We start from the raw sequence: 56,944 nt of genomic DNA, 5'->3' as shown, positions 1-56,944 counted from the left end.
GTCTGCAGTTCCACCCCGAATCCATCCTCACAAAATCCGGGCCGCACATGTTGAAGAACGTCTTACGCGCCGCGGGGCTGGTCTCATGATCGGCGCGACGGGTGTCAGATCGGCGGCCGCCGCAGAAACGATGACCATGTGCATCCGGCGCGCGGTCCGCGGGGAAGATCTGAGCATGTCGGACGTGCGCGCCGCGGTCGAGGCGATCGTCGACGGCGAGGCGTCTGAAGCTCAGGTTGGTGCGCTCCTGGCCGCGCTTGCGACGAAGGGCGAAACGGCGGATGAGCTCGCGGGCGCTGCAGATGCGCTGCGTGAACGCATGCTTGAGGTGCACAGCGCGAACGCGCCATTGCTCGACGTCTGCGGGACCGGGGGCGATGGATCGGGTTCGTTCAACATCTCGACCGCAGTCGCGTTCGTGGCGGCCGGCGCCGGAGCGACCGTCGCCAAGCACGGCAACCGGGCGATGAGCAGCCGTTGCGGCAGCGCGGATGTCTTGTCCGCTCTTGGCGTCCGCGTCGACGCGTCGCCCGCCACATCGGCGCGGGCGCTGGAAGAGGTGGGCATCGCGTTCTTGTTCGCGCAAGCCCACCATCCGGCGATGCGCGCCGTCGGCCCCGCGCGGCGCGAGATCGGCATCCGCTCGATCTTCAACCTCGTCGGCCCGCTCGCGAATCCGGCGCGCGCACAACGCCAGGTAGTCGGCGTCGCGGACGAGCGCGCGGTTCGGACGGTGGCCGAAGCGCTGCGACGCCTCGGCTCGGAACGCGCGGCCGCGGTGCGCGGTCACGACGGCATGGACGAGGTGAGCCTTTCCGGACCGACGCGCGTGGTGGAATGGACCGGCTCGCAGATCATGGAGTACGAAATCGACCCAGCGTCACTTGGCCTCGAGCGCAGCGAGCTTCCGGCTCTGCGCGGTGGCGACGCCGACGAGAACGCACACATCGTGCGCACGGTGTTCGCCGGGGGTTCGGGACCGCAAAGCGACGTCATCGCGCTGAACGCGGCGCTCGCCCTCGTGATCGCGGGCATCGCATCCGATTTGCGCGATGGATTGCGACGCGCGCGCTTCAGCATCGCAAGCGGTGCAGCGGCGACAAAACTGGCTGGACTCGTCCGGGTATCGACGTCATGAGCGTCCTCGACGAACTGATCATGCGGCGTCGAGCATCGGTTTCAGAAGCGAAACGGCGCACACCCGTGGCCGCGCATCGCGACGCGGCGCTGGCCAGGACGGACCGCCGTGATTTCACGGCGGCGCTGCGCGCCGGGCGAACCGGTACGGTGCCGGCGATCGTCGCCGAATTCAAAAGGCGCTCGCCATCGGCGGGCGACATCGATCCAGCGGCGGATCCCGCGGCCGTCTCGTCGGCGTACGAGCGCGGGGGCGCCGCCGCGCTTTCCGTCCTGACGGAAGCGTCGATGTTCGGCGGAAGCCTGGACGACCTGCGCGTCGCGCGCGCGGCCTGCGGTTTGCCCGTGCTCTGCAAAGATTTCATCGTCGACGCCTATCAGGTTTGGGAGGCGGCCGCGGCTGGGGCGGACGCCGTGCTCTTGATCGCCGCGATCCTCGACGACAACCTGCTACGCGGGTTGTTCGCGCTGGCGAGCGCGTTGCAAGTGACGCCGCTCGTCGAAGTGCACGATGGGGCAGAAGCTCTTCGCGCCATCGGCATCGGTGTGCGTTTGATCGGCGTCAACAACCGTGACCTAGGGACGTTTGACGTGCATGCCGGCACTGCAGCGCGCGTGGCATCGAGCTTGCCGCCGGATTGCTTCGTCGTGGCCGAGAGCGGCTACCGCTCGGCCGAGGATGTTGCAGCCAGCGGGCGGGCGGGTGCAGGAGCGGTGCTCGTCGGCGAGGCGCTCATGCGCTCGTCCGACAAAGAGACGGCAGTGCGGCTGTTGCGAGGAGAACGATGATGCGCGTCAAGATATGCGGGATGACCGATGCCTCGGAGATCACGACGTGCGTCGCGGCGGGCGCTGACGCGCTCGGGTTCATCTTCGACGTTGGGCCGCGCGGGCTGAACGTTGAGAAAGCCGCTGCTTTGACCGCGGTCACCCCGCCGTTTGTGACCACCGTCGGCGTCTTCGTCAACCCAACGCCTGAGCTCGTGCGCTCGGCCATCGATTCGTGCAGACTCGACGTGCTGCAGTTCAGCGGCGACGAGGACCCGATCTTCTGCGGTTCGTTCGGCAAACCCACGATCGTCGGCGCCGGCCGCCGGATGCCGTCGCGGGAAGACCTCGCAGCCGCGCGAGCGGTAGCGGTGATGGCCGATTCCCGGACTGGCGAAGCGTACGGTGGAACCGGCGTGCCGGTGCCGATCGAAACCGCACGCGCGCTGCGATCTGCGGCGGGCCGCTGCTTTGTGCTGGCCGGCGGACTCAAGCCCGAAACGGTGGCAGCCGCGATACAGGCGATACGGCCGGACGCGGTCGATGTGCGCTCCGGCGTGGAGCGCGACGGCCGCAAGAACGACGCGCTCGTGCGGGCATTCGTCCTCGCGGCGCGCGGCGCGATCTGACGATGGAGGCGATGATGAACGGGCCCGACGCCCGCGGATACTTCGGCGAGTTCGGAGGCCGGTATGTTCCCGAGGTCTTGTTCGAGCCGCTTTGCCGGCTCGAAGCGGCTATGCGCGCAGCATTCGCGGACGAGTCGTTCTGGGCGGAATATCGCGTGCTCTTGCGAGACTACGTCGGCCGGCCGTCGCCGCTTTTCGAGGCGCGAAACCTCACGCGCGCGACGGGCGGCGCGCGCATCGTCATCAAGCGGGAAGACTGCAATCATACCGGCGCACACAAGATCAACAACACCGTCGGTCAGGGGCTGCTCGCGCGCCGGATGGGGAAGACGAGACTCATCGCCGAGACCGGCGCGGGCCAGCACGGCGTGGCGACCGCCACGATCGGCGCCTTGTTCGGCTTGCCGGTCGAAGTCTATATGGGCGCGGTCGACGTGCAGCGCCAATCGCTCAACGTCTACCTCATGCGGCTTCTAGGTGCGAAAGTCCACGAGGTCAGAAGCGGGTCGCAGACCCTCAAAGACGCGACGAACGAGGCTTTTCGAGATTGGGCCGGGTCCGTGGAGTCCACGTTCTACGTCATCGGTTCGGTCGTCGGCGCACACCCGTATCCGACGATGGTCCGCGAATTTGCCCGCGTGATCGGCGACGAGGCGCGCGCGCAGATGCTCGAGCGATATGGCAAACTGCCCGACTATGTGGTGGCGTGCGTGGGCGGCGGATCGAATGCGATGGGTTCGTTCGCGGCGTTTCTCGACGATCGCGAGGTGCGATTGTGCGGAGTTGAAGCGGCGGGACTCGGTTTGGAGGTCGCGGGCGGTCACGCGGCCAGCCTCACAGCCGGCACCGTCGGGGTGCTGCACGGGGCCCGCACGTTCTTGCTGCAAAACGGCGAAGGACAGATATCGGCGACGCACTCGATTTCGGCCGGTTTGGACTACCCGGGTGTCGGACCGGAGCACGCGCACTTGCGATCGACCGGTCGTGCGGTGTACGTCGGTGTGGACGACGACAGCGCGTACGATGCATTCCAAGCGCTCGCCCGGCTCGAGGGCATCGTGCCGGCACTTGAGAGCGCGCACGCGATCGCGCAAGCCCGGCGTTTAGCGGCGGGTCTACCCGAAGATTCGATCGTGTTGGTGACCTGCTCCGGCCGCGGAGACAAAGATGCGCTGCGGTTCGCGCTATCCGGCGCAGGGACGACTGCGTGAAGCCGACGATCGAGAGTTCGTTCGCGCGCGCCCGAGCCGAGAATCGCGCGGCGCTCATCGCCTACCTGATGGCCGGCGATCCGTCGCTCTCGGCCACGGTCGACCTCGTGCGAGCCGCGGTGGACGGCGGAGCCGATATCATCGAATTGGGATTTGCCTACTCCGATCCGTTAGCCGACGGACCGACCATCGCGGCTGCGGCCGAGCGGGCGCTCGCGAGCGGCGTGACCTTCGATGCGACTCTCGCGATCGACGTCGGGCAATTCGATGTTCCCGTCATCGCGTTCGGGTATTGGAATCCGATACTGGTGAGGGGGCCGGCGCGCACCGCCGGCAGGCTGGCTGCCGCGGGGTACGCGGGTGTGATCATCGCGGACTTGCCGCCCGAGGAAGGTCAGCCGATGCACGATGCTTGCCGGCGAGAGGCCCTCGTCTTACCGCTTTTGGTCGCGCCGACCACGCCGCCGCAACGTCTCGCGAAGATCGCCCGTGCATCGACGGGATTCGTGTACGCGGTGAGCCGGCTCGGCGTGACGGGGGCGCGCACGGATCTCGACCGCGGCGTGGCGAGTCTCGTTGCGAGCATCAAACGAGAGACCCACCTTCCGGTCGCCGTCGGCTTCGGCATCTCAAGCGCCGCGCAAGCAGAAGAGGTGGCGCGGTGCGCCGATGGGGTGGTCGTCGGCAGCGCACTGGTCGATACAGCGGCCCGTTCGGCGTGCGCGTCCGACGCGTGTGCGGCCGTCCGCGCCGCATGCGCCGAACTGTCGGCAGCCTGCCGTCGTCCTCTGTACTAGGGCAAGCATCGCTTGCCCAAAAAAAACTAGGGCAAGCGATGCTTGCCCTAGTACGGTTGCCATGTTACGGTGGTCCTCCAGCGGGATAGGGAACTGAGGCTACGCCATAGCGCTCCGTGGTGCCGTTGCAGTGAAGCCGACATATGCGAGAACCGCGCCGCTCACCAGATGGATCCAAATGTCGTAGCCGCCGATCGGTAAGATCCCGAGCAGGTTCGGGGTGAGAAAGCCCAGGAGCCCGATGAGAAGTAAGATGACGCCGAACGTCTTGCCAAACGTGGCCGCTCCCGACTCTGTCCGGCCGCCGGAAAGGCCGGCCAACCCGATGATCAGGTGAACGATGTTGTGCAAGACGTTCACGGATGCGACGCCCAGGAGCGTTCCCGAAGCCATGCTCATGCTGCCGCCCAATTGCGGAAAGAAGCCTGCGACGCCGACGATCAGATAGATCACGCCGAAAAGTGTGGCGATGGTCTAAGTCATGGTCTAGCTGCCTCCAAACGCGAAAATATGCAAACGAGGCGCACTTCCACAGGAATGCGCCACGAGTGCGTCTGACGTATCTCTGGCCGGCGATCGAATCCTCTCGCCGGCGGGAAAGGCGTCATCGTTTGCGCATCCTATTCTGCGGCGACGGTTTCACGGAATCCCGGCGCCGGCTGATCCCCCTGGTTCCTGGGCACGACGTCGTGACATGCCCAGCCGGTCAGACACTGCAGTGTCTCGCGGGACCACCCGTCGACGTGATCGTGCCGTACGTGAGCCGGATCGACGCGCAGATCGTACGCGCAGGTTCGTTCGGATTGGTGCAGCAATTCGGCGTCGGTCTGGACGGCGTCGACGTGGACGCGGCGACCGACGCAGGGGTGTGGGTAGCTCGAGTGCCGAGCGCAGGTACGGGCAACGCGGAATCCGCAGCGGAGCACGCCCTCTTGCTGATGCTCGCGCTTTCTCGGCGACTGCCGCAAGCGCAGGCCTCGCTATCGGCGGGATTGGTCGGCGATCCGGCGGGCATCGCGCTCTGGCGCAAAACGGCATGCATCGTCGGTCTCGGCGACATCGGCTCGGCGCTTGCCGCGCGCTTGCGCGCGTGCGGCATGCGCCTGATCGCAGTGCGGCGCCGGCCCGAGCAAAGCGGTGTCGCGGCGCTTGGCGTCGAGCGTGTCTTCGGCCCCGAGGCTTTGCACGAAGCGCTCGCGCAAGCCGACTACGTCGTGCTATGCGTGAATTACGGCGCAGCGAGTCACCACCTCATCGACCGCGCGGCGTTCGATGCGATGAAGCCGGGCGCGTTCCTCATCAATGTGGCGCGCGGCGGGCTGGTCGATCCGGATGCTCTGCTGTCTGCGCTCGAATCGGGAAAGCTCGCCGGCGCCGGGCTCGACGTTTTTTGGGAGGAGCCGCCCGATTCCCATCATCCTATATTCACCTACAACGTGATCGCGACGCCCCACGTGGCCGGCGTCACCGACGCCTCGTACGACGGCATCGCGCACGCGGTGGCGGCCAATATCGAACGCTACGCTACCGGCGACGCACCGCTGTTCGCGGTGAACGCGCCCTCACCGGCGGCGCAAAGCGAGCGGAGACGACGCTGAAACTCGCGCGTTCCGGCTTCCGAGGCGTCCGAAAGATCGCACGCTAGCGGGTTTGTGCGCGCGAAGTTCGCCGGCGCCGGCACATCGCCGGGCGGGCTTGGGATGTCGTTGCGAAGCACGATATCAAATGCGAGAAGGTTTTCGACCGCGACGCGCTTCCATCGCTTGCCCGGATCGCACGCGACGAGGACGGAGGCGCGAGGCCGCATCCACGCAAGCGCAGTCGTCCCTTCGATCACTGCGCCGCGTGCGCCGTTGCGCGCGAGGTAAGCCAGCGCGCCGTCGACCGCATCGGGCGCAGCTTCGCGCAAGGCGATGACCCAAGCCACCGAAATTGCGCCGGCATCTCTCAATCGGCACGTATCGGTGCCGGCCTTTCCGATTGCGCCGCCTGCGGTGAGGATGCGCGCCGGCAGCGCGCGGTGCACGGTTTCGCACACGCCGCACGATGCGCCGCGGCCGCACATACCACGGTCATGAGGACGGTCGAATTCGCCGTCGGCCACGGTCAACTTGATCGCGCCATATCCAAGGCCCACGAGGGCTTGCAGCGCACGTTCGGCTGCTAGCGTCTTGCCGACCCCGGAATGTGGTCCGCCGACGATGACGATTTCCATGTGTAATGGGCTGTTCGGGCTCTACCAGGGAGTTCACTGTGGGCTTCGGCCGCGAAGGCCCATGGGCAAGCGATGCTTGCCCTCCTACAAGGGGCAAGCGTTGCTTACCCCCCTACAGGACGCGGCAGTCAGTCGGTCTTGGGCGCTGCAGCTTTGATCTCGGGAGTCGCCTGATCGGCGAAGCGCTCGAAATTCTCCGCGAATTTCGCGGCGAGTTCCCGGGCCTTAGCGTCGTACGCAGCCTTGTCGGCCCACGTGTCCCGAGCGTGCAAAATTTCGCTCGGCACGCCGGGCACCGCCGTCGGCACTTCGACCTTGAAGACAGGATCGGCAACGAACGATCCGTCGTTGAGCGCACCCGTCAGCGCCGCTTTGACCATCAGCCGCGTGTACGGCAATTGCATCCGTTTGCCGGCGCCGTACGCGCCGCCGCTCCATCCGGTGTTGATAAGCCAACAGCGAACGTCATGGCGTGCCAACCGCTCGCCGAGCTCCTGCGCGTACACCATCGGACGGTGCACCATAAATGGCGCCCCGAAGCAGTGCGAAAAAGTGGTTTGCGGTTCGGTGACGCCCTTCTCGGTGCCGGCGACCTTCGCCGTGTATCCGGAGAGAAAATGGTACATGGCCTGCGCCGTCGTCATGCGCGCGATAGGCGGCAGCACCCCGAACGCATCGCACGTGAGCATGACGAGATTGGTCGGGTGACCGCCGCGTCCCGACGCAACGGTGTTCACGACCGATGTCAGCGGATACGCGACGCGCGTGTTCTCGGTGAGAGAAGCATCGTTCAGGTCGAGCTCGCGGGTCTTCTCGTTCATGACGACGTTTTCGAGCACGGACGCGAACATGCGAGTCGTGGGATAGATCTGCGGTTCGAGCTTGGCGGACAGATTGATGGCTTTCGCATAGCAGCCGCCCTCGACGTTGAAGACGCCGTCGTCGCTCCAACCGTGCTCGTCGTCGCCGATCAGCATACGATCGGGGTCGGCCGACAGCGTGGTCTTTCCCGTGCCCGAGAGGCCGAAGAAAATGGCCGTGTCGCCGCCTTTGCCGATGTTGGCCGAGCAATGCATCGGCATCGCGTTGCGGAGCGGCAGCAAGTAGTTCATGATGGTGAACACGGACTTCTTGATCTCGCCGCCGTAGGTCGTCCCGCCGATGAGGACCAGTTTGCGTGAGAAATCGACGATGATGAATGTCTCCGAGCGCGTGCCGTCGCGTTCTGGAATGGCGAGGAAGTCGCACGCGTCAACCACCGCGAATTCGGGCTTGAATCCGTCGAGTTCGCCGGGCTTCGGCTGGATGAAGAGGTGACGCGCGAAAAGGCTGTGCCAAGCGCGCTGTGTGATCACGCGGATGGGAAGGCGGAAATGCTGATCCGCGCCCGCGAACGCGTCGAGCGAGTACACCGCCTTGTCGCGCAAGAATTCGTCGACCCGTCCGAGCAATGCGGTGAATTTGACGGCATCGAACGGCTTGTTGGTCTTGCCCCAGTCTATGTGCTTATCGCTCCCAGGCTCCCGCACGAAGAACTTGTCCTGCGGCGAGCGTCCCGTATGCTTGCCGGTGAGGACGACGAGCGGACCGCCGGTGGCCGCTTCGCCCTCGCGGTTGAAGATGGCTTGCTCGAACAACTGCGCGGCATTGAGATTTTTTGCCACGCTGGCGGCGTATCCGAACCCGAAATCCTCGAGTCCTAGTGATTCGCCTGCGACGACTGCCATGAAACGGGAGGCTCCTTTGCGGGACCGAGGTTCCGACCAAACAAATTTAGGCGCGCAAATATCGCTTCCTGCGGGACCGACGGGTAAGCATCCCGGGTCCTCCGTAACACTTAGAGCCCAATCGTGGTATGTTGAGCATGTCCGGCTGCAGCCTGCCGGCCAAATCGCGGAGGTCTACAGCTATGCGTTTCCTTTGGATAGTGTTTTTTGTCGCAGCGGCGATGGTCGTACTTGCGATTCTCATCCCATTGCTGCACCTCGCGCTCGTCGTGGGCGTCTTGGTGGCAGCGGCGATATTCGTGATGGCCGTATGGAAAGCGATGTTCGGGCCTAAGACGCCCGCGCTGCCATTACCGCCGTCGCCGCCGTCGCCGTCGGATCGGCCGCGACTCGAGACGCATTCATAGCGCCTCTTTGAGTTTATCCGCGGCGATGTTCGCCCCGCATATGAGCACCGCGACGGTTTTTCCGCGCAGACGTTCCTTTGCGGCGAGCAAGCCTGCTATCGCGAGGGCGGCCGCGCCCTCGCACAGCATCGCATGTGATTCGATGAAGAGGCGCAGCGCGGATCTGATGCCGTCCTCGCCGACATCGATGAACTCGTCGACAAGCGACCGGCAGAGTTCGAACGTGATTGCGCCCGGTTCGATGCCGCCCGCGGTGCCATCCGACAACGTCGGAAGATGTTCTGTCTCGATCACGAGGCCGGCTCGTATCGACTCCTGCATCGCCATCGAATTGCGGGCGGAGACGCCGAGCGCGAACACATCCGGTTTGACGCTCTTCAGATATCCGGCGACGCCTGAGATCAATCCCCCGCCGCCGATGGAGGCGACGACCGCGTCGACGGAAGGCAGCTGACGGAGTATCTCGGCGCCGATCGTTCCCTGCCCGGCGATAACAGCCTCATCGTTATAGGGCGATATGTACGTCATGCGGCGATCGGCGGCATACGCTCGCGCGAAGAGCTCGGTTGCGCCACTGTCGTCTCCGGCGGCCCGTACATCGGCGCCGAGTTGCCTGATCTTTTCGACTTTCGCGCGCGACGCCGACTCCGGCACGAAGATGATACCGCTGAGGCCAAGCGCGTTCATGCCGAGCGCGACCGCGGCGCCGTGATTCCCAGACGACGCTGCCACGATGCCGCTTGTGCGTTCTTGCTCGGTAAGAGATAGGAGCCTGTTGAACGCGCCGCGGACCTTGAACGAACCGGTCCGTTGGAGATTTTCGAGCTTCAGATATACAGTGGCGCCGGTGAGTCCGCTCAACACCGCGGAATGTTCGAGCGGCGTTTCGCGGACGTGCATCCGGATCCGGATTTCGGCCGCTTCCACCAAGGGTTTGACGGGGATCATGTCCTGGAAATCATCCTGCACGGGGGAGGAGCGGCGCTGTCTTCCCAACTACGCCGAGGTTCGTTCGACGATCGAGAAGGGGAGTTCTCGTGCCACTTATCCATCCCTTGACCTACGAAGAAGCATCGCTGCCGGCGCGCGCGGAGTACGAAAAGCAGATCGCCGAGCACGGCCGCATGACGAATATGAAGATGACCTTGGGGCATTCGTGGCCGGCGCTGCGCGCACTCATGGAATGGTATCCGCTTCGCGACGAGGTGACGGCTTTTCTGGGCGAGCGTCTCACGACGATCTTCGCGCACGCGATATCGACGCAGGCGGATTGCCTCGTGTGCTCGACCTATTTCCGCCGCGCGATGACCGACGCCGGCGAGGATCCGGAGAACTTCGGACTAGATGCGTGGGATGAAACCATCGTGGAATACGGCAGGCAGTTGGTGCGCGACCCACATCAGGTCTCGGACGACCTGCACGCCCGGCTCGCCACTCACTTGCGGCCCGAGCAGATAGTGGCGCTGACCGCGTTTGCATGCATCATGATCGCCACGAATATTTTCAACGACGCTTTGCGCGTCGAACTCGACGAGTATCTCGAGCCGTACCGCAAGCAGCCGTCCGTATGAGCGGGGAGTTCGCCGGCAAGGTGGCCTTCGTCACCGGAGCGGCGCACGGCCAAGGTCGCGCCGTCGCGCTGGCGTTGAGCGAACGAGGCGCGAAGATCCTCGCGTTCGACGTCGCCCGGCCGCTCGCCGAACCCGGCTATGCGATGGGCACGTCGGGTGAATTGGATTCGCTTCGCGAGCAATGCGCCGCGAACGGCGGCGAGTGCGTCGCGCGGACTGGCGATGTACGGGACTCGGGCGCGGTTTTCGAGGCCGTTCGATGCGCGCTGGACGCGTGGGGAGCGATCGACATCTTGTTCAACAACGCGGGCATCTGCTCGTATGGATTGGCGCACGAGTTGACTGAAGACGCCTGGGACGCGATGATCGACATCAACCTCAAAGGCTGCTGGCTCGTGGCCAAGCACGTGATCCCGGGCATGATCGAGCGGCGCTCGGGAGTGATCATCAACAATTCGTCCGTCGCCGGGCTTCGCGGCATGGCGCGGCTCAGCCACTACGCGGCGTCCAAATGGGGCGTGACCGGCTTGACCAAGTCGTGGGCGCTGGAGCTCGCGCCGCACAACATCCGTGTGAACTCGATCCATCCGACCGGCGTGAACACGCCCATGAACGATGGCCTGGCTCAGCTTGAGGGCCTCACGCCGCGCGAGATCGCAGAGCGGTCGGCGGGCAATCTTTTGCCGGTGCCGTGGATCGAGACGCAAGACGTCGCGGAGGCCGTCATCTATCTGGCGTCAGACCGTGCTCGTTACGTGACCGGGGCGCAGTTCGTCATCGATGCGGGTTTGCTGACGCGCTGACCGGCGTAGGAGGGCAAGCATCTCGTACTAGGGCGAGCATCGCTCGCCCAAAAAAAATTGGGCAAGCGATGCTTGCCCTAGTACAGTTGCCCTCAGTTGCCTATTGTTGCTATACGACGGTCAGACGATGCCGGCGCTGACCAATACTTGCGAAGCGTCGGTGAGATGTTTTTGGATGCCCAGTTTTTCGGGCGCCACGCCGAGGGCGAGCGCGATCAACTGAGGCAGATGGAACACGGGCAGATCGGTCTTGCCGAACGCGGTGTCTACCGACTTAGACTGATATGCGTCGAGCGCGAGGTGGCATAGCGGGCAGCCGGTGACGATGCTTTCCGCGCCTTGGTCGCGGGCCATTGCCATGTTCTGGCCGACCATGTTGATCGTCACGTCTTCCTTCTCCAACTGGATGTGGAAGCCGCAGCAGCGCGTGCGGCCTTCGTATACGATCGGCTCCGCTCCCAGCGCGAGGATGAGATCTTCCATGTTGTGCGGGTTGCGCGGGTCTTCGCCCGACGACGCATACTCTTCCGGGCGCAGCACGTGACAACCGTAGAACGCGCCTATTTTCATGCCCGTGAGCGGCCGCACGACCATCTTGCGGATGTTGTCGATGCCGAAGTCGTCGCGCAGGATCCAGGCCATGTGCTTTGTGACGACGTTGCCGCTGTATTTCTTGCCGAACCGGGCGAGCACGTCGTTCGCGTCTTTCATGTAGCGCTCACTGCCGAGCAGTTCGTGGTTTGCTTGGCGCATGTGGCCGGTGCACGTGGAGCAGATCGTGAGCACGGTGTCGAGGCCGAGCGCCTCGGCTTCGGCGAACGTGCGGGCGTTGAGCATACGTGCGAGGTGGCGATTCATGTCGTTGACGACGCTCGCGCCGCAGCACGAGGCTGCGTCGAGCTTGATCAGCTCCCAGCCTAATTTCTCGGCGACGACGTGGGTGGCAAGGTCGAGTTCCTTGCACGATTCCTGGGCGACGCAGCCCGGGAAATAGCCGTACTGTTTGAGTGCCATTAGTATTTTTTCGCCTCGGCAGCCTTGAAGATCTCACGGATTTCAGTGACGCGTGGGACTGGCCGCATGAGAAGCGGCGGCATCTTGCCTTTGAGCAATAGGCGCAGGCCGAGCGGGATGACCGGCGCGAGCTTCACGAGATTGAAGTAGCCAAGCGTACCCGGAATCACCTGCGATTCTTCAAGGAAACCAGTTTTCTTAATGGTGTCAGCGACGACCAGCGCGTGCCGCGCGCCGGTATTTGCGGTGACGCCCTCCTCAATCGTGGCAACGCAGGAGAGCGCGATCAGCTCGTGCGGATCGACATGCTTCGGACAGTACGAACACGCATAGCAGTGAGCGCAAAGCCAGAGGTTTTCCTTGACGATTGTTTCGGCTCGCTCCTTACGCGCACCGTCGCGCGTGTCTTCAAGAAAGCGATAGCCGACGCGCGCGATCGCAGCGGGCCCGACGAACGTGTCGTCGACCGATACGACCGGGCACAAGCTGTAGCAGGTGCCGCAGAAGATGCAGTTGGCCGGTTTCCAGAGCCGTTCCATCTGCTCCGGCGACTGCCGGTATTCAAGCGCGGGCGGCGCTTCCTTAGGGATGAGCCAGGGCTTGAGCGATTTGTTCTTCTCCCAAAAGCGGGTCATGTCCACGACGAGATCTTTGACGACCGGCAGATTGTGCATCGGCGCGACGCGCACGGTGCCGACGGAGACGGATCCGGCAGGCGAAGCACCGCCAGAGCTCTTCGAACCTGCCGGCGAATCGTCCACGGCGACCGACGCGGCGGTGGCGGCCGCGTGTGCAGCTCCAGTGGTGGCTTCAGCGCCGAAGTGCGCTTGGCCGGTGTGCGAGCTGAGCTTCTCGTGCGGCTTGGCGTCGGCGACGCCGGACTCGCCGAACTGCGAAAGCAGTTGGCGCAGCGGCGTCTTGCAGGCCAACCCGTCGAGCCCGTTCATGCTCATCGTGCACGAGCCACAGATGGCCGACCGGCACGAACGCCGGAACGAAAGCGAGCCGTCGTTCTCGTCTTTTATCTGCATGAGTGCTTCGAGCACCGTCGCGCCGCCTGCGACGTCGACGGCAAACGATTGCACGTGCGGCGCGGCATCCCGGTCCGGATCGAAGCGCTGGACTTCGAGGTTGACTAACATCCGTTATCCTTTAGTAGACGCGCGCTTGCGGCTGCCACTTCGTCATGGTGACCGACTTGTAGGTGAGTTCGGGATCGGCGTCCGGTCTGAAATGCGCCTGCGTGTGCTTCATCCACTTCTCGTCGTCGCGCTCGGGGAAGTCGACGCGCGTGTGCGCGCCACGGCTTTCTTCGCGCTGCAGCGCGCCGGCGAGCGTGGTTTCCGCGACGTCCAGCAAGAAACCCAACTCGAGCGCGCCGGTGAGATCGGTGTTGAAGACGCGGCCCTTGTCGTCGAGCGTGATCCGCTTGTAGCGTTTTTTCAGTTCGCGGATGCGACCGATGCCGACCGAGATGGACTCGGGGCGGCGATAGATGCCTGCACCCTCCATCATCGCTTTGCCCATCGCGTCGCGGACCACATTCACCCGCTCGCTGCCGTTGTTCGCGAGCAGACCCCGGATCCGCGCCTCTTCGTCGTCGCGCTGCTTGGCAGGGAAGTCCAGCGCTCCGACCGTCTTCACATAACCGGCCGCATGCTCCGCAGAGAGCTTGCCGAAGACGATCGTTTCAAGCAATGAGTTACCGCCGAGCCGGTTCGCGCCGTGCACGGACACGCACGCGCACTCTCCGGCGGCGTAGATGCCCGGAATGGGCGTGGCGCCGTGCTTGTCGGTTTGAACGCCGCCCATCCAATAGTGCATGCCGGGCGTGATCGGCACGGGCTCGTCGATGGCATCGATGCCGGTGGCGTCGAGCGCGAGCTCGCGGATCTGCGGCAGACGTTCCATGATCTTTTGCTTGCCGAGATGCCGTAGATCGAGGAACACGCAGCCGTCAACGCCGCGGCCTTCGTTGATCTCAGTCTGTTCGGCGCGGGAAACGACATCGCGCGAAGCAAGTTCGCCCTTGGTGGGCGCATACTTGAACATGAAGCGGTCGCCAAGCGCATTGATGAGGTAAGCGCCTTCGCCGCGCGCACCCTCGGTCATGAGGACGCCATTGCTCTTGAGCGTGGTGGGATGGAACTGGACGAACTCCATATCCAAGAGCGGAATGCCCGCGCGGTACGCCATGGACATTCCGTCGCCCGTGCTGGAGAGGCCGTTCGTGGTCTTGTAAAAGCTGCGACCGGCACCGCCGGTGGCCAATATCGTGGCCTTCGCCTTGAGGCCCTGCACGGAACCGTCGGCCACGTTCAGGGCCACGACGCCGGCGCCGATGCCGTTGTTCACCGCGAGCGCGGTCGCGAACCACTCCTCATAGACTTTGACGTTCAGCCGTTGGCATTGCTCCCACAGCGAGTGCAGGATCACCAGACCGGTGACGTCCGCACAATAGCAGGTGCGAGGGAACGACGCGCCGCCGAACGGACGCTGCGCGATGCGCCCGTCGTCCATTCTTGAGAAGATGCAGCCCATGTGGTCGAGCCAGATGATGGCTTGCGGCGCTTCGTTGGCGAACAACTCGATGGCGTCTTGGTCGCCGAGGTAGTCGGAGCCCTTGACGGTGTCGAAGGCATGGGCCTCGGGAGTGTCCTCCTCGCGGTTGCCCAGCGCGGCGTTGATGCCGCCCTGCGCCGCGCCGCTATGGCTGCGCACCGGATGGATCTTCGACAACAGGCCGACGTCGAGGCCTTTTTCGGCCGCTTCGACCGCCGCGCGCATGCCGGCGAGGCCACCGCCGACGACGAGTATGTCGTGTTCGAGCATTGCGGTTCGGCTGTCTTCCTTATCATAAGGGCGTGTGTGAGGGTAACGGGTCTTCGCTTTTCGCGCTCAGTTTCAAACGACCCTGGAGCGCCGCTCGTGCGTACAACTTTTGTCGCACAACCGTTGTCGTACTAGGGCAAGCATCGCTTGCCCAAATGGGTGAGCGATGCTCACCCTAGTACAGGCGCTCACGCATTTGCTGCGATGCACAACTTCTTATGGTTATTAGCAGTTCGTGCACACGCCGCCCACAAGCCAATCCACAAGGGCGCGGGGAAACAATCAGGAATAGCCTCCAAACGTATGTTCGCGCCCGACCGGCAGGTTCCGCTTGGCCAAGAATTTCGTCCATCTCCACGTCCATAGCGAGTATTCTCTGCTCGACGGTGCATGCCGGATTCGAGATATCGTCTCGACAGCGGCCACGCTTGGAATGCCGGCGGTGGCGCTCACCGACCACGGCGTCCTCTACGGCGCGATGGAATTCTACTTCGAGGCGAAGAGCAAGGGCGTCAAACCCATCCTCGGCTGCGAGATGTACGTGGCGCCGCGCGGACATCGGGATCGCAGCGCGCGCGATGAATATCATCTCACCGTGCTGGCGCAAGACGTGCGCGGCTACCGCAATCTCATGAAGCTCGTCTCCGTCGGCTTCATCGACGGCTACTATTACAAGCCGCGCGTGGACCTCGATCTCTTAGCGAAATACGGCGACGGCTTGATCGTATTGTCGGGCTGTCTAGGCGGCGGCGTCCAACAGCATCTCATGCGCGACGAGACCGCCAGCGCGCGAGCATTGATCTCGGACTATCGGGCCATTTTCGGCGAGCGCTATTTCCTGGAGCTTCACCACCATCACAATCCGCTCGAGGACAAGGTACGCTCAGCCCTGTCGCAGCTTTCGGCAGAACTCGGCGTGCGCACGGTCGCGACGAACGACTTCCACTATCTGCGCAAAGACGACAGCGGTGCCCACGACGTCCTCTTGTGCATCGGCACCGGCAAAATGGTCGCGGATACCGACCGGATGCGCTTCGACGGCGATGACTTCTATTTCAAGACGGCGGATGAGATGCGCGATCTCATGTCCGCCGCGCCGGACGCGTGTGACGCGACGCTGACCATCGCGGACATGGTCGACATCGACATCGAGACCAAGTCGTTCGCGTTGCCGGCGTTTCCCGTGCCGCCCGGCGAGGGCGACGATCGCGAATATCTGCGCCGGCTGTGCCTTGAAGGCCTCAAGGAACGTTACCCGGAGCCGAAGCCCGAGCACCTCGAGCGTCTCGAATACGAGCTCGATATCATCAACCGGATGGGTTATGCGTCCTACTTTCTCATCGTGTGGGATTTCATCCGGTACGCGCGCGAGCAAGGCATTCCGGTCGGGCCCGGCCGGGGTTCGGCGGCCGGCTCGATCGTGGCGTACAGCCTGCGCATCGCGGACGTCGATCCGCTTCGATACAATCTGTTCTTCGAGCGGTTCCTCAACCCCGAGCGGATCGACATGCCGGATATCGACACCGATTTTTGTTTCGAGCGGCGTGACGAAGTCATAAAGTACGTCACCGAGAAGTACGGCGCGGATCGCGTGGCGCAGATCGTCACGTTCGGCACCATGGCGGCGCGCGCCGCCGTCCGCGACGTCGGCCGGGTCATGGGCGTGCCGCTCGCAGACGTGGACCGCATCGCAAAGTTGATTCCAAACATCCCCGCCAGCCCGGTGAGCATCAGACAAGCCATCGATCAAGTGCCCGAACTCACCGCCGTCTATCAGCGCGACGCGCAGGCGCAAAAACTTCTCGACACCGCGATGCGCGTCGAAGGGCTGGCGCGCCACGTGTCCACGCACGCCGCAGGCGTGGTCATCGCGCCCGGGCCGGTGACCGACTACGCGCCGCTCGTGAAGCTCGGCGACCACGACGTCAACACGCAGTACTCGATGGAGTGGGTCGAAAAAGTCGGCCTGCTCAAGATGGATTTTCTCGGACTGCGCACGCTCACGGTCATGGCGGCCGCGGCGGTGGAGATCCGGCGCACCGAAGATCCGGCGTTCACGCTCGACGAGATTCCGCTGGACGATCCCAAGACGTATGCGTTGCTTTCGCTCGGCCAGACCAGCGGCGTCTTTCAACTAGAGAGCGCCGGGATGCGGCGCTACATCGCCGAGCTCAAGCCGACGCGCATCGAAGACATCATCGCGATGGTCGCGCTGTACCGGCCCGGCCCCATGGATTGGATCGGGGATTTCATCGCCGGCAAACACGGAAGGCGGAAGATCGGCTATCTCCATCCGAAGCTCGAGCCGATCCTCGAAGAGACGTACGGCATCGCGGTCTATCAAGAACAAGTCATGCAGATGTGCCGTGATCTCGCCGGGTATTCGGTGGGGCAGGCCGACTCGATGCGCAAGGTCATCGGCAAGAAGATCAAAGAGAAGATCCCGGTCGAGCGCGAGAAGTTCGTCAACGGCTGCATGGCGCATGGGATCGATGCGCCGCTCGCGACGCGGATCTGGCAGTTCATCGAACCGTTCGCCGGCTACGGATTCAACAAAGCACACTCGGTGTGCTACGGATTGCTCGCCTACCGCACGGCATGGCTCAAAGCCAACCATCCGCTCGCGTTCATGGCCGCGCTTCTCACGTCCGTCAAAGGCAATACCGATAAGCTCGTCGAGTATCTGGCCGAATGCGCGCGCACCGGCTTGAAGATCTTGCCGCCGGACGTGAATGAGAGCTTCACCGACTTCACGGTGGTGGACGGCGCGATCCGCTTCGGTCTGGCCGCGGTGAAAAACGTGGGCGACGGCGCTATCCGCGAACTGCTCGAACACCGCTCGCATGGGCGCTTTTCGTCGCTCGCTCATCTTTGCTCGCGGGTCGATTCCCGGCAGATGAATCGTCGCGTGCTCGAGTCGCTGGTCAAAGCCGGCGCGATGGACGGATTTGCCGGCAACCGAGCGCAAAAGCTCGCGCATGTGGAAGCTGCGTTGGACTACGGACAACGGCTGGCGGAAGAGCGCGATCTAGGTCAGACGTCGCTTTTCGGAGGCGGTGGTGACGAATTGCCGCCGCCTTCGCTGCCGCAGTTGCCGGACTTGCCGATTCCCGTCCGCCTGGCCCAGGAAAAGGAAGCGATCGGCCTTTACATCTCCGGACATCCGCTCGCCGACAAAGCCGCCGATCTCGCGCGGCGCACCACGTCGACCATCGCCGGATTGCGCGACTTGCCCGAAGACGAGCTCGTGTTCGCGGGTGGCGTCGTGACGTCGTCGCGCAGGGTCGTGACAAAGGCCGGCGGCCAGATGCTCATCGCAAAACTCGAAGACCAGACAAGCGCGATCGAGTTGGTCGTGTTTCCAAAATGGTATCCGCAACTGTCGCAAGTCTTCAGCGACGATGCGATCGTCATCGTCAAGGCACGCATAAAGGAACGACGGCCAGGTCCAAAAGGGGGGCCGATGCCGGTCGTCGCCGATGCGGGGGATCCGACAGAAGAAGAGCGCCCCGAGATAAGCCTGCAAGTAGTGGAGGCGTGGCCCTTTGCGTCGGCGCCTGCGGTGCAGTCCAGCAAGGCGAGATCTGTAATGCCGTCCTTTATGGTCGGCCAGGACAAATCTGTGGGGCCGACCTTTACGGTCGGCCAGGACAAACAGAATGTGCTGCCTGCGGAGTCGAACGGAGACCAGGCCGACCATAAAGGTCGGCCCCACAGTGATTCACCGATCCTCAACGTCCGCTTGTGCGGCGACGCCGACGATGCGCGCCGGCTCGGGCGGCTGCGGGACCTCGTCTCCTCTGCGACGGGCGGCTCAGGCAAAATCGTGCTGCACGCGGGTAAAGACGGCGATACGCGGCCGCTCAAGCAATCGGTCGCCATCACCGATGCGATGTGCGCCGAACTCGCCGGACTCTTCGGCGGCGACAACGTGTGGCAGGCGGACGACCGGTGAGCGTTCGTCTGGTGGCGATCGATCTGGACGGAACCCTGATCGGCAGCGATCTGAAGATTTCCGACGCAGATCGCGGCGCGATCGCGCGCGTCGTCGCCGCCGGCATCCATGTCGTGCTGGCCACAGGAAGGTTGTTCGCCGCGTCACGACCGTTCGCGTCGGACCTCGGATTGCGAGGTCCGTTGGCCGCTCTGCAAGGCGGCGTCATCTACGACCTGGACAGCGGCGAGTTGTTGCACGTCGTTCCGCTTCGCCCGGCCATCGCGCTGGCGGCGTACGATGTGTTGCGGGCCCGAGCCTACGACCTGCAGCTCTATTTCGGCGACACGCTGTACCTCGATCATAGCAGCGCCGCGTCCGACGAATATCTGCGGCTTGCGCGCGTCGAGCCGGTGATGGTGCCGGATCTCCGCGTGCTGCTCACCGGAGCCGCTCCGCCGGGCGCTTTGATAAAATTGTTGGCGATCGGTGCGCCCGACGCCGTCGTCAGAGATCTGCCGTTGCTGTCGGGCCAGCTTGGTCTGCACGCCAACGTTTGCAGGAGCTTGCCTCAGTATCTCGAGGTGACCGATCCGGCGGCCGACAAGGGCCACGCTCTCGTCCGGATGGCTGGCATACTTGGGGTGGCTCTTTCGGAGTGCGCCGCGATAGGCGATTCAGACAACGACGTTCCGATGTTCCGCGTCGCGGCGGAAAGCTACGCGGTGGCGAACGCGACGGATGCGGCGAAGAAAGCTGCCATGCGCGTGGTCGCTGTGCGTGGCGCCGGTGTGGCAGAGGCGCTCGCGCTCGTGTCCAAGGGAGATGCGTGTGGCCGGGCGTAGCGCAGGCGCAGGCCGCGCAAGGCGCGGCCTGCGAACCGCCATCGTGCGCTTCCTGATCACGCTCGCGGTCGTTGCAGCGTTCGGGGGGGTGGCATACGCCGGCGTGCGGGCGTCGCAAGATCCCCGCCTGGCCCTGGGTCAAGTCGACGTCAGCGGCTGTTCGCGTTCTTCAGCAGCCGAAGTGCTATCGGCGGCGACGCTGCCGTCCGGCGCGAACATCTGGCTGCTCGATACCCGGTCGGCCGTCAAGCGCATCGAAAGCTTGCCGTGGACGAACACGGCGACGATTTCTCGCGCGTGGCCGAATAGAGTCAGCGTGAGCGTGGTCGAACGCCGTCCGGCGGCCCGTCTCGACCTGGCGGCCGCTGGTTCCGCTGAAGAACCGCTTGCCGGGCGGGCGCTTCTCGACTCGAAGATGCACGTTCTCGCCATCGGGCCCGACGATCCCCGCGATGTGGGTCTGCCGGAAATAGATGTGGCCGGACTTCCGGCGGCCGCGGTCACAGCCGGCGCCGACCTGTCGAACACCGATGCGGCAGTCGCGTACCAAGCCTATCGCACTCTTCAGACCGCCGGCCTGACGGTGCGATCCATCGACATCGGCGGCGCGACCGGCATCGGTGTCGAGACCGCGGATCATCTCCGCGTCTTGTTCGGCGCCCCCGATGGACTCGCGCAGAAGGTGCAGCTCTACCGGCTCATCGCGGTGAAGATCGCGTCGCCGCGCAACGTCGCATACGTCGATCTACGCAGCGCGCGCGCGCCGACGGTGCTATTCAGATGACGATGCGAAAGAGGGAAGTGCGTGTGCACTTTGAATGCAGAGCCGCGAATGATCGCGGCGACCTTCACGGTCGCTCGTTGCGTTCTTGCAGGCAAATTATCCACAGGCTGTGGACAGTTTTTGAGGTCGTAAGTGGCGCGTAGCGACGTTATCGCCGGCCTGGACATCGGCACCACGAAGACCGCGGCGGTCATCGCCTCGATCGGGCGCGATGGCGCCATAGATATCGTGGGCTTCGGGGTCGCGCCGTCGCTTGGGCTGCGCAAAGGCGTGGTCACCGACCTCGAAGAGACCGTGAAGTCGATCGAGGCCGCCACCGAAAGCGCCGAAAGAATGGCCGGCACCAACATCGAGACGGCGTTCGTCGGCATCACCGGCGAACACGTGCGGTCGCAGAACGCGCACGGCATCGTCGCGGTAGGAGGCGAGGAGCGCGAAGTCGCGGCTGGCGACGTCAAGCGAGTCGTCGACGCGAGCACGATCATCACGCTGCCGGCGGAGCGCCAGATCATCCACACACTGCCCCGCGAATTCGCGGTCGACGGTCAAAACGGGATCACCGATCCGGTCGGCATGTCGGGTGCGCGTCTAGAAGTGGACACGCATGTCGTCACTGCGGGTTCGTCATTCGTGGCCAACGTGTTGAAGTGCGTGCACCGCGCGGGCATCGAGCCGTCGGCCGTCGTCTTCGAGCCGCTCGCGGCAGGCGAGGCGGTCCTTCTCCCCGAGGAGAGAAACTCGGGCGTCGTGCTGCTCGACATCGGCGGGGGCACGACCGACATCGCCGTATACTGGGGCGGAGGCGTCTACCACACGTGGACGGTGCCGGTTGGCGGCAACATCGTCACCAACGACATCGCGCTCGGATTGAAGACCAGTTTTCAAGAAGCGGAGAACATCAAACACGCTTTCGGTACGGCGAATCTCGCACTGGATCTCGGCGACGAGACGTTTGAGGTGAAAGCGCTTTCGGGCCGCACATCGCGCGCCGCGTCGAAAAGCTTTCTACGCCAGATCATCGTCGCGCGCATGACCGAGATCTTCAAACTCGTGCGTGCGAACCTCGCCGAGAACTGCCCGCCCGAAGTCATGCTCGCAGAACTCGTGCTCACCGGCGGCGGCGCCGAGCTCAGGGGGCTTGATTCCCTCGCGGCGGACTTCTTCGACCTGCCGTCTCGCGTCGGCGTGCCCATGCACGTCGGAGGTCTGACGGATACGATAAAGCATCCGGCGTATGCCACCGCAGTCGGACTCGCGCTTTTCGGCGCGCATTCGGATGCGGGAGCAACGCCATCGCGATCCTATGGCCCGGGCGTCGGCGGCCGGCTCGTGGCCTGGTGGAAAGACTTGTTGGGCTAAGCGGCGCTCGACGTCGCATCACTTATGAAGAAAGCCAGGAGGAAGAACATGACCGATCAGCGTCGCTACGTTCCCGAACATATGGCCAGCATCAAGGTGATCGGCGTCGGCGGCGGCGGCTGCAACGCTATCGATCGAATGGTCGACTCCGGCATCAACGGGGCGGAGTTCTTCTCCGTCAACTGCGATATCCAAGCGTTGAAGAATTCGCGCACGGAAAATCGCGTGCAGATCGGACAGAATCTCACGCGCGGCCTCGGGGCGGGCGCGGATCCGGAGATCGGTCGCCAGGCGGCAGAAGAATCGAAGGAAGATCTCGCGATGCTCGTCGAGGGCACCGACCTCGTCTTCATCACTGCGGGGATGGGCGGCGGCACCGGCACGGGTGCGGCACCCATCGTTGCCGAGCTCGCACGGGCCGCTGGGGCGCTTACGGTCGGCGTGGTCACCAAACCCTTCGGGTTCGAACTGCGCAAGCGCGCACAGATCGCAGAACGCGGCATCGCCGAGCTCGAACAAAAAGTCGACACACTGATCGTGATTCCTAACGACCGCCTGCTCTCCATCATCGAGAAGCGCACGCCGCTCATGGAGGCATTCCGGTCGGCCGACGACGTGCTGCGCCAAGGCATCCAAGGCATCACCGATCTCATCACCAAGCCCGGATTGATCAACCTCGATTTCGCCGACGTGCGGCGCGTGATGACGGACGCCGGTTCCGCGCTCATGGGCATCGGCATAGGAACCGGTGAACGGCGCGCAGCGGATGCCGCACAGAAAGCGGTATCGAGCCCGCTCCTCGAGGCCACCATCGACGGCGCCCGCGGCGTGATCTTCAATATCTACGGCGGCCCGGATCTTTCGATGTACGAAGTGAACGAAGCGGCGGAGGCCATCAGCAAGTCGGTGGATCCCGAAGCCGAAGTCATCTTCGGCGCCACCATCGACGAGAGCATGGGCAACGAAGTGCGCGTCACGGTGCTTGCGACGGGATTCGGATCGCGCGCGCGCGAGCGTCAGCGCGTGCTCGGTGTGGGCGATATGGAAAAGGTCAAGCCCATCAACATGGATGAGATCGAAGTTCCAGCGTTCCTGCGCTACAACAAATAGAAACGTAGGGGCCGACTTTTATGGTCGGCCCCGCTTGCCCATGGGCGACCGTTGGTCGCCCTCCTACATTACCTCATTCGCGCCAGGGAGCGAGCAGATATCGGCACGCAGGCGCTGCTCCGCCGGCCAAGTCGTCGGCAATCGTCGAACCGGCGTCGGGATGCATCCGTATCGTCCGAAGGTCGCCGATGGGATGCCACGCGCACTCTGCCACACGGGGATCGAGCGATGCGCCGATCTCGCCATCGATCTTCGCAGCGAAGACCAACTGCAGGATATGCCGTTTGCCATCTGGCGAACGGGCTTCCATCACATAGCGGAGGTCGCCGATGCGCGCATCGACGCCGGCTTCTTCACGAAGCTCGCGCAACAGCGTTTCAGCCGCCGTTTCGCCGCATTCCATGCCGCCGCCAGGCAGAAGAAATGCCGACCGATTCGCTTTCACATGACGCGCGAGGAGTATCTTTTCTTTTTTCACAGCAAGCGCTGCGACACGGACCCGCACCATCGATTCACACTCCAGCACTTCGTCATGCGGGACCGCAAGCAGGTTTTTCCGACCGCGATTCCAATAAAACTACGAGAGCATCGGCTTCGCGCCATCGCCGCCGCCGCCTTTTCGGCACGGTGTATCACTATGTAGGGGGACGCGGATGAAGATCGTTTGCCGGGAGCACATCGACCTCTCAGTTTCCGTAGCGCGCGCGTTCGCATTTGCGACAGACATCGCGCGCTGGCCCATGTGGCTCGCAAGCATGGTCAATGCCCATCTTCCGGAGACCCAGGAACTTGAGCTCGGCGCGGTCCTTCGCGTTTGCATGGCCGAGGGGCGCAACCGCCGGCAAGAGATCTTTGAAGTCACGCGCTACGTCCGCAACGCATTTCTGTCGTTGGAAGGCGAGCTTTCGGCTGCCCGCCGGTTCGATTTTCGTTTCGAACAGCGGGGTTCTGCGTCGCGCGTTTCGATCACCGAGGGCTATCCCGTTTTCGGCGGGATGTTCCCGGCGCTGTACGACGCGATTTTCCGCCGCCGGCGCGCGCGGCGAGGTCTGCAAGAATCGCTGACGCATCTGCGCGGCCTCCTCGAGGATAGCGCGGAACCAAGATATCACGCCGACGAATTCCCGACCGATGAAGCGGCGCGAACCGCCGTCCAGAGCCATCAGTTGCACGCGGTCAACCGGTCGCCTCAGGTAGCGTAACCATCGACGAATGCCAGTTTACGAATATCGCTGCAAGTCGTGCGGCGAAACGCACGAAATCTCGCACGGATTCAACGACGAGCGCCCCACGAAGTGTCCGACCTGCGGAGGCCAGCTCATCAGGGTTTTCCATCCGATAGGCCTCGTGTTCAAGGGCAGCGGTTTCCACAAGACCGACTATACGAAAAGCGGCGTTCGCGCTCAATCGTCCGATTCGCAAGGCGACAAGTCCGGCGAGGCAAAGCCAAGCGAAGGCAAGCCGGGAGAGAGTAAGGCGGGCGAAGGCAAGTCCGGAGAAAGCAAATCGGGCGAAAGCAAGCCGGCGCAAGAGAAGCCTTCCGGCGGCAAGTCCGCTGAAAGCAAGCCGTCGGAATCGAAGTCACCCGACTCCAAATCTTCCTCGGACCCGAAATCGTCGAAATCACCGTGATCGGAGTGACATACGCGGGATTGATAGCCGGCGCTATCGCCTGCCTCATCTTCGCGGGTTTGTGCATCCGGCCCGCGTTGCGTCTGCGCACGCTGACGATCCGGTTGGCGAAACATCCAAGTTTGCTCGCTATCGAGAAGGCACGCGACTCGTTTGAGTCGTTCGCTGCAGCCGGGACCAAGTTGGAAGAGGCGAGTCACAGATTTGAAACCGCCGCCACAACGATAAACGCTGCAGCCGCATCGGTCGGCGCCTACGCAAGTCAGATCTCTATCATGGCGTTCGTGGTTGACGCCTCGCTGGAATTGCTCGTGCCGCGATTGCGCGGCATGCTCCACGATTGGTATTAGGGCGAGCATCGCTCGCCCAGGGCGACTGATGTAGGAGGGCAAGCAACGCTTGCCCATTTTTTTGGGGCAAGCGTTGCTTGCCCTAGTACGAATCGACGTAAGCCATTCCAAATGCGGCGGTCCAGTGGGTCGCGAAGTCGGGGAACGACGTGTCGATACACGCGGAATCCCGGATTTCGATCGGCGCACCGATGGCGACGGCAAGCGCCGCCGCCGACATGCCTATGCGATGGTCTCCATTCGTGTCGATCGCAGCCGGTGCGCGCAACGTCGCGCCGCCGCGCACGATAATACCGTCATCGGTTTCAATCGCTTCTGCACCGAAAGCGCGCAGCATTCGAGCGGTCGACTCGATGCGATCGGATTCTTTGACGCGCAACTCGGCGGCACCGCGCACGATGAACTCGCCTTCGGCCAGCGTCGCAAGCGCGCACAGCGCGGGAATCTCGTCGATGAGGCTCGGCACGATCTCGTGCGGAATCTCGACGCCATGAAGCCCAGCACCGCCCTCGATGCTGATGGCCGCGACCGGCTCGCCATGCCGGAGCGACTCCGCGCCGACGGCCAACCGCGCACCCATTGAACGCATGATCTCAAATGCGCCGGTGCGCGTCGGATTGACGCAGACATCGCGCGCGAGCATTTTCGCGCGTGGCTTTGCGGCCGCAGCGATCAAGAAAAAGACGGCCGCCGACGGATCACCCGGCACTTCGAGAAGTTCGATCGCGTGCAAGACTCCGGGTTGAATGCTCGTAGCGAGGCCGTCAACGCGAACCGAAACCCCCATGGAGGCCAGCATCCGTTCGGTGTGATCCCGCGATGCGTAAGGTGAGCGGACGGTGGTGACGGCGTTCGCTCGTAGGCCGGCGAGCAAGATCGCCGATTTCACCTGAGCTGACGCGACCGGCAGCGCGTAGTCGATCGCGCGCAAATCGCCGCCGAGCCGCATGTTGACCGGGGGCACCCCGCCCGCGGCGGTGGCGATCTCCGCTCCCATCGAGCGAAGCGGCGCTGCAACCCGTTCCATCGGGCGTCGACGAAGGCTCGCGTCCCCATCGAGCGCGCACGACGTGCGGCCTGCCAGTATTCCCATCAAAAGCCGCATCGTGGTGCCGGAATTGCCGCAATCGATCGTGCCGGCGTCGGCCGCGAAGTTGCCACCGGAAACGCGCACCGTCGCACCCTCGTCGTCGACGGCGATTCCTAGGGCGCGCAACGCGCGCATGGTGGCTAGCGTATCGTCGCCGCGATTGAGTCCCATCATCGTGGTCGTGCCGCGCGCGCACGCGGACAACAAGAGCGCTCGATGCGAAATAGACTTGTCGCCCGGGATATGCGCCTCAGACGAAACGATCCCCGGCGGGCCGAAGCGGAGAGAAGCCATCGAATGCCGATGCGCGGCGCGCGCGGCACGCACCTTTCTCACGAATCGCCCGACCAAAGTCGCACGTCGCCGAAACAGCGGATATCTTAGAATCGCCGCTTGGCACAGGAGAAGCACGCCACGCGCGGCAAAAAACGACGAGCACGCCTCGCCGAAAGGAATCCAGCCATCGTCGCTTCCGCCGCCCTCACAGGTTTGAGGCGAGTCAGTCTGGCGTCTGCCATCCTGTCGTTCGCGCTTGTGGTATGGGGCGCAGTCGTGCGCGTGAACGGGGCGGGCATGACCTGTCCGGATTGGCCGCGTTGCCAAGGCGCGTGGCTGCCCTCGCTCGACAATCCGACGGTGTACGAATGGTCGCACCGTCTCGGCGCCATCATCGTCACGAGCATCATCGCATTGACCTTCATCATGGCCTATCGCTGTCGAGCAGAGGTTCCCGGCGCGTTTCGCGCGGCAAGCGTCGGCGTCGGACTGATCGTCGCGCAAATCGTCGCCGGCTGGTTGACCATCAAATTTCAGAACAATCCGCCGACTGTCGCGCTCCATCTGCTGGTCGGGTTTCTCACGTTTGTCACACTGTTGATAGTGGCGGTGATCGCGCGCGGTTCGGAGCCGTCGTCGCGCCAAAGCTCAGGCAGGGGCTTTGCAAGGCTAGCGCTCGCGACCACCATCGTGGCGTTCGCCGCCGTGTTCGCTGCAGGCTACATGAGCGCCGCCAACGACGGCCTGGCGTGCGTTGGATTCCCATTGTGCAACGGCATGGCCGGCGCAGTCACACTAGCCCAACAGATCCATATGGGCCACCGCTTCGCGGCGTACGCCACTATCGCCGCGGTGCTGGTCACGTTTGTGACGGCGCTCGCGACGCAGCGCGCTCGCAGCGACATCGTCGCGATCTCATGGCTGGCGCTCGCGCTCGTCATTCTGCAAGGCGTGCTGGGAACACTTACGGTGATGTCGCGGCTCGATCCGGTACTTCGGGTTTGGCATGAAGCAAACGGCGCGCTTTTGACTGCAGCGCTCGCGGTCCTCGCCTATGCCGCCTACCGCCGGCAGCGGGTGCCGGCTTGAGCACGGTGCGCGACTACCTCGGCCTCACAAAGCCGAACGTGATGTCGTTGCTGCTCTTCACCACGTTCACGGCGATGATGATGGCCGCGGGCGGCTGGCCGTCGCCCATTCTCGTTTTTTGGACGCTGCTCGGAGGCGCGCTCGCATCGGCGTCGTCAGCCGCCATCAACATGTATTGGGATCGCGACATCGACGCGCTCATGGCGCGGACCAAAAAGCGGCCGATTCCGAGCGGACGAATTCAGCCGCGCGACGCGCTTGTTTTTGGCATCGTCCTCGGCGCCGCGGCATTCGTCCAGCTCGCGCTCACCGTGAATCTCCTCGCGGCGGCGCTGTCCACCACCGGCATCTTGTATTACGTCTTCATCTATACCATGTGGCTCAAGCGCGCGACGCCGCAAAATATCGTCATCGGCGGTGCGGCCGGAGCGATCCCGCCGCTCGTCGGCTGGGCCGCGGTCACCGACCACGTTGGTCTTACCGCGATATTGTTGTTCGTGATCGTCTTCGTTTGGACGCCGCCTCATTTTTGGGCGCTGGCGCTGATGAAGAAGGACGAGTATGCACGGGTCGGCATACCCATGCTGCCTGCCGTGCGCGGCGACGCCGAGACCAAGAAACAGATGTTCATCTATACCGCCGCGTTGACGGCCGTCACGCTGGGCCTTGTGCCGCTGCATCTCATGGGCCTCGTCTACCTCGCGTGCGCGCTGGCGCTCGACGCGATATTTCTCGCCTTTGCCGTGTGGGTGGCGCGAACGGGATCGCGACAAAGCGAAGGTCTCATGTATCGCTTTTCGATGCTCTACCTCGCGTTGCTGTTCGTCGCGATGGCGGTAGACCGCTTCGGCCACGGGCCCGGCGTGTAGCGCCATGAGCCGGGCTTCGAGCATCGCGAGCGTCGAGAGTCCGGCGCTCGCTCCGTTCATGCGGCCGTTGCTCTTCGGCGTCTTCGCCCGCGCGCTGCCGTTGACCATGTTCGGACCGCTCCTGCCCGGCATCGCATCGTCGCTGGGCGCCAGTCTGGCCGATGTCGGCTGGATCGTCGCCACGTACGCGACGGGATCGTTGATCGCGCAGCCGCTCATGGGCACGCTTTCCGATTCGTACGGACGGCGGCGTATGTTCACCTGGTGTATGGTGCTGTTCGTCGCCGGGTCGTGTGCGTGTGCCTTTGCGACATCGCTCCCGCTTCTCGTGGCGGGCCGCATCATCCAAGCGCTCGGCGCCGGCGGCATCCAGCCGATCGCGACCGCGATCATCGGCGACGTCCTGCCTCCCGATCGCCGCGGAGGCGCGCTCGGCGCGTTGTACGGCGTGTTCGGGATCGGTACGATGGCTGGGGCGCTGCTGGGTGGAGCGATCGTGGCCGGCGCGCTTGCCGCGTCCTCGCACGTAAACGGCGCGCTCGCCGCAGATCTGAGCGCGTATCCATGGCATCCGGTCTTCGCCGTGAATGTCGCGACCGGCATCCTAACTATCTTGCTGGCCACGTCGCTGCCCGACGACGCGATCGCGCTAAACCGCGCGCGCGCCAAATCGTTCGATGCGATCGGCGCGCTCTTGATCGCATTGTTCGCGGCATGTTTGATGTTCGCCGTCACAGGAGCCCACGACCGATCGCTCCTCGGCATTTTCGGCGCGATCGCAAGCATGGGGACTTTCGTGTGGCACATCCGTCACACAGAAGCGCCGCTGATCGATCCTGCGCTTTTCGCAGCGCGTGGCCCGGCGATGCTGTATGCGCTCGGCGTGGTCTTCGGAATCCCGAGCTTCTCGCTCACGATATATTCGGCCACATACTTCATCGCGCAATTCCACGCAAGCGCCGCCACAGCGAGCCTCGCACTTTTCATCCTGGCGGTCTTGTATGTCGCCGGTGCGATCGCAGGCGGAGCGCTCATCAATCGTTTGGGAACCCGCGCGCTCTTGTCCACCGGCGTGCTCCTTGTGGCCGTCTCCGCAGGTGCGCTCGCCGGATTCACGTCGGTGGCCGCAGTGGTCGCGGCTATGGCTTTGGGCGGATTGGGACTTGGCCTTGCCTCGGCGCCGCCGAACGCGCTCATCTTGCGCTACGTGCCGGCGAATCGATCGGGCGCAGCAACCGGGGTCGCGACGATGTTGGGCACCTCGGGATCGATCACGGCTCCGGTGGTCATCGGTGCGTTTCTCGCGTTTGCCAACGCAGGCGGCGCAGCAACTGCGCTGCGCGATGAATTCGCGCTGTGCGCCGCCTTATCCGCGGTTTGCGCGCTCCTCGCATTCTCGTTGCCCGAGCCGGCCGTCCTCGCGGCCTGACCAGCGCGAGGAATGCCGCGCAGGGTCCTAAAAAGCACGAAATATCGGAGCCGCGCATTCGTTCTAAGAAAGTGATCGTATGAGATTTGCCGTCGTTGCCGTCTGCTGTCTGCTGTCAGTCCTCGCGTCGCTGTCTCGTGCGAACGCGCGCATGATAGTGTTGGACGACATGCGCCGCATCGTTGACGTGAGCGAGCCGCAGCTCTCGCCCGACGGAAAGTCCGTCGTGGTGGTGGTCTCGCGTGTGAATTGGGATGAAGACCGGCGCGACTCTTCAGTGGTCTTGATCGATATCGCGACCGGCGCGCAACGAGTGCTCACGCAAGGTCGGGACGACGTCTCGTCGCCGCGTTGGTCTCCGAGCGGCGACCGGCTGGCCTTCATCGCATCCGTCGGCGACGATGACCAATCAACGGATCAGGTATTCGTGCTGCCGATGAGCGGCGGCGACGCCGTCAAGATCACAAAGGCGGCGAACGATGTCGAGCAAATCGAATGGAAGCCCGACGGAACGCAAGTCGCGTTCGTCTGCCAGGACGAGAAGCCGAAGCGCGAAGGGGCCGATCGTTTTCTCGACGGATTCGAAGTGGGCAACAACGACTATCTTCGCAGAGAGGCGTCGCTTCCGTCGCACATCTGGCTCGCCGCGGCCGACGGTTCGAGGTCCAAGCGGCTGACCCACGGCACGTGGAGCCTCTCCACTCCCGACGGCGGCGCCGGCACCGGCATCTCGTGGTCGCCCGACGGAAGCCACATCGCCATCACCAAGCTGCCGAACGCCGTCTACGGAGACAGTGACCCGGCCACCATCGCGATCGTTGACAGCCATTCAGGAGCCATGCAAACCCTAGCGGGCCAGCGCGCGTGGCTGATCGGACCGGAGTATTCGCCGGTAAGTAATCAAATTGCGACGACGTGGTACCGGCACGGAACGTTTGACAGCGACGCAAACGTCGTGGTCCTGCCTCAGAGCGGCGGAAAGGGGACCGTCGCCACGCCCGCGCTCGATCGGAACATCGATTGGTACCGTTGGACGGCGGACGGCGCGGCTCTTTACGAAGCCGGAGAAGACGGTGCCCGGGTTTCCCTGTGGAACGCGCCCGTCGGCGGGCCGGCCAAGAAAATAGCACTCGGTGAAGTGAACTTCGGCAACGATGGGACAGTCGGCAAGAACGGGGCCATCGCGTTCGTGGGAAACACGGCGTCCAATCCCGGCGAGGTGTACTACCTCGCGTCGCCCGACGTGCCGGTTCGCAAACTCACGAACTTCAACGCCGCGACGGAAGCGCTGCAATTGGGCACGGTTCGCGAACTCACGTGGACGGGTACAGGCGGCTACGCAGAAGACGGTATTCTCACCTCGCCGCCGGGCTTCACCGCGTCGAAGAAATACCCGCTGGCGGTCTACATCCACGGCGGGCCGCAAGGTGCGGACGCGATCACGTTCGACCCGCTCGGCCAACTGCTAGCGGCGCGCGGATTCGTGGTCTTCCAGCCCAACTATCGCGGCAGCACGAATCTGGGCGACGCATACCAGCACGCGATCTATCGCGACGGCGGCGACGGACCTGGCAAGGATGTGATGGCCGGCGTCGCTGCGCTGTTGAAGCTCGGCTTCGTGGACGCGTCACGCATGACGGTTTCCGGCTGGTCGTACGGCGGCTACATGACGTCGTGGATGGAAGGGCATTATCCGGTGTGGAAAGCGGCGGTTGCCGGTGCCGCGCTCAACGACTATCCGCTCGACTACACGATAGCGTGGTACCAGGAAGGCGACGCCGCAGACTTCTTCGGCGGGGGGCCATACGATGCGCGGACGAGAGCCATGTGGATAGAACAATCCCCATTGACCTATGCCGATCGCGTCACGGCGCCGACGCTGATCATGGGCGATGTCGGGGACGCCAACGTGCCGATCGTGAACTCCTACGAGATGTATCACGCGCTGAAGGATCATGGCGTCAAGGTGCAATTCATCGCCTACCCGGTGGACGTGCATTTCCCCGGAGATCCCGTGCGAAATGAAGATGTCACACGGCGCTGGATCGCGTGGCTCACGAAGTACGCGAAATGAGGATCCGCATCATCGCGGCGCTCGCCGCCACGTTAGCGTGCATTCCGGCATACGCCGCGCTCGCGCGGCCGCTCGAACTTAAAGATCTGAAAGGCCTGGTCGGGTTATCCGCGCCGGAGATCTCTCCTAACGGGAGGTTCATCGCAGTCATCACGTCGCGCAACGACTTCGAGCGCGATGCCGTGAACAGGGAGTTAGAACTCGTCGACGCGCGCACGGGTGCTGTGCGCCAATTGACGTACGACCGGCGAGACGTCAGCGAGCCTCGCTGGTCGCCGGACGGCACGAAGTTGGCGTTCGTTTCCACCGCCGGCAGCAGCGACGACGCGGCTCCGCAGGTCTGGATCATGCCGATGGACGGCGGCGAGCCAAAAGCGGCGACGAGTGCGAAGAACGGGATCGACGACTACGCTTGGCGTCCGGATGGCAACGCTTTCGCCTACATCGCCGACGACGATCCGCCGAACAAACGCGATATCGACCATCATCTCGACGCGTTCGCGGTGGGCGACAACGATTATCTCGCGCGCGCCGCTCCTCCAACGTCGCAGTTGTGGCTCGTCGCCGCATCGGGCGGCGCGGGTCGCAGGCTCACGCACGACGACTGGCGTTTGAGTTCGCCCTCGTGGTCACCCGATGGGAACCGCGTTGCGGTGACGGCGCAGACTCCACCGGACTCGGGCGATGCCGATCGAACGCGCATCGTGCTCGTCGATATCCGCACTGCTTCCGTCGCCGGGTTGACTGGCCGGACGAGTCTGGAATCGTCGCCGCTGTTCTCTCCCGACGGCCGCAACGTGGCGTACAGTTTCACTGCCGGCAGCTCCGTCGTCGACCAATTCGGGGCATATGTGTCGCCCGCCGCCGGTGGCGCGGGCACAAGCGCGGGCGCAACGCTGGATCGAAACGTCGCGCCGCTTGACTGGATGCCGGATAGTTCGTCACTGCTCGTGATCGGGAACGACGGCGTGAGCGTAGCATTGTGGCGCGTGCCGCTCGCCGGCACGCCCGCACGGTTGCCGCTCGGGGACGTCGCCGTATCCGCGAGCTCGGTGGCAAAAACGGGTGCGATCGCACTCGTCGGCCGCCGTCCTCATGGTCCTTCGGAAGTCTACGTCATGGCCTCGTCCACGTCGCCGCCGCGCCGATTGACGGATCTCAACGCGAAGATCGGGGCACTCGACAGCACCGACGTACGCGAAATCGATTGGACCTTTGAAGGCTTTCACGAGGACGGCGCGCTCGTGCTTCCGCCGCACCCCGTCGCGGGCACCCGGTACCCGCTCGTGGTCATCATCCACGGCGGGCCGACCGCGGCGTCGGGGATGGGATTCGGCGCAGGCGGATTCGGAGGACTCGATCGCGTGCTCGCCGCGCACGGCGATGCGGTGTTCGAGCCTAACTACCGCGGCAGTGACAATCTCGGCGCGAAATATCAAGAGGCGACCATCGGCGATCTCGGCGCCGGACCCGGCCGCGACATCATGGCCGGCATCGCAGCGGTCGAAAGCCAGGGTTTCGTCGATTCTTCGAACATCGCGGTCGGCGGGTGGTCCGAGGGCGGATGTCTCACCGCATGGCTCATCACGCACTACCACGTGTGGAAAGCCGCGGTCGCGGGGGCAGCGGTCACCGATTGGGCGTCCGAGTACAATCTTTCCGACGCGCTCTACTACGAACGCGCTATCGCGGGCGAAGTTGGACCCTGGACCACGCAAGGCGAGCAGCTCTACCGCGCCGAGTCGGCGATTTCGGAAGCGGCGGGCGTGAACACACCCACGCTCATACTCTCCGACACCGGCGACTTTCGCGTACCCACTCCGCAAGTGTACGAGTTCTACCACGCGCTCAAAGAGACCGGAGCGCCGGTCCAATACGTGGCGTACCCGGTGACGGGCCACTTCCCGCGCGATCCGGTTCGAACGTTCGACATATTCCAACGCTATGCCGATTGGTTCGGCAAGTATCTTTCCATGACGGCGAGGTAAGAGCGGTGAAAGCGCGCGAGCGATCATTCTTCGCATTCGCGGCGATGGCCATTATGTGCTTCGTCGCTCTCTGGCCGGCCACGGCGTCGGCCCGAGCGTTGACTTTCGACGATCTGCGCAAGGGCGTTAGTCTGAACGATCCTCAGATCTCGCCGGACGGCAAACAGATCGTGCTGCTCGTGAGCCGGCCCGATTTCGCAAAGGATACGTTCAAGAACGAACTAGTTTTGGTCGACGTCGCGAGCGGCGCGATGCGGTCGCTCACCCACGACCGTGCCGGCCTTGGCTCGCCGCGCTGGTCGCCCGACGGCGCGACTCTTTCGTTTCTTGCGTCCGTTACGGACGGCTCGGACGAAGAAGAGCAGCTCTTCAGCATGCAGATGGCAGGCGGCGATGCCCAGGCGTTGACGCACGCGCCGAACGGGGTGCAGCAATTCGCGTGGAGCCCGGACGGATCGAAGATCGCGTACGTCACCCAAGATGACGCGCCCGACAAGGCAGCGATCGCAAAGCATCACGACGGATTCGTCGTGGGCGACGGCAATTATCTTGGACGGGCAGCAGACGTCCCGTCGCATATCTGGATCGTCAACGCCGACGGCACCGGCAACCGCCGGCTGACGAGCGGTTCGTGGAGCGTGCCGGCGAGTGAGCCGCCCGGGCCGCCCGGTTCGCCGCTATCGTGGTCGCCGGACGGCGCGCAGATCGCGATCACGAGGTTGCCGAACGCCGTGTATGGCGACTATTCTCAGGGGTACGTCGCCCTCGTCGACGTTTCGAGCGGCAACGTGCATGCGTTGACGGCGCATGGGAAGTACGAGGGCATCCCGCAATTCTCGCCGGATGGCGCACGGGTCGCGTATTGGTATCCGCGCGATGGCGATGTCAATGGAGAGAACGAGATCTATGTCGCGCCGGCGGCCGGCGGAAACGGCGACGACGCCACCCGCGCGATCGATAGCAATCTGCAGCGTGCGATCTGGATGCCCGACGGGAAAACCCTCTTGGTCGGCGGACATGCGGGCACCCGCGCCGCGATGTGGCTGCAGCCCGTCAACGGAACGCCGCAGCGCATCGACACCGGCGACGTCAATCCGAATCAACCGTACTGGATGGATGCGAGCGTCGGGCGCGATGGCTCGATCGCCTTCATCGGCACGACCGCTGCGCACCCAAGCGAGCTCTACTATATGGCCTCCGCCTCGGCGGCGCCGAAACGGCTCACCGCCAACAACAGTTTCGTCGACGGGCTCGATCTGGGCAGTGTCGTCGACATAAAATGGCAGAGCGAAGGATTCGACGAGGACGGCGCCGTCACGCTGCCCCCGGGATACGATCCCGCCAAGAAATACCCGCTGGTGCTCGTCATCCACGGCGGCCCCAATTCGGCCTCGCTGACATCGTGGAGCTCTACATCGCAACTGCTGGCCGCTGCCGGATGCATCGTCTTCAACCCGAATTATCGCGGCAGCGACAATCTGGGCGAGACCTATTGGCATGCCATCGTCAACGATGCCGGCGCCGGCCCGGGCCGCGACGTCATGGCCGGCATCGCAGCCGTCGAGGCCGCGTATCCGGTGGATCAGTCGCGCATCGCCGTGAGCGGATGGTCGTACGGCGGCTACATGACATCGTGGATGGAAGCTCACTATCACGTGTGGAAGGCGGCGGTGGCAGGCGCGGCCGTGAACAACGAAGTCGACGAATACGCGCTGTCCGACAACAACGTCTCCGTCGCATTCGGCTTCAACGGTCAGACGCCGTGGAGCGCTGCCGGCGCTGCCGCGTATGCGGCGCAATCGCCCATCACCTACGCGACCGCGATCGATACGCCCACGCTCATCATGAGCGACGTCGGCGATGCGCGCGTGCCCATCACACAATCCTACGAGATGTATCATGCGCTCAAAGATCGTGGCGTCACCGTTGAGTTTTGGGCATATCCAGTGAGCGGACACTATCCGGGAGATCCGGTGCGCGCCGAAGACGTGCAAAAGCGTTGGGTGGCGTGGCTGCTGAAGTACATGCACTAGGGGATTGAGGTCGTGGTGCGAAACCACGCCGTCATCCATGGCCGAAGTGGCGGAACTGGCAGACGCACGCGACTCAAAATCGCGCGAGGTAACCCCTCATGTGGGTTCGATTCCCACCTTCGGCAGTGCGACTATTTCCGCAGCGTGGCCGGCGGGCAAGCCTAGGATGAGTCCGCGCGGGCGTGTAATTTCGGCAAGAGCAAACTAGTTTGCAGAAAGCGCTAAAGCGTTGAGCCAGGAACCCGGCGACTACCGGATCGATAGCGGCTTTTGGAGAGCCGTTATCGTCATGGGCGTCATCAGCGCGCTCGGCATGTGGGGCGTGGTCGTCTTTCCGATCGACCACTTTCTCAAGGAGGCCGCGCAGCCTGCCGGCGATATCGACTGGCTCTTCCGGTTCATGTCGTTCTTCAGCGTGCCCATCCTCGTCTACGTCAATGGCTTCCTGATCTATTTCGCCATTCGTTACCGCAAGCGCCCGGCCGATTCTATGGAAGCGGTCGGCTCGCCGATACACGATCATCACGCGCTTGAGGCGTGGTGGACTGCCATCCCGGCGGTGCTCATGCTCGCGCTCGGTTTGCTCAGCTACAGAGTTCTGCCCGAGTACTACGGGGCGCAAGCTTCGACGGTCACGATGGAGGCCATCGGGCACAAATGGGATTTCGAATTCCGCTATCCGGGTTTGAAGCAGTCGGTGTACAACGACCTCTACTTGCCGGTCAACGTGCCGGTGACGATGGACATCACATCGTCGGAGGTCAAAGAAGAAGACGCCGTCATCCACTCGTTTTGGGTCCCCGAGTTCCGGGTGAAACAAGACATGGTTCCCGGCATGGTCGTGCCCATTCATTTCACGCCGGACGTCGTCGGGACGTACAGGATAATCTGCACCGAGTTCTGCGGTCTCGGCCACTCCGACATGTGGGGCAAAGTGCACGTGGTCTCTCAGTCGGATTTCGACGCGTGGTTCTCCAAACAACAGCATCAGGCAGCATCGGCCGGCCCGTCCGTGCAGCTCAATCACGGTGACGCGGCCGCCGGCCAAGCGCTCTTCCAGCAGAAGTGCTCGACGTGCCACAATGCCGCGCCGTTCGACCAGAAGAAAGTGGGGCCGGGTCTGGCCGATCTTTTCGACGATCCGAAGCATCCGATGCTCGTCGACGGCAAGAAGGCCGACCCCGCCGATGCGGCCGCGATTCTCGAGAAGGGCTACTCGGGTGTCATGGGTACCATGCCCAACATGCAGGCCAACGGATTGAGCCCCGCCGACATCGCAAACCTCATCGCGTACCTGCAGACGCTGCGCAAGTAGAGGACGAACTAGAAGAACATGGCAGTCGCCGACGTAGCCCACGCCCCCATCGGGCATATCCATCCGCCGCCCGAGACGTTCGTCCAAAAATATGTCTTCAGCTTCGATCACAAAGTGATCGCCGTCCAATATTTCATCACCACGGGGCTGTTCTTCGTGCTTGCCGGTCTGCTCGCCGAACTCATGCGGGCGCAGCTCGCCGGACCCAACAATCACGTCTTAAGCGTTACCACCTACAACGAAGCGTACACCGTGCACGGCTCGGCGATGGTCTGGCTCGTGATCATTCCCGTATTGACGGGTGCGTTCGGCAACCTCGTCATGCCGTTGCAGATCGGCGCGCGCGACGTCGCGTTTCCGTGGCTCAACATGTTCAGCTTCTGGCTCTTGCCGCCGGCGGGCATATTTCTGTTCGGCAGCTTCTTGCTCGGCGCGCCGGAAGCGGGCTGGACGGAATATCCGCCGATCAGCCTGCAAGAGCCGGCTGGGACGAGCATGTGGTGCGTCGCCATCTTTTTGATCGGCGTCTCGAGCACGATCACCGGCATCAACTTCTTGGTCACGATCATCAAGATGCGCGCGCCGGGCATGACGTGGACGCGCATGCCGCTCTTCGTCTGGGCCACCGCGGTCACCGCATTTCTCTCGTTCATCGCCACCGCGAATCTCTCGGCGGCGCTCGCGGCGCTCTTCATCGAGCGCGTCTTCAACGTGCCGTTCTACGATCCGTCGCGCGGCGGGAGCCCAGTGGTCTGGCAGCACGTCTTCTGGTTCTACTCGCATCCGGCCGTGTACATCATGATATTGCCGGCGTTCGGCATCGTCTCTGAGATCATCCCGACGTTTGCGCGACGGCCCATCTTCGGCTATAAAGCCATCGCCTACTCGTCCACGGCGATCGGGCTCATGTCGTTCATGGTGTGGGCGCACCACATGTTCACGAGCGGTCTTGCGCAGTGGGTGCAGCTGCCGTTCATGGCGCTCACCATGCTGATCGCCGTCCCCACCGGCATCAAAGTATTCAGCTGGGTGGCAACCCTGTGGGCGGGGAAGATCCGGCTGGCCTCGCCGCTGCTGTTCGTGCTCGGATTCCTATCCACGTTCACGTTCGGCGGCATCACCGGCATCTTCTTGGCCTCGGTACCCGTGGACATCCACGAACACGCGACGTATTTCGTGGTGGCGCACCTGCACTACGTGCTGTTCGGCGGCAGCATTTTCGGCATCTTCGCCGGGTTGTATTTCTGGTGGCCGAAGATGACGGGCCGCATGCTCGACGAGCGCCTTGCGAAGCTGCATTTCTGGCTTATGTTCGTGAGCTTCAACGCCACCTTCTTGCCCATGCATTGGATCGGACTGTTCGGGATGCCGCGCCGGGTCGCCACATACGATCCCATCTACGGCGAGACGAATCTCTTCATCTCGATCTCGGCCTTTGTGCTTGGGGCGTCGTTCATCGTCTTCGCGTATAACGCGCTCAAGAGCGCGATGAACGGCGAAGCGTCCGGGCCTAACCCCTGGGGTGCCCGCACTCTCGAATGGATGATCCCCTCCCCGCCGCCGTACTACAACTTCGACCGCATTCCGATCGTGCTTGCCGGACCCTACGACTACGGCCAGCCGTTGCCGTATCGCGATGTGCCGCCGGAATACCTCACCGCCAGGCCGCTTCACTAGACGAAGGAAGACGCATCGACGATGGCAAGCCACGCCCTGACGATGGACGACGCGCAATACTCCGAACAGCGGGATCACCGCCTGCTCGGCTTTCTGCTTTTTCTGATCAGCGACTGCATCATCTTCTCGTCGTTCATCTTCACGTATCTCTATCTGCGCAGCGCGGCGCCGGTGTGGCCCCCGCCGGGCGTCAAGCCGGCGGATCTTTATATGGCCGGCGTCAACTCCATCGTGCTGTTCGGAAGCGGCGCCACGATGCACTTCGCCATGGAATCGTTCAAGCACGGCAAGCATCTGAAGTTCTATTGGTGGCTGCTCGGAACGATCGTGCTCGGCTCCATGTTCTTGGGCGGTCAAGCCATCGAATACACGAATCTCATCCATGAGAGCACGCTCTGGGCCGGCAGCATCTACGGCGCGTCGTTCTTCACGCTCACCGGTCTCCACGGCTTTCACGTGCTCATCGGCGTGTGTTTCCTTGTCGTCGTGCTCAATCAGACTTTGTCGGGCACCTATACGCAAGCGCGCTATTTCGGTCTAACCGCCGCTTCGCTGTACTGGCACTTCGTCGACGTCATCTGGGTAGCGCTGTTCAGCATCCTGTACGTGTGGCGCTAGGGGGAAGGATATGGACCTCGCAGCCATCGAGCGCCTCATAGCGCTCATCGGAGCTCTCGTGGTGGGCGGAGCTGCGCTTTGGTCGTTGCGATTGGAGTGGCCCAAAAGCGGCCTCGACGATCACGTGACGAAGGTCATGCTCGCGTTGCTGGCGCTAGGCTGTTTCATCGTCATACTCGTGGCCACTCGCGTGCTGCAGGGAATCGCGTAGGAGAATGGCCATGCGTTCGAACGCCGTCATCGCCGACATTCCGCAGAGCCGCGGCATGCCCGTGGTGGTTCAAGTCTTCTTTGCGATCGGACTTGTGATCGTATTCCTCATGGGCGGCATTTCAGCGTTCAACTCAAAGGAGTTTCATCACTGGCCCGCCGTTGATTCCGCGAAGGTGCCGCTATCGGGGAGCTTTCCGTAGGGACCGCGGCTTCGTGTCGCGCGGGTTCACCGCAGCGGCCGGTTGGCGCCTACACCGAACGCCGGAAAATCGGTGGGCAATATCCCGGTCGGCCGGCCATCGATCGCGTGCAGGCCGCCGTACTCCGTGAACTCCAACTGAGCGGCGCGAAGCGTGTGTTGATACTCGACCGGCCCGCGGGCGGTCCACTCGCCTGCGACACGCCGGTCCGCCGTGATCGCAGCCACGTACCCGCAGTCGCCGCGCTCGGAGAAATCATCCGGCCCGCGAGTGCGCAGATAACCGTCGACGATGAAGATGGGCTCGTATGTCTGTCGCAACGCGCGCAGCGGTTCGCTGACGAGCCATGCGGCATAGACGAAGAATGCAGCCGCGACCGGGATGAAGATCAAGGCGATCGGCAATTCGGTGTGAACCGGCTGCCCGTCGTCGATGCTCACGCGAAGCGCGAGTGCCACGGCAACCCAAAGCAGTATGCCACCGATCGCGGCGGGCTCCAACGCGGTCACGGCCCGGCCGACGACACCCCGGATGACGACGCGCCGTTCGGCGGTGCGCCATGGCCGAAAAGCGAGAATCCGGCGGCGCTCGGCGGAAGAAAGGGCGTGAGGGGTGAAGGTGAGGTCCACGATGCGCGCATTCGGTGATCAAAGCCACACTCCCCGGGCGCACGCGATGCGATTCGCGCAGGCAGTCATCGCCGCACTTGCGCTCGCCGGCGGTGTCGGGACCCGCGCAGATGCAGCCGCTCAATCCGGTGCGAATCCGTTTGCAGGCGCGCCGGTTCGACCACTCGCGGCCGGCGACCGTATGCCGGACAGCCAATTTCTCGATCAAACCGGCGCCGTGCGCACGTTCGCCGATTTTTACGGCAAGACCGTCGTCGTCGGGTTCGTCTACACGAGTTGCAAGGATGAATGTCCGCTCATCACGCGCAAGTTCGGCTCGCTCGAGACGCTCTTGCCCCCTGAAAGTTTTCATCTCATCGAGATCTCGATCGATCCGGCGCACGACACGCCGCGCGTCCTTGCCGCGTACGCGCACCGCTACGGCGTGAACGCCGCGCGCCGCACGCTCCTGACGGGAACGCTGGAAGCAGTCACACGCGCTGAGCGCGAGCTCGGCGTGTCGGCGATCGACGACGGGCGCGGTACTATCGTCCATAATTCCCGCACGGTCGTCGTCAACGCCGACGGCCGCATCGCCGACTTCATCGATGAAGCGGGCTGGACGCCGGACGACGTCGCGGCCGATGCGAAAGGCGCTGCCGGCATGGCGGCAAATCCATTGGATCGTATGGATTTGGCACTCGGGCGAACGGTCGCCTACGTGTGCGGCGGGGTCGTCAACGGCCGGGCAGGTCTTGCGGACTTGATCGCGGTGCTCGCTATCTTCGGGCTTTCAGCTTGGGCGATGGTCTGGGTTTCGCGCAAGATGTTTTCGGGGACATCCTAAGCAGTGGCGAAAAAGGAGCTGCCGGCAGCGGAGCATCCGCAGTGGGACTACGGCGTGCTCACCGGCGAATCCAAGACCAAAGCGTGGCTTGACGAAGTTCAGCAAGCGCTGAACGACGGTTGGGAACTCGTCCACTTCGGTCAGTACAACGCGACGTACAATGTGGCGATCATTCGCCGGCCTAAAGAATGACCGGGAATCCGCGCGGGACTGACGGGAACCAGCCGGAACGCCGTTACGTATATCCGTCGGTGGATCGATGGTCTCGAAAAGGAGCGGCTGGCTTCATGCGTCATGCGTTTATTCTTGCGGCACTCTGCGCGGCGGTCACATCGCTCGCGGGATGCAACACCGGCAACGGTGGACCCGTAGGACAGGGCAACTACGGCACCGTTTTTGGCACCGTGACCGACAGCGTCACGGGCAAACCGATCGCCGGGGCGAGCATCGTCATCTCGATGGTCATCAATCCCCACACCGATTCCAACGGAATGTACCGGGTCACGGGGGTTCCGCTAGATTCCCCCGGATTAGACGAATCGGTCGTTGCGAGCGATGCCGGCTACCAAACGCAGACGAAAAGCGTCCATGTGGCCGCCGCCGGCCAGCAGTACGAGGTCGATTTCCAACTCGTCGCGATCCATTAGGGGCGTTTCGCTAGAAGGAACCGCCCCGAGAACCCATGAACTCTGTCCCGTTCCTGTAGCCTGGCGCCACCTGGACGGCGTACGGCATTGGCGTGGAGGACAATAGTGGCGTTATCTTCCGGCGATATGCCCACCGGCCCAAAGCAGCGCGGCGAGTCTAAAGTCAACTCGGTCGACCGGGCCCTCGTCATTCTCGAATATCTCGGTACGCAGACCAAAGAGATCGGCGTCCGCGAGCTCGGTCAGGCGATCGGCCTCTCCAAGAGCAGCGTCCACCGCATCCTTCAGACCCTCCGAGCACGGGGATTCGTGAAATGGAACCCCGACAACGCTCGCTACTCTCTCGGCATGCGCGCTTTTGAAGTCGGCTGCGGCATCTTGCGCTCGATGGAGGCGCACGCGATAGCCAAGCCCCACCTCGAGCAACTGGTCAACGCGCTGGGCGAGACGGCATTTCTCGGCGTGATCGACGACGCCGAACTCGTCTACATCGACAAGATCGACGGCCGCCGCTCGGTGCGCATGTATGCGGATGTCGGAGCCCGGCGGCCCCTGCATTGCACCGGCATCGGCAAGGCCCTGCTCGCGCACCTCGAGCGCCCTGAGATCGACCGCATTCTTGCGGCCAAGCCGCTCACCCGGTATACGAAGAACACCATCACCGACCCCGATCTGCTGCGCCAGGATCTCGAAAAGGCCCGGCGTCAAGGCTACGCCGAGGACAACGAAGAGATCGAAGAGGGGCTCTATTGCGTGGGTGCGCCGCTGTTCAACTATTCGGGCCGCCCCATCGCCGCGATATCTGTCTCGGTCCCGAAGATCGGCGCGCAAAACGTGCAGAAGGACCGCATCATCAAGCACGTGGTCCAAGCGGCGCAAGAGATCTCGGCGAAGCTCGGCTACACCGGCCGGCCTAAGACCAACACGATTGGCTGATGGCAAAGCCGGAGGTCTTCGTCAGCCGCGTCATTCCCGACGTCGGACTCGAGTTATTGCGCGCACATTTCGATGTAGACGTGTGGCCGCACGACCGGGCGCCGACGCGCGATGAGCTGATCGCGTCGTGCAAAGGTAAGGACGCGCTGGTCTGCCTCGTCACCGAAAAAGTGGACGGCTCGGTTCTGGCCGAGATGCCGTCGGTGAAGATCATCGCCAATGTGGCGGTCGGATTCGATAACCTCGATGTGCAAGCCGCCACCGCCGCAGGGGTCGTCATGTCCAACACGCCTGGTGTGCTCGACGATACGACAGCGGATCTCGCCTTCGCGTTGCTGATGGCGGCGGCTCGCAGGCTGGGCGAAGCCGAGCGCGTCATGCGCAGCGGCACATGGGATGGATGGGGCATCATGCAGCTCATGGGCCAAGACATCCATCACGCCACGTTGGGCATCGTGGGCTTCGGGCGGATCGGACGAGGCGTCGCGCGCCGGGCCGCGGGTTTTGGCATGCAGATCATATACACCGACGCACAACCCGTGCCGCCTGAGGTCGCGGCGGAGCTGCATGCCCGGTTTGTGAGCATGGACGAGCTCCTCGCGATGGCGGATTTCGTAACCCTGCACGTGCCGTTGATGCCGAGCACCCACCACCTCATCAATGCAGCCGCCCTTGCAAAGATGAAGAAGACCGCGGTGCTCGTGAACACGTCACGAGGTCCGGTGGTCGAAGAAGCGGCCCTCGCCGAGGCCTTACGCACTGGCGTCATCGCTGCCGCCGGTCTCGATGTCTACGAGCACGAACCTTCAATATCGCCGGCGCTCGCGGCCCTCGAAAACGTCGTGCTCCTGCCGCACATCGGCAGCGCGAGCGTCGCGACGCGCGGTAAGATGGCCGAGATCGCGGCGCGCAACGTCATCGCATTTTTCGCGGGTGAGGCGCCGCCCACCGCGCTCAATCCCGAGGTGCTGGGCCGCGCTGCGAAGGCGTAGCCGCCCGTGCGCATCGTCGTCGCCCCGGACAAGTTCAAAGGTTCGATGACCGCTCGCGCCGCGGGCGAAGCCATGGCTCGCGGTTTGAAGCGCGCGTTCACGGCAGCGCAGATCGACGTCGTGCCTGTCGCTGACGGCGGAGACGGTACGGCCGATGTGTTGGTGGATGCGCTCGGCGGCAAGCTTGAGACGCTCGACGTCCGGGGCCCGGATGGAACGATCGTCAGCGCGACGTTCGGTTTGCTTCCCGGGGATAGGGCCGTGATCGAACTTGCGCGAGCGAGTGGTCTTGCGCTCATCGCCTTTGGAAAAAACGATCCGCTCGCCGCGTCCACCTATGGAACGGGCCAGCTTATCGCTGCCGCGATCGATGCCGGCGCGAAGCACGTCATTTTAGGAATCGGCGGATCGGCGACCAACGACGGCGCAGCAGGGGCGCTTACCGCGCTTGGAGCGATCTTTTCCGATGCTACGGGCAGGCCGCTGCCGCCGGGGGGCGCGGCGCTTGCCGAGTTGGCTGAGGTCGACGCCGCACCGTTGGCTTCCCGCCTCCGTGGGATTTCAATCGACATCGCCTGTGATGTCGCTAACCCGTTGTGTGGCGACAACGGCGCGTCCGCCATTTACGGACCGCAAAAGGGCGCCGGTCCGAGCGACGTGCGCAGCCTGGACAGCGCGCTCGCGCACTACGCAGACGTCGTCGAGCGCTCGATCGGAGCGCGCGTCCGAGACGTTCCGGGTGCAGGCGCCGCGGGTGGGGCCGGCTTTGGTTTCATGGCGTTGGCAGGTGCGAGACTGCGCCCGGGCGCGGATCTTGTCTTGGAAGCGCTTGCATTTGAACGGCGGCTCGAAGGGGCGGACCTCATCGTGACGGGCGAAGGACGTCTGGACCGTCAGACGCTCGCCGGAAAGGCGCCCTACGCCGTGACGCAGGCGGGCCGCCGCCGCGGCGTGCCCGTCGTCGCCATCGTCGGATCGCTTGGCTGCACCGCGGAGGTTTTCGAAGAGCTCGGCCTCACTTCCGCGATCAGCATCATCACCGAGCCGATGACGCTCGAGGAGGCGAAACTGCGGGCCGTGCCGCTGACCGAAGATGCGGCGGAAAGGCTTGGCCGAGCGATCGCGCTCGAGTTCGGCCGCCCTTCGATTTAGGTGACCGACGCGCCGATCACATCGTTGATCAGCTTGATGATCGCGCCCCCGACGCGCCCCGGATCGTGGCGCAAGAATTCTGTTTCGGACAAGAACTTGCCGGGCACGGGCGTGACGCCGAGCGACGCGATCGCATCGAAATCCGGTGCGACGGCGAACGCGCGCGTTTTCTCGTACACGCGCAGGAGCCTGTGCGGTTGCTCGACATTGACCAAGGCGTAATCCATGAGCCGGAGATGGGTCGTGCTCACGAGCGCGCGCACGTGCTCGCTCGCCGACATGCCGTCGGTTTCCCCAGGCTGCGTCATGATGTTGCAGATGTAGACCTTGACTCCGCGCGACCGGACGATCGCCTCGGCGATTCCGTGGACGAGAAGGTTCGGCATCACGCTCGTATATAGGCTGCCTGGTCCGAGGATGACCGCATCCGCAGACTCGATCGCTTCGATCGCTTCGGGAAGCCCTTGGCATTCCGCCGGAACGAGACGCACGTTCTTGATGCGCGCCGTCGAGCGCGAGATCGTGGATTCGCCGCGCACTATTGATCCGTCTTCGAGCTCCGCTTCCAGCGCGACGTTGGCGAGCGTTGCGGGCAACACGCGGCCCTTGATCGCGAGCACGCGGCTGCTCTCTTTTATGGCCTGGTCGAAATTGCCGGCGATCCCGCACATGGCCGCGATGAAGAGATTGCCGAACGAGTGCCCGGAGAGCCCATTGCCGTCGTGGAAGCGGTACTGGAACAGATCCGTCATCATCGACTCGCTGTCGGCGAGCGCGACGAGACAATTGCGGATGTCGCCCGGCGGCAGCACGCCCAGCTCCTGCCGAAGCCTGCCGCTCGAACCGCCGTCGTCGGTGACGGTCACGATCGCCGAAAGGTTCGACGTATACGACTTCAGACCGCGCAGCACCGTGGACAGGCCCGTGCCGCCACCAACGACCGCGATTCGAAGTCCGCGGTTCAACCGGCGAGCTTCGTAGATCGTCTCGATCAGACGGGCTCCGGCCTCCGGCCGAACGGCGTAGACGATCGAGCGCATCCACTGGCGCACGCCGAAGAAGACGAGCGCTGCGCCAATGAACATGAACAGCCATTGGAGCGCGGGTCCCGAGACGTACGGCAAGATGACGTGGTCGATCGACTGATTGATATGGAAATTGTAGAAATGGGCGTCGAGGACCCTGCCGAAGCCGTCGAGGAAGAAAAAGCCGCCGATCGCCGCCACCGTCAGCCATCGTTTCAGATGCATCCCGGGCGACAGCCAATGGCGGAGGCGGTCGAGTGTGCCGCTGGACCTAGACTTTGGCATCGCGGCGCTCCACGAACGCCTGAATTCCCTTTTCCATCAGATGTCTGACGAGATCGTTCGCGAGATACACCGAACGATGACGGCCGCCCGTGCATCCGATCGCGATGGTGAGATGCGCCTTGCCCTCGGCGATGAATTGCGGCAGCAGAAAATCGAGGAACTTATAGAGCTCGACCTTGAACGATTGCGCCTCGGGGACGGCGTCCAAGAACGCGATGACTTTCGGATGGCCGCCGTCGAGCGGCTGCAGTTCCGGCACGTAGTTCGGGTTCGGCAAGAAACGCACGTCGAAGACAAGATCCGCATCGAGCGGGATGCCGTGTTTGAATCCAAACGCGACGACCGAGACCGTCATCGGGTTGGTGTGCGACGAGCTTCCTACCGCGTGTCCGAGCTTCTCCTTGAGCGCCGAGAGCGTGAGTGATGACGTGTCGATGATGAGGTCTGCCGCGTCGCGGACGGACTTGAGCTCCTCGCGTTCGGCGATGATGCTGTCGATGAGCCGGCCACCGTCCGCGAGAGGATGCTTGCGTCGCGTCTCCGAGAACCGGCGCACGAGCACTTCGTCGCTGGCATCGAGGAAGATCAGCCGGTAGTCGACGCCCTGTGCTTTGATCGCCTGCAGTTGGTCGAGCAGATCGCCGAAGATCTCTTCACCGCGGATGTCGAGCACTAAGGCCGCTTTGCGCAGGCTGCGGCTTACGTCGACCAATTCGGCAAATTTCGGGATGAGACCGGCAGGCAGGTTGTCGACGCAAAAGAAGCCGAGGTCTTCGAGGCATTTTGCGGCCTGGCTCTTGCCCGCGCCGGATACGCCGGTGACGATGACAAATTGCTTCGTGGATGCGGAATCGGGCGTCACGATTCTTAGTATTTGCCGCCAGCCGGAGGTTGCCCCGCCGGGAGAGAAGAGCGGACGGGGTAGTCGACACGGAGGATTGTTGGGTGAAAGTGTTTCGCCTCGAAGAGGCGTCTGCTTTGCTGCCGGTGTTGCGACCGCTCATCGAAGACTTGGTGAGCAAGCGCCGTGACCTAGCCATAAAACTGCTGGAGGCACAGACCGCGAAGCTCATGATCGCCGATGCCGGCGGGGTGCAGCGCGCGGCGGTGCAAGATGCCCAGGCGCAGGAGATGCAGGCCGAGCTCGTCGAGTTGATCGAACGCATTCAATCCCACGGATGCGTCGTCAAGGATCTGGATCTAGGCCTGCTCGATTTTCCGGCATTGCGCGGGGGTCAGCTCGTTCATCTTTGTTGGAAGATGGACGAGATCGAGATCGGATTCTGGCACGGCATCGACGAAGGCTTTTCCGCCCGCAAATCGATTTCTCGCCGCCGCAAGTAATCAAATCACATCCGTTTATTGTACTAGGGCATGCATCGCTTGCCCATTTGGGCGAGCGGGGCCGACCGTAAAAAGTCGGCCCCTACAATCGTATCGAGGCGCGCCTGTAAGCCGGGTTCTGTGCGCGCGCCGCGCTTGCGCACGACGCTGCGGCGATCATCTCTCTGCGGCGTCCGTCGCCGGACGCCTGATGCGACGATGTGTGGGAAACGAGCGGGCCGCTCGCGCCGCCGAGGCGGCGAATCCCAAGCCGTCTTGCTCCGGGTGGGGTTTGCCCGGCCGGCGTCTCTCGACGCCGCCGGTGCGCTCTTACCGCACCATTTCACCCTTACCGAAATCCGATCGAGTAAACCCGATCGGTCCTCGGCGGTTTGTTTCTGTGGCACTTTCCTTCGGGTCGCCCCGACAGGCCGTTAGCCGGCACCCATGCCCTGCGGAGCCCGGACTTTCCTCAAGCCTCTTGCGAGGCCCGCGATCGCCCGGCGCGCTCGACCCGCACAGTATAGCACAGAGCGCCTTCAAAGAAATCATCCGCCGGCCGTCGTAGGTATTGCTCTCGGAGGAAATGCATTGCGGTTCTTGGTCCAAACGGCGCTTGTTGTAGCCGGCGTCTGTTCCTTGATGCTCTGCGATGCGCCGTCGCGAAGCCTTGCGTTGCCCACGCCGATTCCGACGGCGTCGCCTTCCTCGAGTCCCGCCGTTGCCGTCACGGCGAGCCCATCCGCGGCCCCAAGTTCTATTCCGACGGCGATTCCGACGCCCGCGGACGAAGGGCAGATGAGCTTCGACCGGTTCTCCGACGGCGCCACTCCCCAGCCCGGGTTGTTCACCGTCTGGCGCAAGCATGGACGCGTGTATCTCGAACTCGCGCCTTCACAACTCGACCGCACATTCATGGTCGCGCCGATTCTTGCAAGCGGACTGGGCGAAGGGCTATTTTCGGGCATCGATTTCGATACGATTCTCGTCCAATTCCATCGGGTCGGTGACGAGATTCTCATCGAAGCGCAAAATCCGTTCGGCAAGGCGCGCGAAGGAAGTCCGCAACAGCGCGCAGTGGCTCTCTCCTATCCCCCATCGGTGCTCGATGCTCAGGCGGTCACCGCCGTTGACCGGCGCACGGGCGGCATCGTCTTCTCCGCTGATCTGTTTCTCTCCGACCTCGAAGACTTGAGCGATGGGATCAACGGACCGGCCGGGCCCGGAGGTTCGCCCGTCCGCTACCGCCTCGATCCTCGCCTGACCTATTTCGGACCCTCGAAATCTTTTCCGCGGAACATCGACCTCGAGGCCGACTTGACGTTTACGTCGTCGACGCCGGGACCGATCGATACGGTGCCCGATGCGCGCAGTCTGTTCGTACGCCTAAGCTATAGCGTGACGGATCTGCCTGACGACGGCTATCGGCCGCGGCTAGCGGACGACCGCGTGGGCTACTTCGTCACCGCCCGCCGCCAATACGACGACCCCAATGGTCCGACGAGCTTCGTGCGCTACATCAATCGCTGGAATCTGCAGAAGACCAACCCGTCGGCTCGCGTCTCGCCGGCGAAGAATCCGATCGTCTACTACATCGCAAACGACGTACCGCTCGAATACCGGGCGCCGATCCGCAACGCACTGCTGACGTGGAATCGTGCGTTCGCGGCCATCGGCATCACCGACGCCGTGGAGGTGCGGCAGCAGCCCGACGATCCGTCCTGGGACCCCGACGACATCCGGTACTCGGTCGTTCGTTGGGTGGTCAGTCCGGGCGCAGCGTTTGCCTATGGGCCCTCGCTCGTCAACCCGCTCACCGGCGAGATCTTCAGAGCCGACATCGTGATCGACGGCAACCTCGTGCGAAGCGGCGCGGATACGTATGAGAATTTCGTCGATCCGAATCACGTCGCCGCGCAACTGACCGACAGCGCGTGTTCCGCTCAAGAGTGCGATTACGGACAAGGCGAGCAGCAGCAGCTCGCATGGGGAGAGCTTGCGCTCGGCCTCGACGGCCGCTTTGGCGCGTCCGGCATCGCGCCTTCGTCGTTCACCAGCGCGTTCGTTCAATCCATCGTGCTGCATGAGTCCGGCCACAACTTGGGTCTGCGTCACAACTTTGAGAGCTCTACGATTTATCCGCTGGCGCGGTTGCACGACTCGAAATTCACCGCCGCGCATGGCCTGGTCGGCTCGGTGATGGAATATACGCCGCTCAATCTCTCCCCGCATGGCCAGCCGCAGGGCGCTTACTTTCAGACCACGCTCGGCCCGGCCGACTACTTCAGCATCAAGTACGGCTATCAACCGCTTGCGGGCCGGTCACCGGATGACGAACGGCCGGCGCTCAACGCGATCGCCTCTAAAGCCACCGCGCACGACTTGATCTATGCCACCGACGAAGACAACCAATGGTCCGACGGCTTTGCCACCGATCCGCGCGTGGGCACGTTCGATCTCGGCGCCGATCCCCTCGCGTTCGTCCAAAATCAGCTCACCATCGACCAGCGTCTGTTTCGAACTCTTACCCAACGTCTGCCTCGTGAGGGCGAAAGTTACGAGTCGACCCGCTACGGCATGCTCGTGGCGATGAACAATTGGTTCCGTACGGCGGCGTATGCGACCCATTTCATCGGCGGCGAGTACTTCACAAGAAATCATCGCGGCGATCCGAACGCCAAACCGCCGTTCGTGCCGGTGGCGCGATCGGACGAGCGTCGCGCTTTCGGAATGTTGACGCAATACGTGTTCGCCGACGACGCCTTCACGTATCCGCCGGCGCTGCTTCAACGACTCGGTTCGGACCGGTTCAGCCACTGGCAAAGCGATCCCAATGCGAGCGGCCGGCTCGACCTGCCGGTGGACGAGTTCGCGCAAGCATATCAGTCGATATTGCTGCGCCAGATGTGGCAGCCGACCGTGCTGGCGCGCCTTGACGGTATCCAAGCGGTCGCGTCCAGTCAGGATCAGACCATGAGCCTCGCCGACCTCTTCGACTGGACGGACGACGCGGTATGGGGTGATCTCGGCACGGCAGGGCTGCATGATGTGCCGGCGGTTCATCGCGCGTTGCAACATCACTATTCAGAAATGCTCGTGAACATGATGCTGCATCCGGAACTCGGCACGCCAAGCGACGCCCGCGCCCTCGCGCGTCACCATCTCGCGTGGCTGCGCGACCGGCTCGACTCGACGCTCGCTCAACGAAGACTTGATGAAGTGACGCAGGCGAATTTCGAGGATATCCGGACGGAGATCGGGCAAGCTCTCAACGCGACGACGCTGTCAGGCCAATAGCCAAATGGCGGAAAACGAGACCAAGTGAACCGGACGAGAATCGCGCTTGCGTCTATCGCAGCGCTAGGCATAGTCTTCGCGCCCGGCATCGCGACGGCGGCGCGGGCAGATTCTCCGCTTGCACCGGTCCGCCGGTCCATCGACGCGGGCAACGCGAAATTCTTGAAAGCGCCGGAGGCCGGCGACGCCAAAGCGTACGCAGCCTTATTCGCGCCCGACGGTATCGAACTTCCATCGGGTGGCGGGGACATCACGAAAGGCCATGCCGCCATTGAGGCGGATGAAGAGGGCGGGGCTGGACGGTACTTCGAGATCTGGGAAAAGCAGCCCAGTGGAGCTTGGCTGATCAAAGTCGACTGCGGTTATGCCGACAAGTACAAACGTTAGGTTTGCAGCGGCCGATGATGCGGCATACATGAAAGCCTTGGATGCGCTAGTGCCCGGGAGACCTCGTAGCCGCGCTTGGTACGACGGTGTGGTGAGCGCGGGTGAAGCACTTGTCGCGACGCTCGAGGACAAGTTCGCCGGCTTTGCGATCCATCACCGGAACTTTTTCGAGCGCGATTTCCTCTCGCTCTTGGTCGTCGAGCCGATGTGCCGGCGGCGCGGCGTGGCATCGGCGCTGCTGGCGGCCGTCGAAGCGCGCTGCGACAACCGGGAGCTGTTCACGTCGACCAACCGGTCAAATGCGGTGATGCTTGCGGCGCTTGCGCGGTGGGGATTTATTTCGTCAGGACGGATCGACAATATCGACCCGGGCGACCCCGAGCTTGTGTTCTTGAAACGCTTTTAGCCGGCGGGCCCCTACCCGAGTTTTCGACCTGGGATCACTGCGGCTACGAACGCGAGACCACCCACCACGATGAGCACGATGCTGCCGACGTATTGGGTTTTCGCGTCGGCGCAATCACGGGCCGATGCCGGATCCAACGCCCGGATAATGCCGCCAATCGTGGACTTGCATGCCGCATAGTTGTCGGACGAATGGACGTAAAGCGCGATTCCAATGGCGACCAGCACGATGGCAACGGCCAGCGTCGCGAACCGGTTCATGGGCAGCCGCTGTCGTTTGCGATTTTCTCAGCGCCGCGACGGATTTGAGAGATTCACGATCGGTCCAGACCGCCCGGTGCCGTTCACGGTCTGTTCCACAGCGGGCATATCTATCTTCAACAACTCTCGCAAGCGCCCGGCCAGCAGGCAATCGGTGCACAGCCGAAATTCGCCGAGCTGATAAACCTCAGACACGTCAAGATCGCAAGTATGGCAAGTCGGCATGATCGCATCCTTCTCATCTGGCGGAAGGTGGAACGGATGCGTTGTTAGGCAGCGTCTGGCCTGGTCCTTCCGGGCCGGCCGTTAGGACCGGCGGACGAGACGGTTCACGCGCTTAGAGTGGTGTCCATCTCACGTACATGTTCGATGGCCGAGTAGTATGCGTGATCGAGCGCGCAAATGGCTCTCTCCGCGAGAGCCAATGGCAGATTTGCGTTGCGGATTAGATCGATAGCGCGAATCCGAGTCCCGTCGAGCCGGCTGCCAAAAGTCAAATCGGACGAGCCGATGTGGATATCTTCGTCACGTGTGGCTCGGGCCCACGCTTCTTCCGCAACGGTTGAACGCTCTTGCGTTCGGAACAATTGCGCAGAAACCGTTTTATAAACGTGCAACAGTGTGGTCAAGGCGCCCCTCCTATATCACAACAGAGTCATTTCATCCGGGGCGGCGAGTTCCTTCGGACCCCGAGGCCAGACTTATGGACGTCAGGCTATCTCGCGGACCGATTTCGTGGCCGAGGCGATTGCGGTCGCGAACAACATCAGCGCGCCGGCGCCGGCGAACATCGCGACGACGCTCCACTTCACCGCGATGCCCGCGATAAGCAAAGACAGCGGGGCGAGCCCCACGGCTGCGAACATCAGAACACTCGTCGCTCGACCGAGCATTTCGCGTTCAACACGTTGTTGAAACCACGCAAGAATATGAACGTTAAGAAAGCCGGCGGCCGCACCCATCGCGATAAGCACCGCAGCCACAACCGCCACTTGGGTCGCTAGACCCAGGACTCCCGTGCACAACGCGAGCAGCGCGCTGACGACGAGCATCGCGACGCCCCGGCTGCGAGGTCTGTAGATGCCGGCAAGGACAAGACCCGCGAGCGAGCCGAGCGCCGCCGAAGAGACGAAGACACTGAACGCGACGGGCGATGCAAAGTTGTGTCTCGCGATCCAGACCAATCCGACCGAGAATGTTCCGGACAGACAGAAGTTCAGCGCCGCGGCGAGGATGAGCATCGAGCGCATGGCAGGGTCGCTGTTGATGTAGGCCAGCCCGTCTCCGATCGAGTCGAGCAATTTCTTACCGCCTGTCGCGGCCCGCGCTCGCGGCGGATCGGGGAGATTCCACAGCGCGCCGATGATGAAGAAAAAGCTGATGGCATCGATGAAGAACGCCCAGGCCACGCCGAGTGCCTTGATCACGAGACCGGCCGGAGCTGGGCCCACTATGGTTGCGAGCTGCTGTGTGACTTGATTCACCGAGATCGCCGCCGGCAGCTGATCGCGGTCCACGAGCGACGGCACAAGCGTCTGCGCCGCGGGCCCGGCGAACGCGTCGGCAACGCCGAACACGAATGCAAGCACGTAGACGTGCCAGATCTGGATGGCGTGGAACCAGATAAGGACTCCGGCGAACGCGACCGAAAACGAACGCACCGAAGTGCTCGCCATCCAGACCAACCGTGGCGATAGGCGGTCGCTCACGGCCCCTCCCACTAGCATAAGGAGGGCCAGCGGAATCGTCGCCGTCATCATGATCGTTCCCAATACTAGGCTAGAATTCGTCAATTGAAGAACGAGCCACGGAAGGGCGACGAGATAGTATTGATCTCCCAAGTTGGAGACCGTCCGGCCGATCCAAAGCAGCCTAAATTTAGGGTTGCGAAGCGGGTGCGCCGCACGGACCGGCGCATCCAGGATTGCCGTCGCCATAATGTGAATGTAAACCCACATTCACATTTTGTCAAGACCCATTTATCGCGCGCGGAAAGAAATGGACGATGCTGAAGAAGACGATGGCCCCGAAACAGGAGCGCAGCCGGGAGTCGCTCCGCCGACTGATCGCTGCCGCTCGCGCGATTCTGAACGAGAAAGGCTTGGATGGGGCAACGGTTCCTCGGGTCGCCGCTCGTGCCGGACTTTCTCCCGCTTCGGTCTACCGGCGGTTCCCCGATAAAGACGCGCTGATGAGGAGCGTCGTACTTGAGACCTTGCAGAACTACGACGAAGGAAACGAAGCGGTTCTAACGCCGAAATTGGCGAAACGCGGATCGCTAACGACGTTCGCCGAGAAAATAGTCGAACAATCATTGATCGGTCACCGGAAAAATGCCGGAACGTTGCGCGCGATGACGCAATTCATCCTGGCGCATCCCAGCACCGCGTTCAAGAAGAAGGCGGCGCAGATCAGCATTCGTTCGCTCAACCGCGTCGCCGATTTCCTACTCCTCAAGCGGAAAGAGATGAACCATCCGCGGCCTGAAGAAGCCGTGCCGTTCGCTTTGACCGTCGTGGGGTTCGTCTTGCAGGAGATCGTCGTGCTCGACGCCTTGCCCGAAGTTCAGGACCCCAGACTGCCCAAAAACGACGCCGACCTAGTCCGGGAACTGACACGCGTGCTGTTGAGCTACCTCGGGGTGTCGTAGAAGGGCGGTCCGGGTTGACGGTGAGAAAGTTGTCCGGTGCGACGGACCTCACCCGTCTAAGGTTCGAGGTGCCAATCAGGCGCCAATCCAAGGAGGACCGACCATGAGTGAGTTCGTGTTCCTATACCGCGGTGGTGAGCGATCGAATTCGCCGGCAGAGGGCGAAAAGGTTATGCAGAAATGGGTCGCGTGGATGACGGAGCTGGGCCAAAATGGCCACATGAAGGATCGGGGTCAACCGCTCGAAGAGACGGGCAAGGTCGTGCGCGGCAAGCAGAAAGTCGTGACCGACGGTCCGTACACGGAATCCAAAGATCTCGTGGGCGGCTATACCTTGATCGAGGCCAAGGATCTCGCGCAGGCGGCGGAACTATCGAAAGGATGCCCCATCTTTGAAACGGGAGGCCTCGTCGAGATTCGCCCTGTCATGGAGATGTAGTGGAACCTGGAGAACATCTCTTTCGCCGTGAGGCGGGGCGCATAACCGCCGCCCTCACGCGCATTTTCGGGGTACATAACCTCGCGCTGGTAGAAGACGTCGTACAAGACGCCTTCTGCCGCGCCCTCGAGACCTGGAAGATCCGAGGCGTTCCCGACAACCCGTCCGCGTGGCTTTTGACCACTGCAAAGCGCCGCGCCATCGATGTGTTGCGGCGCGAGCGCACCGCCCGCACTTTTGCGCCGGAGCTCGAGCGCCGGCTCGAAAGCGAGTGGACGCTCGTGCCGACCGTCGAAGAGATGTTCGGAGCGAATGCGATCAAAGACGATCAACTTCGCATGATGTTCTCCTGCTGTCAGCCGCGATTGTCCGAACAAGCTCAAGTGGCACTCGTCTTGCATCTCCTTTGCGGATTCAGCGTGAACGAGATCGCAAGCGCGTTCCTCAGCGGCCATTCGGCGATAGAAAAACGGATCACACGCGCGAAGAAGGTTTTGGCCGGATCGAAAAGGCTGTTCGACCTCGCAGATCGCGACTTCGCGACGCGCCTTTCCGCCGTACACCGGGCTTTGTATCTCCTGTTCAACGAGGGTTACCACGGAGCATCCGCCGAGTCTGCGGTGCGAGTCGAGCTGTGCCGCGAGGCGATGCGTCTAGGATCCTTTCTCCTCGATCAACCACTCGCGGCTATACCCGCGACCTATGCGCTGTGTGCGCTGATGTATTTCTACGCGGCGCGATTGCCGGCGCGTGTCGATACTGCGGGAAACCTGAGTTCGCTCTTCGATCAAGATCGATCGCGGTGGGATCCAAACCTCCTCGCAAATGGCAAGACGCTGCTCGAGCTGTCGGCCAGCGGGTCGGAACTTAGCGAATACCACGTCGAGGCGGCGATCGCGTCGGTGCACGCGAGTGCGCAGCAAGCCGAGGACACCGACTGGCGCAGGATTGTCTCGCTGTACGACGCGTTGATGATCGTTAGGCCTACTCCAGTCGTGGCGTTGAACCGCGCGATCGCCATCGGGCAGCTCGATGGGCCCGATCGCGGACTCGAAGAGATACGCGCGATCGCCGACAGCGATCGTCTCGCTGGTTATCCGTTTTACTCCGCAGCATTGGGCGAACTCGAACTTCGAAATGGAAGACGCGAAATCGCTCGCGACCACTTTCGCGCCGCGCGCGGGCTAGCACGCAATCCGATGGAACGACGCTTTCTCGAACAGCGAGTCGCAGCTTGCGACGATGACAGTGCAGAGAACTCGTCTGAAGGTGCGATTCGCTCACGATAAGCCTAAAGTTATAAGGCATCTGCTACTTCGCATTAGCCGATCCATCACATAAGGATTTACAGTCCGCCAAGCGAGAATAGCATTGGGTCGGCGACGTATGTGCTGAGACGTCCGACTCTTAGGAGATGTATCATGCAAACGTTCTTGATGCGACGTCGAATCGGCTTAGGTGCAGCTATCGCGCTCGCGGTCACCGCAGCCCTGTTGCCCGCAGCGACGGCCCTGGCCCATCCGTCGATCGATATCGCTGTAGCTAACTGGAAGTTCACCCCCGCCAAGATCACGATTCCGGTCGGCGAGCCCACCACGCTGCGTCTCACCACCACATCGGGCGTCCACGGCATCAAATCCGACGACCTGGGCATTCCGATGACCACGATTCCCAACGGCAAGGTCATCGAAGTG

59 protein-coding genes, 1 tRNA gene and 1 other RNA gene (1 of these 61 cut by a window edge) are annotated in these 56,944 nt (G+C 63.2%); 44 read left to right on the top strand and 17 right to left on the bottom strand.

Annotated features, from left to right (window positions below; translation table 11 throughout):
- The 6 genes in view from VII69_11970 to trpA are tightly spaced (at most 11 nt apart) and all read left to right on the top strand, a layout consistent with a single transcriptional unit that may run on beyond the window.
- Nucleotides 1–89 carry the 3' portion of an aminodeoxychorismate/anthranilate synthase component II gene (locus tag VII69_11970; GenBank protein HEY5095823.1) on the top strand. It extends 499 nt beyond the left edge of the window, so only the last 89 of its 588 coding nucleotides appear in the window; its start codon lies beyond the left edge, outside the window; the stop codon is at nt 87–89.
- Complete coding sequence (trpD, locus tag VII69_11965; GenBank protein ID HEY5095822.1) at nt 86–1,138, top strand: anthranilate phosphoribosyltransferase; 1,053 nt, start codon at nt 86–88, stop codon at nt 1,136–1,138. The genes VII69_11970 and trpD overlap by 4 nt, the downstream gene beginning before the upstream one ends.
- Complete coding sequence (locus VII69_11960) at nt 1,135–1,926, top strand: indole-3-glycerol phosphate synthase TrpC (GenBank protein HEY5095821.1); 792 nt, start codon at nt 1,135–1,137, stop codon at nt 1,924–1,926. The genes trpD and VII69_11960 overlap by 4 nt, the downstream gene beginning before the upstream one ends.
- On the top strand, nt 1,926–2,534 hold the full coding sequence (locus VII69_11955) for a phosphoribosylanthranilate isomerase (protein HEY5095820.1): 609 nt from the start codon (nt 1,926–1,928) through the stop codon (nt 2,532–2,534). The genes VII69_11960 and VII69_11955 overlap by 1 nt, the downstream gene beginning before the upstream one ends.
- A gap of 11 nt (nt 2,535–2,545) precedes the next feature.
- Nucleotides 2,546–3,745, top strand: coding sequence for a tryptophan synthase subunit beta (gene trpB, locus VII69_11950; GenBank protein ID HEY5095819.1), 1,200 nt, complete (start codon nt 2,546–2,548; stop codon nt 3,743–3,745).
- Nucleotides 3,742–4,542, top strand: a complete 801-nt coding sequence (gene trpA, locus VII69_11945) for a tryptophan synthase subunit alpha (protein HEY5095818.1) — start codon at nt 3,742–3,744, stop codon at nt 4,540–4,542. The genes trpB and trpA overlap by 4 nt, the downstream gene beginning before the upstream one ends.
- A 99-nt stretch (nt 4,543–4,641) precedes the next feature.
- Here the strand turns inward: trpA and VII69_11940 are convergent, their stop codons facing one another.
- The gene (locus VII69_11940; protein ID HEY5095817.1) at nt 4,642–5,013 is read right to left on the bottom strand and encodes a DUF4383 domain-containing protein; all 372 of its coding nucleotides are present in this window, start codon (nt 5,011–5,013) and stop codon (nt 4,642–4,644) included.
- Nucleotides 5,014–5,153: 140 nt separating this feature from the next.
- Here VII69_11940 and VII69_11935 point away from each other — a divergent pair, with 140 nt between their 5' ends.
- Nucleotides 5,154–6,140 (top strand): 2-hydroxyacid dehydrogenase, encoded by a 987-nt coding sequence (locus VII69_11935; protein HEY5095816.1) that lies wholly within the window; start codon nt 5,154–5,156, stop codon nt 6,138–6,140.
- Here VII69_11935 and VII69_11930 read toward each other — a convergent pair.
- Nucleotides 6,062–6,757 carry a hypothetical protein gene (locus VII69_11930; protein HEY5095815.1) on the bottom strand — a complete coding sequence of 232 codons (696 nt, stop codon included), beginning with the start codon at nt 6,755–6,757 and terminating at the stop codon, nt 6,062–6,064. The two genes, VII69_11935 and VII69_11930, sit on opposite strands and share 79 nt — an antisense overlap.
- A 128-nt stretch (nt 6,758–6,885) precedes the next feature.
- On the bottom strand, nt 6,886–8,484 hold the full coding sequence (gene pckA / locus VII69_11925; GenBank protein ID HEY5095814.1) for a phosphoenolpyruvate carboxykinase (ATP): 1,599 nt from the start codon (nt 8,482–8,484) through the stop codon (nt 6,886–6,888).
- Nucleotides 8,485–8,666: 182 nt separating this feature from the next.
- On the opposite strand from pckA, the gene VII69_11920 reads away from it, so the two are divergent.
- Entirely contained in the window at nt 8,667–8,891 is a 225-nt protein-coding gene (locus VII69_11920; protein ID HEY5095813.1) for a hypothetical protein, read from the top strand.
- Here VII69_11920 and VII69_11915 read toward each other — a convergent pair.
- Nucleotides 8,886–9,839: a threonine/serine dehydratase gene (locus VII69_11915; GenBank protein ID HEY5095812.1), complete on the bottom strand. Its 954-nt coding sequence runs from the start codon at nt 9,837–9,839 to the stop codon at nt 8,886–8,888. The genes VII69_11920 and VII69_11915 overlap by 6 nt on opposite strands.
- An 89-nt stretch (nt 9,840–9,928) precedes the next feature.
- Here VII69_11915 and VII69_11910 point away from each other — a divergent pair, with 89 nt between their 5' ends.
- Complete coding sequence (locus tag VII69_11910) at nt 9,929–10,462, top strand: hypothetical protein (protein ID HEY5095811.1); 534 nt, start codon at nt 9,929–9,931, stop codon at nt 10,460–10,462.
- Complete coding sequence (locus VII69_11905) at nt 10,459–11,265, top strand: mycofactocin-coupled SDR family oxidoreductase (protein HEY5095810.1); 807 nt, start codon at nt 10,459–10,461, stop codon at nt 11,263–11,265. The genes VII69_11910 and VII69_11905 overlap by 4 nt, the downstream gene beginning before the upstream one ends.
- 120 nt (nt 11,266–11,385) lie before the next feature.
- On the opposite strand, the gene VII69_11900 is transcribed toward VII69_11905, so the two are convergent.
- The 3 genes from VII69_11900 to VII69_11890 are packed head-to-tail and all read right to left on the bottom strand — an operon-like array spanning nt 11,386 to nt 15,111.
- Entirely contained in the window at nt 11,386–12,279 is an 894-nt protein-coding gene (locus tag VII69_11900; GenBank protein ID HEY5095809.1) for a CoB--CoM heterodisulfide reductase iron-sulfur subunit B family protein, read from the bottom strand.
- Complete coding sequence (locus tag VII69_11895) at nt 12,279–13,421, bottom strand: succinate dehydrogenase/fumarate reductase iron-sulfur subunit (GenBank protein ID HEY5095808.1); 1,143 nt, start codon at nt 13,419–13,421, stop codon at nt 12,279–12,281. Before VII69_11895 ends, VII69_11900 begins: the two co-directional genes overlap by 1 nt.
- A 10-nt stretch (nt 13,422–13,431) precedes the next feature.
- Nucleotides 13,432–15,111 carry an FAD-binding protein gene (locus VII69_11890; protein ID HEY5095807.1) on the bottom strand — a complete coding sequence of 560 codons (1,680 nt, stop codon included), beginning with the start codon at nt 15,109–15,111 and terminating at the stop codon, nt 13,432–13,434.
- A gap of 331 nt (nt 15,112–15,442) precedes the next feature.
- On the opposite strand from VII69_11890, the gene VII69_11885 reads away from it, so the two are divergent.
- From VII69_11885 to ftsZ, 5 genes are all read left to right on the top strand, one after another.
- Entirely contained in the window at nt 15,443–19,066 is a 3,624-nt protein-coding gene (locus tag VII69_11885; protein HEY5095806.1) for a DNA polymerase III subunit alpha, read from the top strand.
- Complete coding sequence (locus VII69_11880; GenBank protein HEY5095805.1) at nt 19,063–19,890, top strand: Cof-type HAD-IIB family hydrolase; 828 nt, start codon at nt 19,063–19,065, stop codon at nt 19,888–19,890. The genes VII69_11885 and VII69_11880 overlap by 4 nt, the downstream gene beginning before the upstream one ends.
- Nucleotides 19,877–20,674: an FtsQ-type POTRA domain-containing protein gene (locus tag VII69_11875; protein HEY5095804.1), complete on the top strand. Its 798-nt coding sequence runs from the start codon at nt 19,877–19,879 to the stop codon at nt 20,672–20,674. The genes VII69_11880 and VII69_11875 overlap by 14 nt, the downstream gene beginning before the upstream one ends.
- A gap of 132 nt (nt 20,675–20,806) precedes the next feature.
- Nucleotides 20,807–22,033: a cell division protein FtsA gene (gene ftsA, locus VII69_11870; GenBank protein HEY5095803.1), complete on the top strand. Its 1,227-nt coding sequence runs from the start codon at nt 20,807–20,809 to the stop codon at nt 22,031–22,033.
- Between the two features lie 48 nt (nt 22,034–22,081).
- Complete coding sequence (gene ftsZ / locus VII69_11865; GenBank protein HEY5095802.1) at nt 22,082–23,143, top strand: cell division protein FtsZ; 1,062 nt, start codon at nt 22,082–22,084, stop codon at nt 23,141–23,143.
- A 73-nt stretch (nt 23,144–23,216) separates the two neighbouring features.
- Here ftsZ and VII69_11860 read toward each other — a convergent pair whose 3' ends face one another.
- Entirely contained in the window at nt 23,217–23,651 is a 435-nt protein-coding gene (locus VII69_11860) for an NUDIX domain-containing protein (GenBank protein HEY5095801.1), read from the bottom strand.
- 145 nt (nt 23,652–23,796) lie between these two features.
- Here VII69_11860 and VII69_11855 point away from each other — a divergent pair, with 145 nt between their 5' ends.
- Genes VII69_11855 through VII69_11845 form a run of 3 tightly spaced genes read left to right on the top strand, consistent with a single transcriptional unit; the run spans nt 23,797 to nt 25,125 of the window.
- Nucleotides 23,797–24,345, top strand: a complete 549-nt coding sequence (locus VII69_11855) for a hypothetical protein (protein ID HEY5095800.1) — start codon at nt 23,797–23,799, stop codon at nt 24,343–24,345.
- 10 nt (nt 24,346–24,355) lie between these two features.
- Complete coding sequence (locus VII69_11850) at nt 24,356–24,775, top strand: FmdB family zinc ribbon protein (GenBank protein ID HEY5095799.1); 420 nt, start codon at nt 24,356–24,358, stop codon at nt 24,773–24,775.
- Nucleotides 24,772–25,125: a hypothetical protein gene (locus VII69_11845; GenBank protein ID HEY5095798.1), complete on the top strand. Its 354-nt coding sequence runs from the start codon at nt 24,772–24,774 to the stop codon at nt 25,123–25,125. Before VII69_11850 ends, VII69_11845 begins: the two co-directional genes overlap by 4 nt.
- A gap of 82 nt (nt 25,126–25,207) precedes the next feature.
- Here the strand turns inward: VII69_11845 and aroA are convergent, their stop codons facing one another.
- Nucleotides 25,208–26,509, bottom strand: a complete 1,302-nt coding sequence (aroA, locus tag VII69_11840) for a 3-phosphoshikimate 1-carboxyvinyltransferase (GenBank protein HEY5095797.1) — start codon at nt 26,507–26,509, stop codon at nt 25,208–25,210.
- A 99-nt stretch (nt 26,510–26,608) separates the two neighbouring features.
- Here aroA and VII69_11835 point away from each other — a divergent pair, with 99 nt between their 5' ends.
- The 12 genes from VII69_11835 to VII69_11780 all read left to right on the top strand — a co-directional run bounded on the left by VII69_11835 (nt 26,609) and on the right by VII69_11780 (nt 39,996).
- A complete protein-coding gene (locus tag VII69_11835) occupies nt 26,609–27,580 on the top strand; it encodes a COX15/CtaA family protein (GenBank protein HEY5095796.1) in 972 nt (323 codons plus the stop codon).
- Between the two features lie 5 nt (nt 27,581–27,585).
- Nucleotides 27,586–28,449, top strand: coding sequence for a heme o synthase (locus VII69_11830; protein ID HEY5095795.1), 864 nt, complete (start codon nt 27,586–27,588; stop codon nt 28,447–28,449).
- Between the two features lie 4 nt (nt 28,450–28,453).
- Nucleotides 28,454–29,878 carry an MFS transporter gene (locus VII69_11825; GenBank protein HEY5095794.1) on the top strand — a complete coding sequence of 475 codons (1,425 nt, stop codon included), beginning with the start codon at nt 28,454–28,456 and terminating at the stop codon, nt 29,876–29,878.
- 79 nt (nt 29,879–29,957) lie between these two features.
- Nucleotides 29,958–31,952: a S9 family peptidase gene (locus VII69_11820; GenBank protein ID HEY5095793.1), complete on the top strand. Its 1,995-nt coding sequence runs from the start codon at nt 29,958–29,960 to the stop codon at nt 31,950–31,952.
- A complete protein-coding gene (locus VII69_11815) occupies nt 31,949–33,940 on the top strand; it encodes a S9 family peptidase (protein HEY5095792.1) in 1,992 nt (663 codons plus the stop codon). Before VII69_11820 ends, VII69_11815 begins: the two co-directional genes overlap by 4 nt.
- A gap of 5 nt (nt 33,941–33,945) precedes the next feature.
- Nucleotides 33,946–35,973 carry a S9 family peptidase gene (locus tag VII69_11810; GenBank protein ID HEY5095791.1) on the top strand — a complete coding sequence of 676 codons (2,028 nt, stop codon included), beginning with the start codon at nt 33,946–33,948 and terminating at the stop codon, nt 35,971–35,973.
- Between the two features lie 40 nt (nt 35,974–36,013).
- A tRNA-Leu gene (locus tag VII69_11805) sits at nt 36,014–36,098 on the top strand.
- A gap of 104 nt (nt 36,099–36,202) precedes the next feature.
- Nucleotides 36,203–37,288, top strand: coding sequence for a cytochrome c oxidase subunit II (gene coxB / locus VII69_11800; GenBank protein HEY5095790.1), 1,086 nt, complete (start codon nt 36,203–36,205; stop codon nt 37,286–37,288).
- Between the two features lie 18 nt (nt 37,289–37,306).
- Nucleotides 37,307–38,965 (top strand): cytochrome c oxidase subunit I, encoded by a 1,659-nt coding sequence (ctaD, locus tag VII69_11795; protein HEY5095789.1) that lies wholly within the window; start codon nt 37,307–37,309, stop codon nt 38,963–38,965.
- A 21-nt stretch (nt 38,966–38,986) separates the two neighbouring features.
- Nucleotides 38,987–39,583, top strand: coding sequence for a cytochrome c oxidase subunit 3 (locus tag VII69_11790; GenBank protein HEY5095788.1), 597 nt, complete (start codon nt 38,987–38,989; stop codon nt 39,581–39,583).
- A gap of 10 nt (nt 39,584–39,593) precedes the next feature.
- Nucleotides 39,594–39,794 carry a hypothetical protein gene (locus VII69_11785; GenBank protein HEY5095787.1) on the top strand — a complete coding sequence of 67 codons (201 nt, stop codon included), beginning with the start codon at nt 39,594–39,596 and terminating at the stop codon, nt 39,792–39,794.
- 4 nt (nt 39,795–39,798) lie between these two features.
- The gene (locus tag VII69_11780; protein HEY5095786.1) at nt 39,799–39,996 is read left to right on the top strand and encodes a hypothetical protein; all 198 of its coding nucleotides are present in this window, start codon (nt 39,799–39,801) and stop codon (nt 39,994–39,996) included.
- A 26-nt stretch (nt 39,997–40,022) separates the two neighbouring features.
- On the opposite strand, the gene VII69_11775 is transcribed toward VII69_11780, so the two are convergent.
- On the bottom strand, nt 40,023–40,625 hold the full coding sequence (locus tag VII69_11775; protein ID HEY5095785.1) for a hypothetical protein: 603 nt from the start codon (nt 40,623–40,625) through the stop codon (nt 40,023–40,025).
- A 1-nt stretch (nt 40,626) separates the two neighbouring features.
- Here VII69_11775 and VII69_11770 point away from each other — a divergent pair, with 1 nt between their 5' ends.
- The 6 genes from VII69_11770 (at nt 40,627) to VII69_11745 (ending at nt 45,178) form a co-directional block, all read left to right on the top strand.
- Nucleotides 40,627–41,451 carry an SCO family protein gene (locus VII69_11770; GenBank protein HEY5095784.1) on the top strand — a complete coding sequence of 275 codons (825 nt, stop codon included), beginning with the start codon at nt 40,627–40,629 and terminating at the stop codon, nt 41,449–41,451.
- Nucleotides 41,452–41,454: 3 nt separating this feature from the next.
- The gene (locus VII69_11765) at nt 41,455–41,643 is read left to right on the top strand and encodes a hypothetical protein (protein HEY5095783.1); all 189 of its coding nucleotides are present in this window, start codon (nt 41,455–41,457) and stop codon (nt 41,641–41,643) included.
- A 95-nt stretch (nt 41,644–41,738) separates the two neighbouring features.
- Nucleotides 41,739–42,098 (top strand): carboxypeptidase-like regulatory domain-containing protein, encoded by a 360-nt coding sequence (locus tag VII69_11760; protein HEY5095782.1) that lies wholly within the window; start codon nt 41,739–41,741, stop codon nt 42,096–42,098.
- Nucleotides 42,099–42,203: 105 nt separating this feature from the next.
- On the top strand, nt 42,204–43,034 hold the full coding sequence (locus VII69_11755) for an IclR family transcriptional regulator (protein ID HEY5095781.1): 831 nt from the start codon (nt 42,204–42,206) through the stop codon (nt 43,032–43,034).
- Nucleotides 43,034–44,026, top strand: a complete 993-nt coding sequence (locus VII69_11750; protein ID HEY5095780.1) for a D-glycerate dehydrogenase — start codon at nt 43,034–43,036, stop codon at nt 44,024–44,026. Before VII69_11755 ends, VII69_11750 begins: the two co-directional genes overlap by 1 nt.
- A gap of 6 nt (nt 44,027–44,032) precedes the next feature.
- Nucleotides 44,033–45,178 (top strand): glycerate kinase, encoded by a 1,146-nt coding sequence (locus VII69_11745; GenBank protein HEY5095779.1) that lies wholly within the window; start codon nt 44,033–44,035, stop codon nt 45,176–45,178.
- On the opposite strand, the gene VII69_11740 is transcribed toward VII69_11745, so the two are convergent.
- Together VII69_11740 and rapZ are read right to left on the bottom strand one after the other, a co-directional pair.
- Complete coding sequence (locus VII69_11740) at nt 45,175–46,488, bottom strand: gluconeogenesis factor YvcK family protein (protein HEY5095778.1); 1,314 nt, start codon at nt 46,486–46,488, stop codon at nt 45,175–45,177. The genes VII69_11745 and VII69_11740 overlap by 4 nt on opposite strands.
- Entirely contained in the window at nt 46,475–47,350 is an 876-nt protein-coding gene (gene rapZ / locus VII69_11735; protein HEY5095777.1) for an RNase adapter RapZ, read from the bottom strand. The genes VII69_11740 and rapZ overlap by 14 nt, the downstream gene beginning before the upstream one ends.
- 83 nt (nt 47,351–47,433) lie before the next feature.
- Here rapZ and VII69_11730 point away from each other — a divergent pair, with 83 nt between their 5' ends.
- Nucleotides 47,434–47,832, top strand: a complete 399-nt coding sequence (locus VII69_11730) for a DUF2203 domain-containing protein (GenBank protein ID HEY5095776.1) — start codon at nt 47,434–47,436, stop codon at nt 47,830–47,832.
- 90 nt (nt 47,833–47,922) lie between these two features.
- On the opposite strand, the gene rnpB is transcribed toward VII69_11730, so the two are convergent.
- Nucleotides 47,923–48,323, bottom strand: an RNA gene (gene rnpB / locus VII69_11725) — RNase P RNA component class A.
- Nucleotides 48,324–48,402: 79 nt separating this feature from the next.
- Here rnpB and VII69_11720 point away from each other — a divergent pair.
- Genes VII69_11720 through VII69_11710 form a run of 3 tightly spaced genes read left to right on the top strand, consistent with a single transcriptional unit; the run spans nt 48,403 to nt 51,901 of the window.
- The gene (locus VII69_11720) at nt 48,403–51,108 is read left to right on the top strand and encodes a zinc-dependent metalloprotease (GenBank protein ID HEY5095775.1); all 2,706 of its coding nucleotides are present in this window, start codon (nt 48,403–48,405) and stop codon (nt 51,106–51,108) included.
- 24 nt (nt 51,109–51,132) lie between these two features.
- On the top strand, nt 51,133–51,495 hold the full coding sequence (locus VII69_11715) for a hypothetical protein (GenBank protein HEY5095774.1): 363 nt from the start codon (nt 51,133–51,135) through the stop codon (nt 51,493–51,495).
- A 49-nt stretch (nt 51,496–51,544) separates the two neighbouring features.
- Nucleotides 51,545–51,901: a GNAT family N-acetyltransferase gene (locus tag VII69_11710; GenBank protein ID HEY5095773.1), complete on the top strand. Its 357-nt coding sequence runs from the start codon at nt 51,545–51,547 to the stop codon at nt 51,899–51,901.
- 11 nt (nt 51,902–51,912) lie between these two features.
- Here VII69_11710 and VII69_11705 read toward each other — a convergent pair whose 3' ends face one another.
- From VII69_11705 to VII69_11690, 4 genes are all read right to left on the bottom strand, one after another.
- Complete coding sequence (locus VII69_11705) at nt 51,913–52,161, bottom strand: hypothetical protein (protein HEY5095772.1); 249 nt, start codon at nt 52,159–52,161, stop codon at nt 51,913–51,915.
- Nucleotides 52,162–52,188: 27 nt separating this feature from the next.
- Nucleotides 52,189–52,356 carry a hypothetical protein gene (locus VII69_11700; protein HEY5095771.1) on the bottom strand — a complete coding sequence of 56 codons (168 nt, stop codon included), beginning with the start codon at nt 52,354–52,356 and terminating at the stop codon, nt 52,189–52,191.
- 134 nt (nt 52,357–52,490) lie between these two features.
- The gene (locus VII69_11695) at nt 52,491–52,790 is read right to left on the bottom strand and encodes a hypothetical protein (GenBank protein ID HEY5095770.1); all 300 of its coding nucleotides are present in this window, start codon (nt 52,788–52,790) and stop codon (nt 52,491–52,493) included.
- Nucleotides 52,791–52,871: 81 nt separating this feature from the next.
- A complete protein-coding gene (locus VII69_11690; protein ID HEY5095769.1) occupies nt 52,872–54,098 on the bottom strand; it encodes an MFS transporter in 1,227 nt (408 codons plus the stop codon).
- A 68-nt stretch (nt 54,099–54,166) separates the two neighbouring features.
- Here VII69_11690 and VII69_11685 point away from each other — a divergent pair, with 68 nt between their 5' ends.
- The 4 genes from VII69_11685 to VII69_11670 form a co-directional block, all read left to right on the top strand.
- Entirely contained in the window at nt 54,167–54,811 is a 645-nt protein-coding gene (locus tag VII69_11685; GenBank protein ID HEY5095768.1) for a TetR/AcrR family transcriptional regulator, read from the top strand.
- Nucleotides 54,812–54,914: 103 nt separating this feature from the next.
- Entirely contained in the window at nt 54,915–55,250 is a 336-nt protein-coding gene (locus VII69_11680) for a YciI family protein (protein ID HEY5095767.1), read from the top strand.
- A complete protein-coding gene (locus VII69_11675) occupies nt 55,250–56,539 on the top strand; it encodes a sigma-70 family RNA polymerase sigma factor (protein ID HEY5095766.1) in 1,290 nt (429 codons plus the stop codon). The genes VII69_11680 and VII69_11675 overlap by 1 nt, the downstream gene beginning before the upstream one ends.
- Nucleotides 56,540–56,671: 132 nt before the next feature.
- Nucleotides 56,672–56,944, top strand: a 273-nt coding sequence (locus VII69_11670; protein HEY5095765.1) for a cupredoxin domain-containing protein, incomplete at its 3' end; no start/stop codon positions are given.

This window comes from Candidatus Eremiobacteraceae bacterium (assembly GCA_036511855.1).
Classification (GTDB): Bacteria; Vulcanimicrobiota; Vulcanimicrobiia; order Eremiobacterales; family Eremiobacteraceae; genus JABCYQ01.
The sequence above is the reverse complement of the archived record's forward strand: the minus strand, read 5'-3'. Positions and strand labels throughout refer to the sequence as shown.

What these genes read in the sequence shown, in the direction of transcription:
- VII69_11780 (HEY5095786.1), top strand. Translation starts at nt 39,799, where the DNA reads ATGGCCATGCGTTCGAACGCCGTCATCGCCGACATTCCGCAGAGCCGC.
- ftsZ (HEY5095802.1), top strand. Translation starts at nt 22,082, where the DNA reads ATGACCGATCAGCGTCGCTACGTTCCCGAACATATGGCCAGCATCAAG.
- VII69_11750 (HEY5095780.1), top strand. Translation starts at nt 43,034, where the DNA reads ATGGCAAAGCCGGAGGTCTTCGTCAGCCGCGTCATTCCCGACGTCGGA.
- VII69_11770 (HEY5095784.1), top strand. Translation starts at nt 40,627, where the DNA reads ATGCGCGCATTCGGTGATCAAAGCCACACTCCCCGGGCGCACGCGATG.
- VII69_11955 (HEY5095820.1), top strand. Translation starts at nt 1,926, where the DNA reads ATGCGCGTCAAGATATGCGGGATGACCGATGCCTCGGAGATCACGACG.
- VII69_11820 (HEY5095793.1), top strand. Translation starts at nt 29,958, where the DNA reads ATGAGATTTGCCGTCGTTGCCGTCTGCTGTCTGCTGTCAGTCCTCGCG.
- VII69_11825 (HEY5095794.1), top strand. Translation starts at nt 28,454, where the DNA reads ATGAGCCGGGCTTCGAGCATCGCGAGCGTCGAGAGTCCGGCGCTCGCT.
- ctaD (HEY5095789.1), top strand. Translation starts at nt 37,307, where the DNA reads ATGGCAGTCGCCGACGTAGCCCACGCCCCCATCGGGCATATCCATCCG.
- trpB (HEY5095819.1), top strand. Translation starts at nt 2,546, where the DNA reads ATGATGAACGGGCCCGACGCCCGCGGATACTTCGGCGAGTTCGGAGGC.
- VII69_11760 (HEY5095782.1), top strand. Translation starts at nt 41,739, where the DNA reads ATGCGTCATGCGTTTATTCTTGCGGCACTCTGCGCGGCGGTCACATCG.
- VII69_11905 (HEY5095810.1), top strand. Translation starts at nt 10,459, where the DNA reads ATGAGCGGGGAGTTCGCCGGCAAGGTGGCCTTCGTCACCGGAGCGGCG.
- VII69_11790 (HEY5095788.1), top strand. Translation starts at nt 38,987, where the DNA reads ATGGCAAGCCACGCCCTGACGATGGACGACGCGCAATACTCCGAACAG.
- VII69_11785 (HEY5095787.1), top strand. Translation starts at nt 39,594, where the DNA reads ATGGACCTCGCAGCCATCGAGCGCCTCATAGCGCTCATCGGAGCTCTC.
- VII69_11960 (HEY5095821.1), top strand. Translation starts at nt 1,135, where the DNA reads ATGAGCGTCCTCGACGAACTGATCATGCGGCGTCGAGCATCGGTTTCA.
- VII69_11740 (HEY5095778.1), bottom strand. Translation starts at nt 46,488, where the DNA reads ATGCCAAAGTCTAGGTCCAGCGGCACACTCGACCGCCTCCGCCATTGG.
- VII69_11930 (HEY5095815.1), bottom strand. Translation starts at nt 6,757, where the DNA reads ATGGAAATCGTCATCGTCGGCGGACCACATTCCGGGGTCGGCAAGACG.
- VII69_11895 (HEY5095808.1), bottom strand. Translation starts at nt 13,421, where the DNA reads ATGTTAGTCAACCTCGAAGTCCAGCGCTTCGATCCGGACCGGGATGCC.
- VII69_11920 (HEY5095813.1), top strand. Translation starts at nt 8,667, where the DNA reads ATGCGTTTCCTTTGGATAGTGTTTTTTGTCGCAGCGGCGATGGTCGTA.
- VII69_11815 (HEY5095792.1), top strand. Translation starts at nt 31,949, where the DNA reads ATGAGGATCCGCATCATCGCGGCGCTCGCCGCCACGTTAGCGTGCATT.
- trpD (HEY5095822.1), top strand. Translation starts at nt 86, where the DNA reads ATGATCGGCGCGACGGGTGTCAGATCGGCGGCCGCCGCAGAAACGATG.
- VII69_11850 (HEY5095799.1), top strand. Translation starts at nt 24,356, where the DNA reads ATGCCAGTTTACGAATATCGCTGCAAGTCGTGCGGCGAAACGCACGAA.
- aroA (HEY5095797.1), bottom strand. Translation starts at nt 26,509, where the DNA reads ATGGCTTCTCTCCGCTTCGGCCCGCCGGGGATCGTTTCGTCTGAGGCG.
- VII69_11690 (HEY5095769.1), bottom strand. Translation starts at nt 54,098, where the DNA reads ATGGCGACGGCAATCCTGGATGCGCCGGTCCGTGCGGCGCACCCGCTT.
- VII69_11900 (HEY5095809.1), bottom strand. Translation starts at nt 12,279, where the DNA reads ATGGCACTCAAACAGTACGGCTATTTCCCGGGCTGCGTCGCCCAGGAA.
- VII69_11855 (HEY5095800.1), top strand. Translation starts at nt 23,797, where the DNA reads ATGAAGATCGTTTGCCGGGAGCACATCGACCTCTCAGTTTCCGTAGCG.
- VII69_11705 (HEY5095772.1), bottom strand. Translation starts at nt 52,161, where the DNA reads ATGAACCGGTTCGCGACGCTGGCCGTTGCCATCGTGCTGGTCGCCATT.
- VII69_11680 (HEY5095767.1), top strand. Translation starts at nt 54,915, where the DNA reads ATGAGTGAGTTCGTGTTCCTATACCGCGGTGGTGAGCGATCGAATTCG.
- VII69_11685 (HEY5095768.1), top strand. Translation starts at nt 54,167, where the DNA reads ATGCTGAAGAAGACGATGGCCCCGAAACAGGAGCGCAGCCGGGAGTCG.
- pckA (HEY5095814.1), bottom strand. Translation starts at nt 8,484, where the DNA reads ATGGCAGTCGTCGCAGGCGAATCACTAGGACTCGAGGATTTCGGGTTC.
- VII69_11890 (HEY5095807.1), bottom strand. Translation starts at nt 15,111, where the DNA reads ATGCTCGAACACGACATACTCGTCGTCGGCGGTGGCCTCGCCGGCATG.
- VII69_11860 (HEY5095801.1), bottom strand. Translation starts at nt 23,651, where the DNA reads ATGGTGCGGGTCCGTGTCGCAGCGCTTGCTGTGAAAAAAGAAAAGATA.
- VII69_11915 (HEY5095812.1), bottom strand. Translation starts at nt 9,839, where the DNA reads ATGATCCCCGTCAAACCCTTGGTGGAAGCGGCCGAAATCCGGATCCGG.